Raw genomic sequence first — 42,571 nt, forward strand, 5'->3', positions numbered from 1 at the left:
TGAACATTTAGAAAGTGCCCAACGCCGTGCCCGGTTCCGTGCCCGTAGTTGAGCCCGTGTTCCCAAAGTGGTTTTCGCGCCAGAATATCGAGGTTGCACCCTTTTGTTCCTTCCGGAAACCTGGCCAAACTAAGTGCAATCATTCCTTTTAACACCAATGTGTAATCGGTTTTTTGCTGCGCTGTTACTTTTCCCAACGCCACTGTGCGCGTAATATCGGTTGTGCCTTGCAGATATTGTCCGCCCGTATCGAATAACAGTATTCCTTCGGGGCGCAACGGCAGCGCATTGTCTTTGTTTACACTCAGGTGAACAATTGCGCCGTGTTCCCGGTATCCCATAATTGGTGAAAAGCTTTCCCCTTTAAAATCTGGTTGGAGTGAGCGGAACCAGGCCAGTTTTTTGGCGGCGTCAAATTCTGTTACGGTATTGTTTTTTACATTCTCTTTTAGCCAGAACAGAAACTCCAAAAGTGCCACGCCATCTTTTTTCATGGCTTCCCGGAACCCTGAAAGTTCAGTTTTGTTCTTTCTGGCTTTCAGCATCGAAACCGGAGAAATTCCTTCCACAATTTTGTTTTCGTTTTGTAGTGTACTGAAAACAGAAAAGCTGGCTGAGGTTGGGTCGATAAAAACAGTTTTTCCTTTTACTGACTTTAGCCACGCCGGAAATGCGGAGTAAGGGCGGAGTTCAATCTTTTCTTTTTCGAGGTGGATTTTTAACTGGTTGGGAATTTTAGCGTTGTCAACAAACAGAATCCAATCGTTTTTGCCGGCAACACCATATCCGGTAAAAACCGGGTTGAACGGAATGTCTGACCCGCGCAGGTTGAATAGCCACGCCAGTTCGTCGAGGGCGGTGATTACCTGAAAGTCGGCATTGTGTTTCTTCAACTCGGCTGCCAGCAGTTCTTTTTTCCCTCTTCTTGAGATTCCTGTGTGTGCGTGTTTGTAATCGAAAACTTCATCAGCGGGGATTGCCGGACGATCTTCCCAGATTCTTTCGAAAAGATCGGATGTCTCCACCATGCTGATTCCTGTTTTCTTCAGCGAATTATTCATGGTTTTGTACCCGGAAACTGAAAGGGTTTGCGGGTCGAATCCCACTTTGCTGTTACGTTGCAGTTTTTTCGAGAGCCACTCTTCCGGAGAAACGGCATCTGCCACACGAAGTTTGTACATTTTTATTCCCGAACCTTTTAGTTGCTCTTCAGCCTGTAAAAAATAGCGGGAGTCGGTCCAAAGTCCTGCTTCTTCCTGGGTTATTACCACAACTCCGTATGAACCGGTAAAGCCGGAGATGAAAGCCCGGGTTTGCCAGCGTTCAGGCAGGTACTCGCTGGCGTGCGGGTCGGTGCCCGAGATGTACCATGCATCAAGATTTCGTTTTAGTAGCTCCAGTCGGAGTGATTTTATACGTTGGCGTATTTCGTTCATCGCTTAAAAAATTGTTGTACAAAACTGTTGATAGAAGGGGCCGGAATCTGGTTGAAATCGATTTCGTTTTCTGCGAAAAACCGGAATTCCTGAATGTCGTCCTGAGCTTTTAATCCGGAGATGGTTTCCGGAATAACCAGAAACGCCATGTCGAGCGTAAATACGCTGATGCCGGAAAAAATATATTCATTCGGTGCAGACGAAACGTATTGCATCGACTTTACTTTCATTCCCAACTCTTCCATGAGCTCGCGTTTTACGGCTTCTTCTGCCGTTTCTCCCGGATCGACAAACCCACCGGGCAAATCGAGTTTCCCGTAATCGGGCTCAACGCCTCTTTTTGTAAGCAGCAATTTCCCCTCGTCGTTCACCACAAGAGCCGCCACTGCCGCAGCAGAATTTACATAAAAATGAAACCCACAGTCGTTGCATTTCAACGATAAGTCGGGGCAGGGGGTTAGTGCAGAGGAACCGCATTTTGGACAAAATTTCAGTACTCTAAGTGGATGGGTCGGTTGCATTACTTAATAATTTTAATCGCTTTTAGCCAGTTGATAAAAAGTTCCGGCCACTGGTCAGCCGGCAGGTTTTTTTTGTTCATCCCAAATCCGTGGCCTCCTTCTGCAAAAATGTGCATTTCGGCCGGAATATTATTTTTTTTCAGCGCCAGGTAAAACTCAATTGAGTTTCGAGGAGGAACAGACTTGTCGTCGTCGGCAAGCACCAGAAATGCAGGCGGGGTTTCCGGGGTTACATGCATTTCGTTGGAATATTTCTGAACCATTTCCCAGTTGTTCCCTTCGCCAATCAGGTTTTTGCGAGAGCCCATGTGCCCGAACTCCTCACGAAAAGTGATGACCGGGTAAAGCAGTAACATGAAATCGGGACGACAGCTTACTTTTTCCAGCGGGTCGGTGCTCTGTTCGTTTCCGTAATCGAACCTTGTTCCTACTGTCGATGCCAGATGTCCGCCCGCCGATGAGCCTGCAATTCCGATTTTAGACGGGTCAATTCCCCAGTCTTCTGCATGGCTTCGCACAATGCGCATGGCCTGCCGTGCATCGCCCGAAGGTATTTCGTGATGCCCGTACGGAAGCCGGTATTTTAATACAATGCCGGCAACGCCCTGTTGTTTCAGCCACTCGCCCATCTCGTATCCTTCGTGGTCCATGGCTTCAATTATGTAACCACCACCGGGACAAATAACCACTGCCGCGCCTGTGTTTTTACTTTTTTCGGGAAGATAAACATACATTTCGGCTTCAGATACTTTCCGAACTCTGGCGCCTTCGTATTTTTCTTCGGGTTCGTCCATGCCGTTATGATTGGGCGCGCCGTTTGGCCAAACCTTTAAAACTTTATTCTGTGCAGTCAATCCTATTGATAATAAAAAGAGGGTTGTAAAAAAGAGTGTTCGTTTCATTTTATTTTGATTTTGCCCCAACAAAGAAGTCTTCTTTTTCAGCAAAAAGAACATTAAATGTAGTAAGTGACCCGTAAATGCGGGTAATGTATTGCTGAAGGTTTAATTTTTCTTCGTCGGAAAGGACTTTGTGGCTATTTATGTTTTGCTCCAGCACCCGAAGGCGATCGCGCAGCATTACAATTTTATGGAAGAAAACCTCGATGGGGATCTCTTTGGGTTTCAGCTCGTCGTTAGCCGGTTGAATAAGCAATGTCCCGCCTTTCCATTTTTCGCCCAGGGGCACAACGGCGTTCAATGCACCATATTGGTCAAGCACATATTTCAGTGCATTCTCAACATCAGAAATGGTCAGTCCCTTATGTGGGGGAGCATCCACATTTTTTTCCAGAACGGTTAAATCGGTATTCCGTTTTGTGAGTTCAATTTTTCCGCCTTTCTCGAAAAAAATTTCGTAGGCAGTAAGTTTATTTTTACTGATTATTCCTTCGCCGTAACGTGGATGTTCCACGCGTGTGCCAACAGATAATTCTTCCATTTCGTAAATCTTCTCTTTTAGTTAAATGTGAAGGTAAAATTATAAATAATTTACGCATGAGCACCGGCTTTTAAAAAAATCGGGATTATACACGAAAAAATGTACTTTTGCAGCATGTTAGCACGATTATTACTTGAGGGGATGTTTATTGGACTGTTGGCGTCGGTGCCAATTGGCCCGGTTAATATTTTGGTGATACAACGTACTATAAACCGAAGCCGGAAAGACGGTTTTTTTTCGGGCTTGGGAGTTGCACTTTCCGATACTTTGTATGCCAGCTTTGCGGCGTTTAGTGTGGGGTTTATTCTTCAGTTTATTAAAGAATACGACGTGGCTTTCAGAATCACGGTTTCTGTATTATTGCTGTTGCTGGGGCTGTTTATTCTGTTTTCAAACCCCGAAAAGATAAGAAATGGAAGCGACAGCGATAAAAGCAGCTATATGAAACGTTTTGTTTCTGCGTTTTTACTCACCATTTCCAACCCGCTGATAATTTTTCTGCACCTGGCGTTGTTTACCAGTTTTGGGATTGTATTAAATGTAAATCATCCGGCAGAAGCAATTGTTGTGCTAAGCGGTTTTATGCTGGGCGCGGTTGCCTGGTGGTTTTCCATTACCGGAATTATCAGCAGGTTCAGAAATTTATTCAGCCTGAAAATCTGCCTCTGGTTTAACCGGATAGCCGGAAGCATTATTATTCTGCTGATTGTCGGTTCGCTTATCTATTTCTTTTTTCCTGATTTGAAAATGCTTATTTAAACGGTGAGTCAGGCTCTTTTGCAAACCATTTGTAAGACATTTTTTCGACAAAGCGGGGGAGGAACTTTGATAAAAAGACAGTGAGTTTTCCTTCTACAAACGTAAGTACCAAATTTCTTTTTCTTTTTCGAATAGCTGTATAAATATGTGACGCACATTCTTCTGCCGACATCATTTTGTCTTCGTCGCGCGGTGTTTCGCCCTGCTGGTTTCCGGTACTGTTTAATGCTGATTTCCGAATTTCGGAAGAGGTGAATCCCGGGGCTGCAATTAGTACATGCAAGCCGGTTTTCAGGTTTTCAACCCTCAACGTTTCCAGAAAGCCACGCACTGCAAATTTAGATGCTGAGTAGCCGGTACGTCCGGGTAACCCGATGTATCCGCCAATGGAAATTATTCCTGCCACCGAGCCTTTCGTTTTTAATAGCCACGGCAGCGCGTATTTTGTGCAGTAAACAGTTCCCCAGAAATTTACATCCATAACCCTTCTCACAACATCCAGCTCGAGTTGCTCAAAAATGGCCCGCATGGAAATGCCCGCGTTATTGATTAAAACATCAATTTTCCCAAACCGTTTAATGGCTTCGTTTACGAGATTTTTACAATCCTCTTCGGAGGTAACATCGGTTTTTACGGTAAGTATTTCTGTGTTTTGTAACTTGGTTTTTATTTCCTGCAATCGTTCTTCTCTGCGGGCTGCCAAAACCAAATTCCAGCCTTCAGCAGCATACTTTTCTGCCAGGGCCTTGCCAATGCCCGACGATGCGCCGGTTATTATGACTACTTTTTTCTGCATAGATAAACCCAAAAAGGGCAATTCCTCCAATTGATTTTTGTGGCGAAAGTATAAAAAAAACAGGTTCCCGGGTAGGATTTTAGTATGATTTACAACAACAGCGTGGCAGACGCTCTGTGTGGTGAATCATTTCCTCACGGGGTGTTTCCCGTCAGCAGTACGTTGCAATGGCTGTAATCCGCTTGCAATTTTGTGCCAGCTTTTAATAACCGGCTGTATTTTTTGAAATTACTGTTTTACCGAAAACTTATATGTGGTGGTAGACGTAAAAACATCTCCCGGATTTAATAATGTTGATGGAAATTCCGGCTGGTTCGGGCTGTCAGGGAAATGCTGTGTCTCAAGACAAAATCCGGTGCGCGCGGTGTATGGCTTTCCACTGTTCCCGATTTCGTTCCCTTTCAGGTGGTTCCCCGTGTAAAGCTGAACGCCGGGCTCGGTAGTAAATACCTCCATGTAGCGGCCGCTTTCCGGTTCAAATGCACTGGCAGCAAACGCCAGTTCGCCGGGTTTTTTATTGATGGCATAATTGAAATCGTATCCAACTCCAAATTTCAACTGTGGATTATCTGCGTCAATTCGCTCACCAATGGCATGTGGCGTAGTGAAATCAAGCGGAGTTCCTACTATACTTACAATTTCTCCGGTTGGAATCATGCTGCCGTCAACCACAGGAGTTGATTTGTCGGCGTTAATAACCACCACATGATTTAAGATGTCGCCATTTTCTTCGCCTCTCAAATTAAAATAACTGTGATTGGTTAAATTAATGCAGGTGGGTTTATCTGTGGTAACTTCGTAATTAATCTGAAGTTCATTATCGTCGGTAAGTGTGTAGGTCACCTTTGCCTTTTTATTTCCAGGGAATCCAAATTCCCCATCGGGGCTTTCTATCATGAAAGCAGTTGTGTTTCCGTTTTTTTCGTAGTCCCACACTTTTCTGTACCAACTGTCTGGTCCGGAATGAAGGCAGGCTTCTCCGTTGTTTACGGGTAGTTGATAAGTTTCGTCGCCAATAGAAAACTGAGCGTTGGCAATTCTGTTGGCAAATGGTCCAACCACTGCACCGTGGCTTGCCCCGTATTGCTGATAATCTTTGATGGAATTGAATCCAAGCAGCACATCGGCAAAGTTGCCGTTTTTGTCGGGGGCATAAATGGAAACTATTTTTGCACCGTAGTTGGTGAGGGTTACTACCATCCCGTTTTTATTTTCCATTTTAAACAACCGGGTTGATTTTCCATCGATAACCTCTTGAAAATCGGATTCTGAGTAGGGCATTTCTATTTCGTTTTTGTTCATGGAATTACACGCAGCAGTAAATGCAATTAGAAGGATTACTCCAAGTTTTTTCATTTTATGATTTTTTTTTTGACGCTTTATTGTTTAATAATAAAATCCAAAAATACGAATTCGAATAAAAAAAGTAATTTTTATTGTCTATAAAATTGTTTTTCGATCATCTGTTACTAGTTGAACAGATAATATGACGAAAAAACTAAAAACAGATTTTCTTTCATTATTGAAGAACGAAAAGTTTATCCGGTTGGCTAAACAGTCTGATGATTCATCGAAATTATCGGAACATCTTCGAACAAGGTATCCCGATGATGCTGATGAGATTCAAAATGCTATTCAGTTTGTTCAGGTAAACATGCAGGAGCAGAAGAGACTTGCTCCCGACGATTTTAATGAAATATTGAGTAGTGTCCTCTTTCATTCAAAAAGCACGAAGCGGGAGAAGAGAAGAAAACTTATTGTTTCATACTCATGGAAAGCAGCAGTTGTGTTTTTTGTGATGGCTTTTGGAACCCTGTTTATTCTTAAAGAAGCTGATGACCCCATAAAAAAGTTTGCTCAAAGCACCTCAGAAAGAACTGACCGGTCAATGATTGTGTTGTCTGACGGCACCAAACATTTGTTGGAACACGATGATTCTTCAATTGAATATGATTCGGTCCAGGCTGAGGTTATTGTTCGTAAGGATGAGAAAGAAGAAGAAAGGATAGAGAATAAGGAGGTATCCGACAATCGGAAACTGAACCAAATTATTGTACCCTACGGTCAAAAGCAAACCATTACTTTATGCGATGGTTCGGTTGTACAGTTAAATGCAGGGAGCAGCCTTACATTCCCTGCTAAATTTTCTGGAAAAAACAGGGAGGTTTACCTGAAAGGTGAAGGGTATTTTGACGTACAGAAAAATGAAAAATTGCCTTTTGTAGTAAAAACAGATCAGATGGATGTTAAGGTGTTGGGAACCTCTTTTAATGTTGCTGCTTATGATGATGAAAATACAGTATCGACTGTTTTGGTGGAAGGAAAAGTGGAAGTGTCGCGAAAAGGAAGTGTGTTTTTTAAAGATAAACAAGTGATTGCTCCAGGGCAGGGGTACTTTTATAATGCAGATGCCGACAATGCGGTTATTCGCAGTGTAGAGGTGGAAAATTATACTTCATGGGTAAATGGAGTGTTTATTTTTAGAGAAAAACCTCTTTCAGAAATTGTTAAGCGACTGACAAAATATTACAACTGTTCCATACATATAGAAGGAGAGAAACTTGCTTCTACGCAGGTAACCGGGAAACTGGATATCTCGGGCAACATTGACGATGCCATGCAATACTTGTCTAAAACCATAGAAGGAAGATATGATAAATCCCCCGAAGACATTTATGTTCTGCGAACAGATCTTTAAATCGAAATACTAACTAAAAATCAGAATAAATGGTGAAAACTTAAACTGAAAAATGCCGGCAGATGGGCCAACATCTCACCGGCAATGTGATTATTAAATCGAGTTACCAATTTAAATCCGTGTAAAAATATGAAAAAAACTGAACAGAGTGATGAAGTTCTCAAACCTGTTTTGAGAAAGGTGTTGATTATTATGAAACTAACATTTTTTTTGATGTTTCTGGGATTAATGGGAGTTTCGGCTTCTACCTATTCCCAGTCAAAAAAACTAACACTGCATGTAGAAAATGCATCGATTCGTGAAGTGTTTGATCTGATTGAATCTCAGAGTGAATTTATTTTTATTTATAAAAATGAGATTTTAGATCCATCAGTAAGAGTAAAGCTGGATAAAGACGATTCAACCGTTGATGAGGTATTGGATGAAGTTTTGGAGGCATTAGAATTGAAGTATGAAATATTGAATAAACAAATCATTCTAACGCCTGAACGTGCTGCAAAGGTTAACAAAACACCGGGTTCTGAAAACAAGTCTCAGGCCGATCAGCCTGGGAAAATAGAGGTGAGAGGAAAGGTTACAGATCCTGATGGAGGCCCTCTTCCCGGGACAACAATAACCATTGTTGGTACTACAAAGGGTGTTATTACAGATAACGATGGAAAATATACCATCGAAGTTAATCCGACAGACAAACTTACCTTCTCTTTTATCGGGATGGAAAGCCAGATAGTAGAAATTGATAGCAGAAAGGTTGTTAATGTACAATTGAGTCCAAAAATTGACGAGCTGGACGAGGTTGTGGTTGTGGCATTTGGTAAACAGAAAAAAACTGAAGTAGTTGGTTCTGTCTCTTCCATCAGCCCTGAGAAATTACGAATTCCTGCAAGTAACCTAACTACTGCGCTGGCAGGGCAGGCTGCTGGAGTAATTTCTTACCAGTTGAGCGGAGAACCGGGGCAGGATAACGCAAATTTCTTCATCCGTGGTGTTACCTCTTTCGGAACCGGGAAAGTTGATCCTCTTATATTAATTGATGGTATAGAACTGGGCGTGACAGAAATGGCCAGACTGAGGCCCGATGATATTGAGAGTTTCGCCATTTTTAAAGACGCTACATCAACAGCATTATATGGAGCAAGAGGTGCCAATGGTGTTATTTATATTACTACCAAGCAAGGGAAAGAGGGAAAACCAAAGGTAAATATCCGCGCTGAAGGCTCGTTCTCTGCTCCTACTCGGAACGTGGAATTTGCAGATCCGGTTACTTATATGCAGCTATATAATGAGGCTCAGTTTTCCAGAGATCCTTTTGCTATTCCCTGGTACAGTCAGGAAAAAATTGATCGCACAGCCGAAGGTGCAAATCCTATCATTTTTCCGGCTACTGACTGGAGAAAAACACTTTTTAAAGAAAACACATTTAATCATAGATATAATATGAGTGTAAGTGGTGGAGGGAAAGTGGCAAACTATTACGTTGCAGGATCTTATTCTCAAGATAATGGCGCCCTTGAGGTAGATAAAGTAAACAATTTCAATAATAATATCAACCTAAGAAGTTATACTCTAAGAGCAAACGTAAATATATTTCTCACTCCGTCTACCGAAATGGTGGTTCGCTTGAATGGTAATTTCGACGATTATACCGGCCCTATTGAGGGAGGAGGAACAATCTACAAAAAAGTGGTGCGAACAAGTCCTGTCGATTTTCTCCCCTATTATCCTGTTGACGAAAAACATAGTTATGTTCAGCATATTATGTTTGGTGGTTTAAGTGACAGGGGTTTCTTAAATCCATATGCTGATATGGTAAAAGGGTATAAAGAGTATACCCGCTCTCTTATGCTGGCTCAGTTGGAGTTTAAGCAGGATTTATCAGCTATAACAGAAGGACTGAGGTTTCGGACTATGTTGAATACTAACCGGATTTCTCGGTTTGATATTGAACGTGCATACTCACCATTCTATTACGAATTGATTGGGTATGATAGAAGAACGTATGATTACGAAATTGAAGTGATAAATGAAAATGGAGGACAGGAGTTCTTGGATTTTTCTTTAAATGACAAAAATCGTATTCAAAATTCAGATTTCTACCTGGAATCTGCGTTGGATTATAGCCGCACTTTCAAAGAAAAACATACTCTTAGTGGAATGATGGTTTATATTATGCGTTCCAGCACATCGGCTACTGCAGGATCACTACAGTTGTCTCTTCCGGCCAGGAATATGGGGATATCGGGCAGAACCACTTATTCGTACGATGATCGTTACTTTGCCGAATTTAACTTTGGCTATAATGGCTCTGAGCGTTTTCACAAAAGTAAACGATTTGGTTTTTTCCCCTCAGCTGGTATTGCATGGAGTGTTTCAAACGAAAATTTCTGGCTTCCGTTAAAGGAGACATTTAACAATCTGCGGTTGAGATATACATACGGTTTGGTAGGGAATGATGCTATTGGAAGTGCATCTGATAGGTTTTTTTATTTGTCAAATGTAAACATGACTTCTTCAGGAAGGAGCTCAACTTTTGGAAGAGAAAGCGATTACACCCGTTCAGGAATTGATGTAACTCGCTACGCAAACCCCGACATTACATGGGAAGAGTCGCACAAATCTAACCTCGCGTTAGAACTTGGACTTTTTAATAAAGTAAATATACAGGCAGATTTATTTTCTGAAAGACGAAAAAATATTCTGATGAGTCGTGCTGATATTCCCTCTACGATGGGGCTTACTGCGCCTGTTCGAGCAAATATCGGAGAGGCCTCTGGCCGTGGAATTGATGTCTCAGTAGATATTGCTCATAATTTTAACCAAAGTTGGTGGATACAGGCACGAGGTAATTTTACGTACGCGACCAACAAATATGAGGTGTATGAAGAACCACTGTACGATAAAGAATGGTGGGCTTCCCGAGTTGGGTATCCGATTAGCCAGCAGTGGGGCTACATTGCCGAACGATTGTTTGTAGATGACGAGGAAGTTGCGAATTCGCCGGTTCAGAATTTTGGCGGAGTAACCAATATTGCCGGAGACATTAAATACAAAGATGTAAACAAAGACGGACAGATCACTTCATTGGATATGGTTCCGATTGGCTTTCCAACAGTTCCGGAAATTAACTACGGATTTGGATTCTCTATGGGGTACAAGCGTTTTGATATTTCTGGATTTTTCCAGGGATCAGCACGTTCTTCATTCTGGATGGGAGGGTCTTCTGGCCCTTCTGCAGTGGAGCCTTTTGTTGATGGGAAGCAGATTTTAAAAGTATTTGCTGATAGTTACTACTCTATGGAGAATCCTGATCTATACGCACTGTGGCCCAGGTTAAGCATTCAGTCTCAGTCTAATAATATGCAGCGTAGTACATGGTGGTTGAGAGATGGATCTTTTCTACGGTTAAAACAGGCTGAGATTGGATGGTCTGTTCCCGAACGTTTAGCCAAAACCATGCATATGCAAAATCTTAGAGTTTATTTTAGTGGTACTAATTTGTTCTCGTTGAGCAAGTTTAAGTTATGGGATGTTGAAATGGGAGGTAATGGATTAGGATATCCGTTGCAGCGAACATTTAATATTGGGGTCAATATGAATTTTTAACGAAGTAAACTTAAAAGAAATGAAATATATTAAAATAGCTGCTTTAGGATTATTGTTGGCAATATCTAGTGCCTGTTCTGATTATTTGGATATTGTTCCAGATAATGTAGCTACAATCGATTACGCGTTTCGGATGCGTTCAACGGCAGAGAAATATTTGTTCACTTGCTACTCCTTTCTGCCCGATTTGGCGGCTGTGAATAGCCTAAATCCAGGAATGTTTGGAGCAGATGAGTTCTGGTTCAATCCGGAGGTTTACACTTTTTCAAATTGGTCAATAGCGCAGGGGTTGCAGAATATTAATAGTCCGTTAATGAATTATTGGTCAGGAAGCGGCGCCGAAGATATTTGGACAGGGATCAGTCAATGTAATATTTTTCTTGAAAATATAGCATCTGTCCCGGATATGGATGACTGGGAAAAGAATCAGTGGGCTGCCGAAGTGAAATTTTTAAAAGCCTATTATCACTTTTGGATGGTAAGAGCTTATGGCCCTATCCCAATCATCAGAGAGAATCTTCCCATTTCTGCTTCGGGAGAAGAGGTTCGGGTTAAGCGTCAGCCGGTTGACTCAGTCTTTAATTATATAGTAGAATTGCTGGATGAATCTATAGGAGATCTTCCCGATAAAGTGTTGGATGAAACGTCTGAGTTAGGACGAATTACTGTCCCGATTGCAGTGGGAATGAAGGCGAAAGTGTTAGCTTATGCAGCAAGTCCTTTGTTTAATGGAAATGTTGATTATCAGGGATTCTCCAATGCAGACGGGACTCTTTTGTTTAGCTCCGATTACGATGAGAAAAAGTGGGAAAAGGTTGTTGTTGCCTGCGAGGATGCTTTGGGAGTGATTCATTCAATAGGTCATAAATTATATGAATTTCAGCCATCTATTACCACCGGTAAAATTTCAGATGAAACCAGATATCATTTGAATTGCAGAGGAACGGTTACTGACAGATGGAATACTGAAATTATTTGGGCAAACACCAGCAGTACCACCCGGCATGTCCAAACTTGGTGTGCCCCCAGAGCCTTAACTCCATCGCAATACAATTACTCGGGGTCAAATGGAAGTTATGGTGTAACGCTTAAACTGGCCAGTCTGTTTTATAGTAAAAATGGCGTTCCTATTGAGGAAGACGTAACCTGGAATTACAGTAATAGGTTTATGCTTAGAACAGGCTCGGATGCGGAGAAACATTGTATTAAAAATGGTTACACTACTGCTGAGTTTAATTTCGACAGAGAACCCCGGTTTTACGGTTCACTCGGTTTTGATGGAGGCATCTGGTATGGAAATGGGAATTACGATGATGAAAATCCCTATTGGCTGGAATCAAAGTTTGGCCAGTTTTTAGGAAAAGAACAGGGGGGATGGCATGCTGTTCCGGGCTACTGGCCTAAAAAACTGGTGCATTTTACCAATACAGCAACAAACAGAACAACCTATGTTTCGACGGATTATCCGTGGGTAATGTTGCGGTTGGGAGATCTCTATTTGCTTTATGCTGAAGCATTGAATGAGGTCGGACGTTCTGATGAGGCTATTGAATATGTGGATAAAGTGCGCGCTAAATATGGACTTCCCGGAGTGGTTAACGCCTGGAATACATATTCTAGAAATCCGAATAAACCGTCTACTAAGGACGGATTAAGAGAGATTATTCGAAGGGAACGTACCATTGAACTTGCTTTGGAAGGAGAACGTTTTTGGGATCTGAGACGGTGGAAAGAGGCTCCGCTTGAATTAAATAAGCCAATTACCGGTTGGGACGTAGATCAGTCGAAAGCAGAGGACTATTACCGGGTTAAAATTCTATTTAACCAGAGTTTCAGTTTAAGAGACTACTTCTGGCCCATTCGTGAAAGAGATTTGGTTGTGAATAGGAACTTGGTTCAAAATCCGGGGTGGTAATTGTTTCTTTATTTTTTTATTAGTAATGAAATTGTTATTGACAATTCAACCAGACACTTTATTAGTAAGATGAAACGAGTCAATAATATATGTATCTACCATGGATTTTATATTAAGGCGAGCATCTTTTAAGGCAATGCTGGCCGGTTTTTAAATCTTTTATTGATGAATAATAATAAGAATTATAAAATGAGCATGATAATGGAATTCGCACTACAAGATTCGGTAAGGTCTCATACGAATTCTATCTGTTGCCAAAAAAATAAAAAATTGAACAGATGAAAAATAAGTTAATATATTTTTTGAGTGCATTGGTCTTGCTTGTCCTCAGTTGTGAAGAAGAGGTGCGAGAACCATTAGTGAAGAGCAATTCAACGCCGCAACCACCTTTTAATATTCAGGTCGAAAATTTGCCCGGAGCTGCAAAGATTAGTTATAATTTACCTGATTCTCCTGATTTACTATATGTGATGGCTGAGTTTTCCGATGGCAGTGGTCACGAGAAAACTGTTAAGTCATCTGTGTTTAAAAATTACTTGCTACTGGAAGGGTTTGGCAGAGCTGGAGAATATAGTATAACCTTATATGCGGTAAACCGTTCGGAAAATTACTCTGAACCTGTTGATGTGAAGATTAATCCTTTGCAGGCTCCTGTTCATGATGTGTTTGCATCGCTGAAAGCACATTCTACTTTTGGTGGCGTTAATATGACCTTTGTCAATGAGCTGGAAAATGAATATACAGTTTATACATTGGTTAAGGATACTGTTTCGGGTAACTGGACAGAGTACGACAGGTTATATACCAGTATGCGGGAACAAAATTACTCTGTAAGGGGTTTTTTGCCAATTCCTACAGACTTTGCCTTCTTCTTTATGGACAGATGGAAAAACAAGTCGGATACATTGTTTGCAAATTTAACTCCGCTATATGAAGTTGAATTTGACAAAACACTTTGGGCTGATGCTGATTTGCCGGACGATTCAAATGAACCCAGGTATAAACCGCTATATCAGTTATGGACTCCTGGGGCAACTACTTACTTTTTTATGAGTCAGGATATGGTGGGCCTAACCCTTCCTAACTGGGTTACCATAGATCTGGGAAAAAAATATGTTTTTGGTCGGATGCATGTAGATTTGACCAATCATCACAACAATTGGATATATACTCAGGGAACACCCAAACAATTTGAAATATGGGGAGCCAATACGAAAACTACAAACTGGGATGAATGGACCATGTTGGGAGAGTTTGAAATTGTTAAGCCCTCCGGACTCCCGGTCGGGCAGCTATCTGCAGAAGATATTGAACAAGCAGGGGCGGGACATGATTTTGATTTTCCTTTTCAGAGTGAGGCCTTCCGCTATATTCGGTTTAAAACAGTTACAACTTTTGGAGGAAGACCTGATGTGAATTTTCGTGAGATAACGTTGTGGGGGCAACCCGTTGAATAATAAAAATTGAAGAGGATGAATACAAAAATTATATATTTCATTGTAGTTCTTTCAATGTTTTCAACTTTGATGAGTTGTGAAAAAATGGAAGATACGTATTTCGAATTTGTAAAAGACGGAGAGACCATTTATGTGGGGAAAGCAGATTCCGTTAAAACTCGGGGAGGAAATAATAGGATTGAGCTGTCGTGGCTGTTAGTGTCAGACCCTAAAGTAAATAGTTATAAAGTTTATTGGAATAGCCGGAGAGATTCAATTGAAAATACTGTTACTAAAACAACAGCGGTTGATACCGTAAGGGTTTTGCTTACCGACATCAGGGAAGATGTTCATAATTTTGAAATTTTCACTTATGATAAAGATGGAAACTCTTCTGTAGCTGTTTCAACCATTGGAAGGGTGTATGGAGATAACTATAAAGCTTCTTTGCTTCAGCGAACTTATAAAACCATTAATCGCAGTGACGACAATCTGATTGTCAAATGGTCAGAAGCTCCTAATACATTGCTTTTTGTGGAAATTCAGTACACCGACAACATGGGTAACATGGTGAAAAAGTTTGTCCCAGGCGAGACCGAGGTGGATTCTTTAAAGAACTTTCCTGTTGGTGGTTCATTACAGTATCGCACCGCTTTTTTACCGGAGCCTGAAGCTCTTGATACATTCTATACCTCGTTTAATACTATAACAGAGGATGATATTTAAAGTGTAGATTGGTTGTTTCAGAGAGAGTATAACTTAAGAACAGTTGCTGGCTTCTCAGGAACTGTTCTTTGTGAAAGTTAGTGTTATTGAATTTTTTTATCAATTGTTTGGTATACAGTAATTAATGTAACGTTCATGAAAGAGTTCTAGAACTCTGTGAGTAACGTTAAAATAGTAGAATCATGAAATTCAAATTTATTTTTTTTATAACTCTTTTATTTAGTTTGAGTAATTGTGGCTGCAAAAAGGATGTCTCTGTTAATGAGGACGAAAAAGTAGAAGTAGGGGTGGATGAGTTGCTTAGCCAGACGGCAGCCACCAAATTTTTGAACCATTTTGACTACGATTGTGTGTGTTATATTCCAACGTTGGAACATTCATCTGTTATTGACGTTGATGCTACTTTCGACTTTGACGAGAAGATTCAGGGATTTGCCAGTCTGAAATGTGAATACACCTTCCCTGGGAAAAGCGGAAGTGGCAGTCCGGAAACTTTTAGTGTGAAAAAAGTATGGGGCACTTATCGGTCTGACCTCTCTTTTTATCCGCTGGGTATTTCTTTGCAGGTTAAAAGTGCTACAGGAAACAAGGATAAGCTGAGGATTACTTTGCTTGTGCAGAATAAAGCGTTTACTCTGAGTACCGATGATTTAATGACATACTCATATACAGACGAATCTATATTGAATGGAGATGGATGGCAACGACTTGTAATCCCTTATAGTTATTTTCAGCCTGAAAAAGAACAGTTTGGTGACCTGGAATTGAACAGGGTTACGGGTTACCTGATTACAATTGAAAATGGAACTTCAGAACCTCATACTGCTTCTGTTCATTTCGATGCGTTTGAGCAATTGACTTCCTTTAAACCGGAACTGAAAAAGACAGCCAGGTTTTCAAGTATTTTCATTCAACTTCATGCACCGGTTAACTTAACTACCGACTGGGAAAGTACATTCTATTCCTATCAGGAGGTTGGTATTGATACCATGATTATTCAGCATGCCACCAGGAACCGAGAAGGGCAGGGAATATTCCACTACAAAGGGAGTAAACTACCCTGGATGAAGGAAGAGTATTCCTGGATTAATGATATGTTTACAGCGGCAGAAAAAACAGGGATGAAACTTATTGTCGGCCTAAATGGGGGAGGCTATCCTGTAGATAAAGGTTATGCTCCGGCATATGACGAATTACTTGAGCGAAACAAGGAAATTATTGATGAGCTTTACGAAAAGTTTTCTGATAGCGAGGCTATGGCAGGTTGGTATATAACTGAAGAGTTCCATGATGGAGTTTCCAAGGGGTGGTGGAAATATGAAGATCGGATGTTGCTTGCTCATTATAATCAAAGAGTGGCTGCCTACGCTAAATCAAAACCCAAAAAGTTTATTGTAACCATTGCGCCGGCTTTATGGCGCGGACGCCCGGCAGATATGACGTATGGGTTTTATAAAACTTTTTTCGAAAAAACGCCGGATATTGATGTTTTGTATTTGCAGGATTGTGGAGGTCGCTGTTGTGTGGATGACGGTGATTTTGATGTGGATTTGCCCAACTATTACAAACAAATCAAAAAAGCCTGTGATGAAACGGGGGTTAGATTCGGAGTGGATATCGAGTCATTCGAAAGGTGCAGTTGCGAGGGAATTGGATATCACGCAAAATCTTGGGCGGAATTGAAGGACCAACTGGATATGGCTGGTTTGTTTACCGAGAATATTACACAGTTTAGCTGGACAACTTTCAGGCCGGGTGTGGGTGCTTTTGATGAGTATAAAAAATATTTGCAGGAACAGGGGCTAATCGATTAGCAGGCAAAATACTTCTCCCAATTGCAAATGGGGCTGTCCGAAAGGTTGGTAGGTATTTCATTAAGTACGATATTTGAAAGCTTTTGCAGGTATCTCTGAAATACTTTTGTATAGGCAGCCCCATTTTTTTAGCATGCAAGATGTGAGAACTTGTATCTTCCGTTTAAATTTCAGCGTTGGGTTTCTGGGATTATAGGAAGTGTCAATAGTAACATCTAAATAACACAAAAAAGGAACAAAACTGTTCTTCGTTAAGGGTTCAAACAGGTCAACAGTTTTCTTACCTTTTTTAACGAACGGTAAAGCAAGGTACTAACAGAAGCACTATCAATATTGAGCATGTCGGCAATTTCTTGATTGTTAAGCCCTTCTGAATATTTTAGGTAGATTAGCTCTTGCTGATGTTCTGTTAAATTATGAATAGCTTGTTTTATTCTGTTTTGAGTAAATTGTTGCTCTTCTGTAGAAATTATCAGTTCTTCTGCGGGCGCATTCGTTTCGTCTGTTTCTAATTTTGGCAGATTTTCTAAAATAAGCTTTCTTCTTTTTTCTGTGCGCAACTCTTCGAAGAGTTTATTCCGCAACGATTTGAAAAGGTATACCTGTATTCTTGAAATAATAGCAAGACTTTCTCGTTTTTCAATAAGTTGGATAAATATTTCGTGAATGCAGTCCTTTACCAGGGCTTCATCGTTTATAATTTTTAGACCGTAGGAATAAAGTTTGTCAGCATATTTGGCATAAATGAGGGCAAGCGCAGAGTCATCACCGCTTTTAAAGTTATTCCATAAAATGTTTTCAAAAGGTTTGTCCATCTAGCTCGCTGTCCTCATAAGAATATTGTTTAGAAACGCGGCAATTTACAGATTTGAAATTATAAAAACAAGTGATTTTGGGGATTAATATTCCTCCCGTATAGAGTTTTATTTTGTGTGTAAATTGTTGATTTGTATCGTGTTGTGTGTGTTTTATTTGTGGAAAATATTGAGTGTTTTCAAGCTTCCCAATCTGTGAATTGCCTTGCTCTTTTTTGCCGAAAGTTCAATTTTAGCAGAACTCAACTTCAGTTGGTGCGAAAAGGTAGTTATATATTCGCTTGGTTGATGGAGAAATGAACATGTGTTTACTCTCCAATTTGTCGGAATCCGTTAATAACCTGTTGTCCCCTTTTGCCATATTTTTAATAGCTTTGTCTACCGAAACTAATATCCGATGATCGAAACTGACCTGCAACTTTTTGAGAGGATAAGGAACAACGATGAAGCTGCGTTCAAAGTTGTTTACAACAAATATTATTCGAGGTTGTACTATTTTATATTCGAATTTATTCCCCAAAAAGATACCGCGGAAAATATTGTTCAGGATACCTTTTTTGTTTTCTGGGACAAAAGAAAGAATTTAAAAGATAACACTAACCTTGCCGCCTATTTGTTTACTGTCGCCAAAAACAACTGTTTATACAGGCTTCGCGATAAACGATACCGTCAGAAATTGTTTGCCTCAACAAATTTGGAGATAACCGAATTGGAGTTGAACTTAGAAGCATTGGATACGATTGACACTTCTGCTTTTGCGTTTAAAGAAATTGAGGAGATTATTGAAAAAACGCTCGAAGAGTTGCCTCTGCAATGCAGAAAAGTGTTTGAGATGAGTCGTTTCAGGGACATGAAAAACGCTGAGATTGCCGGAGAGTTAAGCATTTCGCAAAAGACTGTTGAGGGGCATATTACCAAAAGCCTCAAAAAATTCAGAAATGCCCTGAAAGACTACCTCCCCCTGGTGGCCTACCTGTTTGTCTGATGAATTTTTAGCATTTTCAAAAAAAAAGTGATTTTGGAGCAAGGGTAATTGCCGTGTCGCGCAATATAATTATAGAACTTTATTATGGAGAACATTAACAACATAGCCAAATTGGTAGCAGGGAATCTAACCCCTGAAGAAAAGAAGAAGGTACTTTCTGAAATTAGGACAAGTGCAGAGTCCAGAAATGCTTTTTGCAAGATTAAGGCAGCATGGGCTGTTTTGTCGTCTTCGAAAAAACACGATGCATATGCTGCAGAGCGCACCTATTTTGCCTTACAACAGAGGATTCACAAAAGGAAATTGATTTTGCGTTCAGAAGCTTATCTGAAATATGCAGCTGTTTTGCTCATTGTGCTTTCAATTCCTGCAATAATGTATTTTACCCGGGAAACTTCGTCTGAAATTGGTGGTGCATTAAAATATACATCGGTGGTGGCAGACAACGGACAGGTATCCAAAGTAATATTGCCCGACAGTTCAGTTGTGTGGCTGAACTCCAACACAACTCTGTCGTACAACAGCGGTTATGCAGTTACCAACAGGGATCTGAAACTCAATGGAGAGGCGTATCTCGAGGTGACAAGGGATGTGGAAAATCCGTTGGTTGTTTTTTGCAACGATTTGCAGATTAAGGTTCTGGGGACCAAGTTTGACGTGAGTGCTTATTCCAACGACGATGAAATTCAGGTTGTGCTGGAATCGGGAAGTGTTCAGCTGCTACGTTCCAATGACGACTCATTTCGCGTTCTTCTTCACCCTGGAGAAATGGCTCAATACAATCCGAAATCGAAGAATGTAAAAATCGAAAAAGTTAATGCTGCTGATTTTATGGGTTGGAAAGAGGGGACCCTGGTGTTTTCCGATGTGCCCATGGCTGATGTTGTGAAGCGGCTCGAACGCAAATTCAATATTGAAATATCTATAAAAAACGAAGAGGTTTACAAATCTGTTTTCAATGCTAATTTCAGGGATGAGAGTTTAGCAGAAATACTGGAGTACATTGAATATTCGTGTCCGATTACATGTAAAACCATTGAAGAAGACACCGAAACCAAAACAAGAATCGAATTTTATTATCAGCCTAAATGAATTAATAAAACTGTTTTGCCTATGAAAAAAGTGAAGTAATCTAACGTAATAAGGAGATGCTGGTAACATCTCCTTAAAATCGGATGTGCCATCTTAATTTCCTATGGCACAAATTAATTTGAAGTTTCTTAATCAAATCATTACAAAAGTATGAAAAAAAACTATTGTCAAATGGCTTTCATGCTCGAACAGGCATGGAAATCGAAACTATTAAAGGTGATGAGGGCGACTTTATTTATTTTAATTGTATGTGTCTCACAGATATGGGCAATTAATTCCTATTCACAAAACACCCGCATAACTCTGGATTTGAAAAACACGTCCGTAAAGAACATCCTGAATAATATACAGGATAACTCCGAATTCTTTTTTATTTACGATGCGTCTGTTGTTGATGTGCAAAGAAGAATTACCATAGTTGCCGACAATAAATTGATTCCTGAAATTCTGGATGAAATTTTTAGCGGTTCCAACGTGGTTTATAAAATTGATGACCGGCAAATTGCGTTAACAGCAGGCCAGGCCGGGCAGGCTCAACAGAACAGGTCGGTTTCAGGTAAGGTTTCCGATTCTGCCGGAGTTCCGTTGCCCGGAGTAACAATTGTTGTAAAGGGCACTACAAACGGTACTGTTACTGATGCTGAAGGGAATTATTTTTTGGCAAATATTCCTGAAAAAGCCACACTCCTTTTTTCTTTTGTTGGTATGAAAATACAGGAGGTGAATGCTGACGGCAAAACGCAGGTAGATGTTGTTATGGAGGAAGAAACCATTGGGATTGAAGAAGTGGTGGCAATTGGATACGGAACCCAGAAGAAGTCAAATGTAACAGGTTCAGTCTCTTCAGTAAAAGCCGAACGCCTTACTAAAATTTCAACATCAGGAACCGGCGAAGCGCTGCAGGGACTAGCTCCCGGGCTGAGTGTTGATTTTAATGACGGATCTCCCGGGAAATCACCCGAGCTAATCGTGCGCGGAATGACAACCTGGGGAAGCAGCAACCAGCCGCTGGTAATTATTGACGGCGTTCCCGGAGACATCCAGTTTTTAAACCCGGAAGACATTAAGTCAATGTCTATTCTGAAAGATGCAGCAACAGCAGCAATTTACGGTTCGCGTTCTGCTGCCGGCGTTATTCTGATAGAAACAAACCGTGGGGAGAAGTCAAAACCTAAAATCAGGGTTTCTGCATACATGGGAATCGACGATATGCCCAAACGAATGGACATTTGCAATTCCGAAGAGTACATAAAAGTTTACAAGCTGGCATTGAACAATGCAAATATATCTCAGGAAAAATGGCCGAAGTTTATTTCTGCGTACGAAACCAATCCGGCACAGTTTGCAAATACCGACTGGCAAAACGAATACTACAGAAAGGGGATTACAAAAAAGTTTGACATTGGATACGCCGCCGGAAGCGAGGCTTCAAATATTTCCTTTACAACTTACTACTCTTCTACCGAAGGTGTTATTGTTGAAACCGACGCCAAAAAAATGGGATTCAGATTGAATTCTGACGTAACCCGCGGAAATTTTAAAGTAGGCGAATCGGTCAGTTACGGACACATGGAAGATCATCCGAATATATCTTCGGGGTTTCCGGGAATGTACCAGGTGTCTAATATTCTTCCGCTGGTGTCTGTTTACGACGAAACCATGGAAGGTGGCTTTGGTGGTGCTGTTCCGGGATTGGGAATGAACGATGCATCAAATCCGGTTGCCTTTAATAAACTGATCGACCGTACAAACAGCGCCGATCACATTAAAGTTTCGGGGTACATGCAATACGAATTTATTAAAGACCTGATTCTGAAATTTCAGGGCAGCAGAAGCATGGATTTTTCTCACTATTCAAGTTTTACACCTACTTATATTATTGGTGCTTACGATAAAAATGAGAAAGCTTTTCTGGAAGAGAGTCGGGGCAAGGAGATGAATGACCTGTTTGAGCTTACCCTTAATTATCAGAAAAAAATAAATGAACACGAGTTCTCGGGGCTGCTTGGCGCTTCGCAGGAAGAATACACGTTTAAAGATTTGAGCGCATCAGCCACAAAATTCGAGAATAACACCTTGCGTTTGCTGGTTCACGGACAGGAAAACTTTGCGGTTGGTGGCAATTACTACCGGAGTGGACTTCGCTCCGCTTTTGGCCGGGTCTCCTATAACTATGGACTGAAATACCTGTCGATGTTGTCGTTCCGTTACGATGGATCATCCAAATTCGGAGAAGGCAATAAATGGGGATTTTTCCCGTCGCTTTCGTTGGGGTGGAATTTGAGTAACGAACCGTTTTGGGAACCCATAAAAAGCACTGTCTCGGCCTTTAAACTGAAGGGCAGCTACGGTGTTTTGGGGAACCAGTCAATTGGCACGTACCGTTACATCCCGCAGGTTTCGTACGACACCAACAACCTCAACTATTCTTACAATTCAGATGATATCAGTCTGGGCTATGCGGTAACTTCTCTTCCGTCGTATTCCATCAGGTGGGAAAAAACGCTATATAAAAATGCAGGGTTCGATGCTGCTTTTCTGGATAACCAGTTAGAGTTGTCGTTTGAAGTTTATGAAAAGTACACTTCCGATATGCTTACCGAAAAGCCCATTAGTTCGGCAACCGGAGTATCTTCTTTCCCGATTGTAAACGAAGGCGAACTTAAAACAACAGGTTGGGAACTGCAGGCTTCTTATCGAAATATGCAGAATAAATTTAAGTACGACATCGATTTTAACCTATGGCATTACAAAAGTGTTTTGAAGAAGATGGCTGACGAAGGTTACCTTTATGAAACCGGTCCGGCGCGTACATACGTGGGAGGTGAAATTGGTGAATTTTGGGTTTTCGAAGCAGGAGATATTTTTAGGTCTGACGCAGAACTGGAAGCCTGGAACAAAGAGCACGGATATACTGACGACAACGGGGTTTGGAATCCATTGCAACCGGCTGCTGCTCCGGGAGACTTGCGTTTTGTTGACCAGAATGGCGATGGAATGCTCGATTCCAACGACAAAATAAAGGTGGGTAGCGGCGTGCCCGATGTCACACTTGGCGTAAACGTCAATTTGTATTATGGCAATTTCGATTTGGTGGCCAATATTTACGGAGATTTTGGGCAGAAGAGGTACAACTTTATGAAGCGACAACTTCAGCGTGCCGATAAAAATTTCAATTACGGGCGCGATATGCTGAATTCGTGGACCACCGATAACACCGGCTCTGATATTCCGCGTGCTGTGGTTGGCGACCCGAATGATAACAACCGCTTATCTACCAGATATGTTGAGAATGGCGATTACATCCGGCTGAATAACCTGCAGATTGGGTACACGTTGCCCAAAAGCGTTGCCGGGAATATTGGAGTAGACAACCTGCGGTTTTATGTGGGCGGGTTGAAACTTCTCACCTTAACAAAATACGAAGGTTACGATCCCGGAATGACCGGAGGGATTGGTGCGAAAGGCGTTGACGATGCATTGTATCCGTTGAGCAGAACTTACCTTGTTGGTCTTCAGTTAACTTTTTAACCTGAAATAGTTATGAAAAATAATATATTAATTACACTAATACTTGTTGCCGTATTTTTTGCCGGCTGCGACGACTCTTTTCTGGAAGAAGCAACAAACCCCAATGCCTTAACCAGCGAAAGCTTTTGGCAGAAAGAAGAAGATGCACTCAAAGGTCTTACCAGCGCTTATGCTACCCTGCAGCCAAGTATGGGCTGGGCGGCACCTTACGAACAATATATCGTTACCGAAAATTACCGGACTGATGAGCTGGACTGGAGAGACGATGTTACCTCCTGGATTCGCCTTGCCTCTTTTACCAATGAGCCTGCCAATGATGTCAGCAGTCAGTATTGGAACTATCAGTTTCAGGGGGTTTTTCGTGCAAATCAGTGTATCGAAGGCATTCCCCAAATTCCCGAAATATCGCCCGATGTTTTGGAAAATACCGTGGCCGAAGCTCGGTTTCTGAGAGCATTCTTTTACTTTAATTTGCTTCGGAATTTCGGAGAACGATTGCCGCTTTACAAAGTTGCTTTTGGGGGCACACAGGAGCACTATTATCCGCCCCAGGCAAGTCCCGGAGAAATAGTCAGTTTTATTGAAACGGAATTGAAAGCAGTTCAGGAAATATTGCCTGAAAGTTACGATGCCGAAAATGCCGGAAGAGCTACCAAATGGGCTGCAACTGCTATTTTGGCAAAGTTGTACCTCTGGCAGGGAAGCTATGCTGACGCAGTTCCGGAGTTGAAAAAAATTGTAGATTCCGAGCAATTCGACCTGGTTACGGATTACGGGCATTTGTGGGATGCGCGACATAAAAACAGCAGCGAATCAATTCTGGAAGTTCAGTTTTCAGGAGATCGCACCGGAAGCAGGCGCGAGTTTCACTGGATTACCATCCACCTTGCGTCATTTAATATTCCCGGCGGCGGTTACGAAGAAGCTTATCCGTCTCAGTGGCTATTCAACTTAATGAAAAAGGATACTACCGAAACCGGTGAATATGGAGATCGTATTCTGGAAACAATTATGTTCAATTCTCCTCAGAGTACTGCGTATTATTACGGAGAGAATGAATTTACCAACTTCCACAGCCCTAACGAAATTTTCTGGAAAAAGCACGTGACTTTCCCGGAAGATTTGACCGACTACTGGTATTACAGTATTACCAATATTCCGCTGGTGCGTTATGCAGATGTTTTATTGTTGTACGCCGAAGCGCTGAACGAAACAGAAGGCCCTTCTTCTCTGGTTTTCGAATGCATTAACCGGGTGCGTAATCGTTCTCATGTTGTTCCGGTTCCGGAAACAATGAGCAAAGAACAGGTGCGCGAACACCTGCGGCACGTGGAACGCCCCTGCGAACTGGCGCTGGAAGGCAGCCGGTGGTACGATCTGGTACGCTGGGGTGTAACGCAGGAAACATTGCTGGCACACGGAAAAAGAGGCGCAGAAAATTTTGTCAAAGGCAAACACGAAATATTTCCTCTCCCTTACAAAGAAATGCTTCTGAACAGGGAATGGGAACAAAATTCCGGCTTCGGGAAATAATCTGAAACCTCTCCAAATATAACTAACAGGCGAAGCGCCCCCGAGGGAATTTCCTCAGGGGCCTGCTTCCTGTTTTTTAACTATTTAATTTGATATGAAGTTAAAGTCTATTAGCTTTTTGGGAATGGTGTGCATGCTCGTGACCGGCTTGCACGGGGCAGCCCAAAATTTAGCTTACCGCGTAAATGAAAGCTTTTACGCTGATGTAATTGATGTAAAAAATGTTCCGGAGGACCAGTTGGACAGCAGAGCCTTTGTGTTTTCCGATATGGGAGCCTGGCATGGTTACGCCCTTCCGGAAAAAGACCGGAGCGAAATTTACGGTGGTTTTATTGGCCCGCGCCTGATGACCGGGCGCAGGTGGATTTCGAAATCGCTTTGCAGGCTGTCGCTTACCGTTGATGGAAAAGAGTTCAGCTTTCGTCAGAATTGCCGTGAACTGACATATTATCCCGGCCGGTTGGTGCAGCAGTATGCAAATGGAAATTTGCAGGTCGACATGGAACTGATTTTTGTTTCAACCCGAACGGCACTTATTCAGACTAAAATTAGAAACACTTCGGAGAAAGAAGTAAAAATTGAAGCATCCTGGATAGGGGAGTTGTTGGACGAGAAAGCATCTGTTCTTTTGGTTGAGAACGGAATTAAAGTTCTTTTTCCTAAGACAGAAATGTGTGCATTGGTGCAAACATTAAACGATACAGAGCCTTCTTTCGACGGGCAACAGATTACAATTGCCGAGCAGAAAAGCATTGCATTAAAGCCACAACAAAAATTTGAGGAGACTATTGCACAGACGGTTGTGTTTAATGAAACAGAAGCAGATGCAGAAATGAAAATGTTTCCCGGCTTCCTCGAAAATTATCAGGCTCTGGAAACCGAAAACTATAATCGCTGGAACGGTTATTTTGAAAAAGTTTTTTCGCGACAGTCAAAATATTTAGAAGAAGACCAGTACCGCAGGCTGGCTGTAAAAACAATAATAACGCTGGTAACGAACTGGCGTAGTCCGGCAGGCGATATTTTGCACGATGGAGTTTTTCCTTCATATGTCGGATTTAATTCGTTTTGGGCGTGGGACTCGTGGAAACATGCAGCCGGGCTGGCGCTTTTCGACGTTGAGCTGGCGCAAAAACAGGTGCTCGCCATGTTCGATTATCAGGATGAACACGGTATGATTCCTGACCTGGTAAGTATCGACAAAAAGTGGAATAACTGGCGGGACACCAAACCACCTCTGGCTGCCTGGGCTGTGTACAACATTTTTCGCGAGGGAGGTTCAAAAGATTTTGTTGCTGAAATACTGCCTAAACTTTTAAAATATCATTATTGGTGGTACCGGTTTCGCGACCACGATTCCAACGGATTGTGCGAATATGGCTCAACCGACGGAACTCTTGTGGCAGCAGCCTGGGAAAGTGGAATGGATAATGCCGTGCGGTTTGACAATACCGCCATGCTGAAGAATGAGGAACCGGGTTCTTGGTCGACGAATCAGGAAAGCGTTGATTTGAACTCCTTTTTGTATGCCGAGAAAAAATACCTCGCAAAGTTGTTGCAGGTAACCGGGAACCGCGAGCAGGCCGGCCGGCTGGAAAAGGAAGCCGAACAGTTGAAAAATACGATTCTTCGAAAAATGTTCAACAAGGAACAGGGTTTTTTCTTCGACAAAAAGTTGAGCAGCGACAGCCTTATTGCTGTATGCGGCCCTGAAGGATGGCTGCCGTTATGGGCGGAAGTTGTAGAACTAACGCAGGCAAAATCGGTGGCCGCTGTTATGGCTCAACCATCGAAATTCAATACAAAGGTTCCGTTGGGCACGCTCGCTGTAAATCATCCCGGGCTTCAGCCATACAACGGCTATTGGAGAGGGCCTGTCTGGATAGACCAACTCTATTTTGGAATTGTGGGCTTGAAGAATTATCAGTTTGATAAACTGGCAGATGAGTTGCTTCTGAAATACCTGCATAATGCCGAAGGACTTTTGGGCAAAGACCCCATTCATGAAAACTATAATCCGTTAACCGGAGAACGGCTAAATGCACCTCATTTTAGCTGGTCTTCCGCTTTAACCCTGAGATTACTGGCAGGGGAATAATTTTAAAAATCAAACATTTAATCCAATGAATAAAATAAATATAACATTGTTGGGAGTGCTGCTTGCTTTGTTTTGTCAGGCACAGCAGCAACCCGAGTGGAACGACCTTTCTGTTTTGCACGTGAATAGGGAGCCTTCCCGCACCTATTTTTATGCCTTCGAAAACCGAGAGCTGGCGTTGAAAAACAACAAAGAGGAATCTGCCTTTTTTGCGTCGTTGAACGGAACATGGAAATTCCATTGGGCGGCAACGCCTGCTCTTCGTCCGGCTGATTTTTACAAGAACGGATACGATACCGGCAACTGGGACGAGATTGATGTCCCTTCCAACTGGGAACTTCGCGGATATGGCGTGCCTTTTTATGTTAGCGCCGGCTATGGTTTTAAAATTGACCAGCCGCACATCGATCCGTCAAATAATCCGGTGGGGTCGTACAAACGGACTTTTATCATTCCCGAAAATTGGAATGGCCGGGAAACATTTATCCATTTTGGCGGTGTTAGTTCAGCTTTTTATGTTTGGGTGAACGGCGAAAAAGTGGGTTACAGCCAGGATTCAAAAACACCTTCTGAATTTAATATCACCGGCTTTGTTCATCCCGGAGAAAATGAACTGGCTGTTGAAGTTTATCGCTGGTGCGATGGCAGCTATATTGAAGACCAGGATTTTTGGCGTTTTAGCGGAATTCAGAGAGATGTTTTTCTCTATTCGCAACCGGCCGTGCGTATTCAGGATTTTGAAGTAACCACCAACCTGGACAAGCAATACAAAAATGCCGCCTTGCAGATGGAAATTGAGCTTGCTGGGCTCGTAAGCAAAACAAAGTATGAAGTGCAGGCCAGCTTGTTTAGTCCTGAAGGTGATGAGGTTTTTAGTAAAACGATCTCTTCGAATGATGGCGGACTGGAAAACTCTACTGTGCAATTTGAGCAGCTCATCGAAAAACCGTTAAAATGGTCAGCCGAAACACCACATCTTTATCAATTGATAATAGAGCTGAAAGTCAGTGGGAAAACAGTTCAGGTTGTCAATTACCCGATTGGGTTCAGAAAAGTAGAAATACAACACGCTCAGTTGCTGGTGAATGGTACTCCGGTATATTTGAAAGGGGTGAACAGGCACGAACACGATCCGGTAAACGGGCACGTGGTTACAGAAGAATCGATGATTCAGGATTTAACGCTGATGAAGAAAAACAACATTAACAGCGTAAGAACGAGCCATTATCCCAACGACCCGAAGTGGTACGAACTGTGTGATAAATACGGAATGTACGTTGTGGACGAGGCTAACATTGAGAGCCACGGGATTGGCTATGACCCGGATAAAGCGTTGGCAAATCGTCCCGAATGGGAAAATGCTTTTATCGACAGAACCGAAAGAATGTTTGAGCGCGACAAGAATCATCCTTCGGTTATTATTTGGTCTTTGGGAAATGAGTCCGGTTCGGGGTGTAATTTTCAGGCAACCTATAGGTGGCTGAAGGAACGGGATAAATCGAAACGCCCCATCCACTCTGAAGACGCCGGGAAAGATGATTACACCGATATTTATTGCCCGATGTACAAGCAAATTGATGAGTTGATAAAGCATGTGCTCAGCAAACCGCGCCGGCCGATGATTCTTTGCGAATATGCGCACGCAATGGGAAATAGTGTTGGTGGGTTAAAAGAATACTGGGATGTTATAGAAAAGTACCCGTCGTTGCAGGGAGGCCATATTTGGGATTGGGTAGACCAGGGCATTCTGAAAAAAGATGAGCAAGGCCGCGAGTTTTGGGCTTATGGTGGCGATTTTGGCCCGAAGGGCACGCCAAGTACCGGTAACTTTTGTATGAACGGCCTGGTTACAGCAGATCGTATTCCAAATCCCCACCTTAGCGAGGTTAAAAAAGTCTATCAGAACATCGGATTCCAACTGGTGGATTATTCTACCGGGCAGGTGAAAGTTGAGAACAAGTATGCATTTATTAATTTGAATAACTTCAAGTTTGTATGGAAGATCGAGGCGAACGGAGTTGAAATTGCCACTGGCAATTTTTATGCGGCAGATGTGCCTGCCGGCAGTTCGTCAATAGAAAAGGTGGATTTGCCGGTTATTAATGCGACTCCGGGCACCGAGTATTTTCTGAATTTGTACGCAAAGGTCATTCAGAATGACGGGCTGGTTAAAGCCGGAGATATTTTGGCTGCAGAACAGATTGAGCTGCCATTTAAAACACCGGGGAAAATCATTCCGGAGTTGAATCCCGTGAAATTGGATGAATCGGATGAAATGTTACGGGTTGCGGGAAATGGATTTGATATTCGGTTCGATAAAAAAAGCGGTTATTTAAACAGCTACAGTTTAACCGGGCAAAAAGTATTAACTGCTGATTTGAAACCTAATTTCTGGAGGGCACTTACCGACAATGATTTTGGCGGAGGTTACGTGCCGAAGTATTGTGCCCCCTGGCGCGAAGCCGGGAAAAATGCAACATTGCAAAGTTTTGAAATTACCGCGCAAGATGATAATTATTGTCAGGTTTCAACTACTCATTCAGTTTCCGTTGGTGAGTCAGAGTTGAGAATTGTTTACGACATATACGGTTCCGGCGATGTGCTCATCAGTTACGACTTTTATGCAGGAAACGATTCGTTGCCCATTATTCCGAGGATTGGACTTACCACAACTCTTGACAAATCATTCGACAATGTAAAATGGTTTGGCCGGGGTCCGCAGGAGAGTTATGAAGACAGGAAAACCAGCGCTTTTGTCGGACTTTATTCGGGCACGGTTTGGGAACAGTACTATCCGTACAATCGTCCCCAGGAAAACGGAAACAAAACAGACGTCCGCTGGATGGCATTAACTAACGCCGATGGGATAGGGCTTGTTGCTTTTGGTGAGCCTTTTATCAGCACCAGTGTTTTCAATTTTCCAAACGAAGATTTGGACAGTGGCTCCGATAAAAAAGAACAACGGCATTTGAGTGACATTACCAAAAAAGAGATGGTCACCTGGAATATCGATTTCAGGCAAATGGGAGTTGGTGGCGACACGAGTTGGGGAAAGCGGGCTTTGCCGCACCCTCAATACATGCTCCCGGCAAAAAACTATTCTTTTAAGTTCAGGCTGTCGCCAATTAACTGGGATGCCGATTCTGTTGCCAAAAAGCAACAACAGGTTTTTAGCAGATAAACTGGTTGAATATTTAAATGATTGTCCGTTTTCTTACATTTGTGAAAACTGATTTGGGGTGTCTTGTTTATTCAAGAGCTCGTCAGTTTTTCGGTTCTAAAGAAAAACGATTGAGCCGGGTAAGAAAACGGATAATCATCGATTAAAATTAAAAAGCATGAAGGTTCACGATAATATTTTAAGAGCTCTCTCTCTGGAGGGAAAAGTAGCAGTTGTGTCTGGAGGCGCTTCAGGAATCGGGCTCGGTTCTGCAACAAAACTGGCCGAGGCCGGTGCAAACATTGCGTTGCTGGATGTTAACGAAGAGAAAGGCGAGCAGGCAAAAAAGCAAATTGCGGCCTTGGGCGTACAGGTAATATTTATCCGATGTGACGTGAGAATGGCTGAAGATTGCCGGAACGCTGCCAATAAAGTTTTTGATACTTTTGGGCGGATTGACATTTTACATAACAACGCCGGCATTGCTGTGCGGAAAAACGCCGTTGATTTAGAACCCGATGAGTGGGATTTGGCGCTGGATGTGTCGCTGAAAGGGCAGTACCTGTTGTCGAAATATATAATTCCCTACATGAAAAAAGGCGGGGGCGGAAGTATTATCAACACCGGCTCCGGCTGGTCGTTACGTGGCGGCGAGAATGCTGTGGCATACTGCGCCATGAAAGGCGGAACGCTGAACATGACCCGTGCCATGTGTATCGATCATGGGAAAGACAACATCCGCGTAAATACGGTTTGCCCGGGCGACGTGGATACTCCGATGTTGCGCAGCGAATGTGAGCAGTTGGGAGGCCAGTACAATGATGATTATAAAACAGAATGCGCACAACGCCCCATCGCACGGCTGGGAACGCCCGAAGACGTCGGGAATGCAGTGTTGTTTCTTGCCAGCGATTTGTCTTCGTGGGTGTCCGGAGCCTACCTGGTTGTTGACGGTGGAGGAATTGCCTGATTGGTTGCTGTGTTTCGATTTTAAAATATATAATTGAGCGAATGGGGACGAAGTGTCCTCATTTTGTTTTGTCAGCATTTGTTTGAAAATGCGATGAGGCTTTTTATGGAAGCCTGTTTTCTTTGGTGGTTCTCTAGTGCTGGGGTAGCGCTTCGTTGCAAAAAAACAAATAATTTTTTTTGTAACGAATTTTATGTTCTATTTTTGAACTTCTAGCTAATTGCAATGTCAGAACTCAAAATCGAAAAAGAACTTGTTGAAAAACTTCGGCTTGGCAACGAAATGGCCTTCGAGCTGATTTTTCACAGGAGCAAAGGCAAACTAAAAGGTTTTCTCACCAAAGTTCTTCCGGCAGGTGAAGATGCAGAAAGTGTTTTGCAGGAGGTTTACCTTAAGGTCTGGCAAAACAAGCGGTCGATAAAAACAAACAAAAGTTTTGAGACCTACCTTTTTGCCATTGCTCGTAATATGGTTATCGATTTGATGCGGAAACGATATCACCAGCAAAAGTATCTTGAAGAGCTATTTTATCATCTGCAAAAAGAGGAGCCTGCTGCAGAGGATACTCCACTGGCAAGTGTAAGTTATTCAGCGTTGGAGAAGAAAGTTTTTGAGTCAATAGAAAAACTACCTCCGCAACGCCAAAAAATATTCAAACTGAACAGGATAGACGGGCTCACTTATAAAGAGATTGCCCAAAAACTCGACATCTCAGAAAATACAGTTGATTCGCAAATGCGCAGCTCTCTTGCCTTTTTGCGGAAAGAGATGAAATTCTTTTTGAACCTTCTTTTTTTTATGTATCTGTAATTTTTGTTCCGGGGAAAATCAATTTTCATTTGCCGTTATATTCCTGATTCTAAAGTTTTTTGTGCGAGGTGATAAAATTAATGATAAAAAAAGCATTTCCGGATCACGGAAAAATATTTCTCAAACGTATTCAATATTGTACACGAAATTATCTGAAAAACGAATGGATAAAAAGACCAACGATATTATTGAAAAGTTTATTGCAGGAAATATACTTACAGAGGATGAATCCATTCGTCTGGATAAACGGTTAAATGATTCTCATTACAGGGAAGAGCTTGCTGATTTTCTGGAAAATAAATGGGATTCCAGTGAGTCAGAGGATGTTCAATTGCAGTTTGAGCAGATTAGGAAACAAATTCGTGGTTCATCTTCGTATCGGAAAACGCGCCGGTTGTTCATAGTGCTATCAAAGGCAGCAGCGCTTTTAATTGTTCCAATACTGGCTGCTGCTCTTTACTTTTATTTTACACAGCCTGTGTCTGATGAGATGTTGACACTGTCTACACAAAAAGGTGAGCTAACGAACGTGATACTTCCTGATGGCTCAAAAGTGTGGCTGAATGTAGATTCCAAATTAAGTTATCCGCTTAATTACGGGACAAAGTCACGAAGCCTTGAATTGAAAGGAGAAGCATATTTCGAAGTGGAAAAGAACGAAAAGCTGCCTTTTGAAGTTACTGCGGGAAACGTAACAACCAAGGCACTTGGAACCCGTTTTGTCATTTCTGCATATCCGGAATCTTCAGAAGTTAAATCTTCGCTGGTTGAGGGGGCTGTTGAAGTAAGTTGTGGCCCAAGTCTTAAAGTTTTGCATCCGGGACAGCAATTTGTCTTATATAAAAATAGAAAGGAATACACAGTTAAGTCTTTCAATAAAGAGTACGAACTGGGCTGGAAAGATAAACAGTTGGCATTCTATTTAGCTTCGTTTGATGATGTGATTGAACAGCTTGAGAAGTGGTACAATATAAATATTGAGTATGATTCTGATTCATTTAAATCCGAAACCCTTACCGTCAGATTTGAAAAGAACGAAACACTTGAACAGGTTTTAAAGGTTTTTTCAAAGGCAAACGGATTTCAGTATTCAGTAGAAGGAGGGCGTGTTATTATTAAAAAGTAGAAGTATGGAATAAAAAAAACGGACAAAGCCGTTTGCGCCGGCAATGCCCGAAAAATGTAATATTTTATTTACTAAAACTTGTCAAATTTATGAAAAAAAGAAAACCTTTCCTAACAGGGAATGAATATCTCCTGTTACGAAAAATGCTAAGAACTATGAAACTAACGATTTTTGTATTACTGTTTTCGACGATGTTGGTTTCTGCAAGTGTTTATTCGCAGAATACACGGTTAACAATGCAGTTTTCCGGAATTGCTTACGAACAATTCTTTAAAGAGGTGGAGAAACAGACCGAATACCGGTTCGCCTTTTCCAATTCAAAGCTTGATCCAACACAGACGATTAATGTTGATGTTACCAATGAAACATTGGACCAGATTCTTGATGAAAAATTGCCATATGGAATTTCTTATGAAATAATTGATCGTTATGTGGTTATCCTAAATGCCAAAGAAAAAAATTCTAAAGGAAGAGTTGCTGGTAACGTAGAACAGGGGAATACTGTGTCGGGTAAAGTAACGGATACAGGCGGTCAGCCGCTTCCGGGCGTAACTGTTGTGGTGAAAGGTACTACCCAGGGGACAGTAACCAATGCGGATGGAGAATACTCTCTGGCAAATATTCCGGAAGCCGCGGTTTTGCAGTTCTCTTTTGTAGGGATGAAGATGCAGGAGGTAGCGACGGAAAACCGGTCAAATATCAATGTTGTAATGGAGGAAGAGACAATTGGATTGGAAGAGGTAGTTGCAATAGGTTATGGAACTATGCGAAAAGCAAACCTTACCGGGGCTGTAGATCAAATAACTAACGATGTTTTTGAAAACCGATCGGTATCTAACGTTACACAAGCTTTGCAAGGTGTGGTTCCCAACCTTAATATTTCATTGGAAGATGGAAAACCAGGACGTTCGGCATCATATAATATACGTGGAACAACTTCTATAGGACAAGGAGGAAGTGCATTAGTTTTGATTGACGGAGTTGAGGGTGATCCCGCCTTGCTTAATCCCAACGACGTTGAAAGTGTATCCGTATTGAAAGATGCAGCTTCTGCAGCCATATATGGAGCGCGAGCCTCTTTTGGTGTTGTCTTAATTTCCACTAAAAAGGCTTTAAAAGAAAAGACCTCAATTAACTATACGGGAAATTTTTCGGTTCAGTCTCCCACAACTACACCTGACTTTGTAAGCGATGGTTACATCTGGGCTGAAAGATTTCGCGAAGCCTATTATGGATGGTATAATTATTCATCGCTTCCTAGTAAAATTAACACTGTCCAATCATACTCCGATGCTTGGCTTGAAACGTTCAAACAACGCAAAGAACAAGGGGTAATAGAGGAAGTAGTAGCTGCAACGAATGGAGACTATATCTACTATGGAAATACAGATTGGTATGATTTGCTATATAAGAATCAGGTGCTTGCTCAGGACCATAATATTACTATATCGGGTGGTTCAGATAAATCGGACTTTTACATCTCAGGTCGCATTTATGACTATGGAGGGTTGTATGATTTCAACCCCGATACATACCAAATGTTAAACATCCGGGCTAAAGGCTCACTTCAAATATTTGATTGGCTAAAAGTGACAAACAATATGGAGTTTTCAAATATGAAATATCATATTCCTATCACCGTGAGTGAGTATGGTTATTCAATTCAACGAATTATTGAAGTGGACGCACCGCCTGTTGCGACAGTTTATAACCCCGACGGGACACTGACTAGGGCATCAAGTTATGCAGTTGGAGACTTCATTTACGGGAAAAATGCAAAAAACACCTATAAAAAGGTATTGAGAAACACCACAGGATTCACCGCAAAATTTCTGGAAGATAAACTCAGGATAAACGGAGATTTTACATTCCGTGATTATGAAAACGACGGGAATCGAAAAAGGGTACAGGTACCCTACAGTACATCAGAGGGAGTAATTTCCTATACGGGGACAAAATACAACGATTACCTCGAAACATTTGGAAACACTATCTATACAGCTACAAACCTGTATGCCGAATTTGAAAATACTTTTGATGAAGATCACTATTTTAAAGGAATGGCAGGCTATAATTATGAAACATCAAAGTACAATTACACCTCTGTTCAGAGAAATGGATTGTTATTGGAAGATGCAGAAAGTTTGAACCTTTCTTTAGGCGAGTCTATTACGACATCAGCTTCTTATAACAAATGGAGAATCGCTGCCGGATTTTTCCGGTTAAACTATGGATATAAAAATCGATACTTAGTTGAAGTTAATGGTCGCTATGACGGTTCGTCGAAATTTCCTGATGCTCAGCAGTTTGCCTTTTTCCCATCCATATCAGCCGGATGGAGAATTTCGGAAGAGCCCTTTTGGAAAATCAATAAGGATGCTATTTCCGATGTCAAAATGCGTGCATCTTATGGTTCTCTCGGCAACGGGAATGTTTCCCCATACAGTTTTCAGGAATTGCTTTCCATCAGCACGTCAAGTCGGGTAATTAATGGATCATTAAATAAATATACTCGTAATCCTGCTGTTATACCTAACAGTTTGACATGGGAAACCTCCACAACGTCTGACTTTGGCCTCGATTTTGGGCTGATGAAGGGGAAACTACGTTTTTCTGGAGATTATTATGTTCGAAAGACCACGGATATGTATACGGTTGGAGTAACTCTCCCTGATGTATTTGGAGCAACTTCGCCCAAAGGGAATTATGCGGATATGACTACAAAAGGTTGGGAATTATCGTTAACATGGAACGATAGTTTTACTTTAGCCGACAAACCATTCCACTACAAGGTAAGAGCCACACTGCATGACTACAGCTCCACTATTGACCGGTATAACAATGCTACCAATAGTTTAAGCGATTATTATGAAGGAATGAAAATTGGTGAAATATGGGGTTATAAAACTGACGGTTTATTTCAGTCTGAGGCTGAAACTGAAGGTTACGTCAATACCATTATTAAAACCTCGAACAATGGTACAACCTATCCAGGAGACCTTAAGTTTATGGATTTAAACAATAACAAGAAAATCGATTATGGAGATAATACCGTTGATAATCCTGGAGATAAGAGAATTATTGGTAACGAGAGCCCTCGCTATATTTATAGTTTTACCTTTAATGGTGATTGGAATAGTTTTTTCTTTTCTGCATTTTTTCAGGGTGTGGGTAAACAGGATTGGTTTCCAAGTAAAGAATCCAGTTTCTGGGGACAATACAATCGCCCGTATAACAGTCTTCCTTCCTGGCATATCAACAACTACTGGACCGAAGATAATCCCGATGCCTATCTTCCACGTTATGCCGGATACAATCGATCTTTAGGATATGGCAATACGATTACCGACAGATACCTTCAAAATGTTGCCTATATTCGTTTGAAAAATCTGCAAATTGGTTATACTCTTCCTAAACATTGGGTTTCAAAAGTAAAAATGCAAAATGCCCGAGTATATATAACTGGAGAAAACTTATGGTGCTGGTCGCCACTTTATAAACGTACAAAAGATTTCGACGTTACAAATGCGATTTCAGGAACAGAATCTGATTTAAGCTCAAATTCAATGGGAGATGGAAACAGTTACCCAATAATGAGGAGTATTTCTTTTGGTTTATCCTTAACATTTTAGCGCATAATTATTATGAAAAAAATATTCTATTCTTTGTTCATTGTATTCCTTCTGGTCACTTCGTGTGACCTTTACGAAGCTCCTAAATCTTCTGTTGGGAAAGATGCTGTATTCAGTTCTGAAGCAGGCCTTGAAACCTATTCTTATTCGTTCTATAACATGTTGCCAACCGGAAGTGGACTGAACCAGATAGAAATTGATTTGGTTGATTTTGGTGCCATTAACAACCTGCCTGACTTTCTTTCAAAAAATGCTTATAGTGAAGAAATCAGCAGTGGTTGGAACTGGAATGATTTACGTAATGTGAATTATTTTATTGAAAATTGTGCTGATGAGTCTGTTGAAGAAACTGTCAGGAACAATTATCTCGGCATCGCTCGTTTATTCCGTGCATACTTTTATTATAATATGGTAACTGCTTTTGGCGATGTCCCGTGGATCGACAAACCGCTTGACGTGGACGACGTGGAGTTATATGCTGCCCGTGATTCACGTGAACTGGTAATGGAAAAGGTTTATGAAGATCTTGAATTTGCTTGTAACAATATTACCGTTACCACTGATGCCACTGGATCAATGGTGACCAAATGGGTTGCTTATGCTTTTGCGTCACGCGTATGTTTGTTTGAAGGTACTTTCCGCAGATACCACAACTTAAGCTTGTCAACTTCTGCCGAAACATGGTTACAGCGTGCAGTGACGATATCCGAATATTTAATGAACAACTCTGGTAAAAAACTTTATATTGCTGAAGGAGTTGAAAATTCATATCGGGCACTGTTCACCAACGACAGTCCTATCACCGACGAAGTATTGATGGCAGTATGCTCTAGTGCAGAGTTGGGCGTTTACCACAATGCCAACTGGAAATGGACCTCGCCCACTTTCGGCAACCGTTTCAGTATGATCCGACCGTATATCAATACTTATCTGCAACTCAATGGAACACCCTACACCAGCAAGACTGGCTGGGAGACCGAAACTTTTTATGAAGAGTGCCAGAACCGTGATTACCGTTTGCCACAAACCATCCGCACCCCTGGGTATGCTCGCGAAGGAGAAGCTACTGCTCCTGATTTCGCAGGCTATGTCCGTACAGGTTACCAACCGCTGAAATTTTGTTTAGACGAAACCGTATATGACAATGCAAGCTTGAACACCAATGCATTGCCGCTTTTCCGTTACGCAGAAGTATTACTCAATTATGCAGAGGCCAAAGCCGAACTGGAAACATTGACCGATGCCGATTGGGCCAAAACTATTGGCGCTTTGCGTGCACGCGCCGGGATCACCGGCGGACTTTCAACCAAACCCACAACTATTGACAGCTACTTTCAGTCTATTTACTTTCCTGACATCTCAGATCCGGTACTGCTCGAAATACGTCGGGAGCGGGCTATAGAACTATGTCTCGAAGGATTCCGATTCAATGATTTGAGAAGATGGAAATGCGGCAGCTTGTTATTAATGAATTGGGATGGGATGTATATTCCTGAACTCAACATTCCTATAGACCTAGACCACGATGGAACTTACGATGTCATTTTTTATACATCCGATGAGGAACTAGAAAATGCAAAAGCATTGACGGGTGATTGGAACACAGCCAGTGCCAACTGTGCCACAGTTTATGTGGAAGAAGGTAGTGGAAGCTCAAGCCAGTTACAACTAGTAAAAAAAGCTGAAAATGCAGAAGGTTTTTATTTAACATGGGATTATCCGAACAACTACAAAAGGGTATGGGGTGAAAAACAATACCTCTATCCTATTCCTTATAACGTAATGGTTAAAAACCCGAATATCACCCAAAACACCGGGTGGGGAGACGGTGCTACAAATGACGGAAATTAAATAAAAAGGCAATAAAAAATTCAAGAGGCTCTTTATTTCATATAAAATGTCCTCTTGGATTTTAATACATATTCTTAGGTTCAAAAAACGTTCTGGAACATCATAGACAATAAATATGAATTATAAATTGTACCACGGTATTATCTTGTTATGTTGGCTTTTTGCCTTCCAACCAGGCATTGCACAAACCAGCCCTTTTCATCTGAAAATAATGAGTTTTAATGTATGCAGGTCCGGAGAACTCACACAGTATTCAGTTACACCATTTGCCGACCTCATCCGCCACTATCAACCCGATGTGGTGGCTTTACAAGAAGTAGACTACAAAGTAGCACGGAGTAACAACATGGACTTCGCAACTGAACTGGGCGCTGCCTTAGGAATGTTCCCCGTTTTTGGAAAAGCTATTTCTTACCAGGGAGGCGAGTATGGGATAGCTGTCCTTTCCAAATACCCGATTTCTGCCTTTCAAACCTATGCGCTTCCGGCACCTGACGGAACTAAGGAAGAGCGCGCGGTACTCATCACTGAAATAGGATTTCCTTCGGGACAAAACCTAAAATTTGCAAGCACTCACCTCGACCATTCTTCCGATAAAGTCCGATCGGTTATGGCCAGCGCCCTGAACTCCTACCTTTTGGAAGGTGAAATGCCTATAATAGTAGGAGGTGATTTTAATGCAGAACCGGAAGAAAGTGCCATTGTAGACGGAATGCAGCAATGGAAGCAAATTGGTGATGACAGCCCGACCCACCCAGATAATCCAATAAAAAAAATCGATTATCTTTTCGGCTATCCTAAAGAAAAATGTGTGACCATCAGCTACCAAGTGATAAAAAAAACCGGCATTTCAGATCATTGCCCTGTCCTGGCAGAAATTAAATTTCAGTAAATGATGACTAGAAAGGAATTGAACATTTTTTTTTGGACAGCATTATCAATGATACTACTTGTTGCCTGTTCAAAAAATAATGAAACGGAACAAGACGAATCACCTTGGAATAAAAACAATACTGTTACCATTCAGTTTTATTCACGATTAAACAATGAAACCTTATTTCAAACAAGCAGTTATACTGAATTAGTAAATCAATTGCAAAACCAACCCCATAGGGTAGCTATTCTGCACTGCGCCGATGCCTCTTTAAACACTGCCAATCAACTGAACCCAACGGTTTCAATTGCAGCTCAAGCTGGTAAAGTTCCACTTTTCAATAAAAGTTCCCTTTCAGACAACGAAGTGAGAGGTTCAGGTGTACTAATTGGACATACCACCACTGAAATGAAAACTCTTCCAGTGGCTGACGGATGTACATGGTTTTCCATCCCTACCTATGGAAGTCCAATTCTTTTCATGTCATTTTCTACCATTTCTTTTGAAGAGGGAACCCACATTTCTCCTGGAGCTACTATCATCCGTGAAAATATTGATGATGAGACTGTAATGATAGGCACTATAAATAAAACACTTAGAGAACAACTCGAATCAGAATTCCCTTCTGAAATCTATCGTTTTGTTTCCATTGAAGGAACCAGTAGTGCAAATTCACAAGCGATTTTTATTTTAACTACTAAAAGATGGATAGTCAGAGAAAGCACTGAAATACAAATAGACAATAAAAAAATCTCTTCCTTTCAAATTCAAGTCGAGAAGTTAGAATAACCCTGAAATTTCAAGAAGAATTCACCTAAATGTTTATTGTCTTAATAATAGCTTTTTGAAAAAAATGAAAAATCTGAAGAAGACGCTTTTTATTACGGTATTTTGTACAGTTTATATTTCATCGCAAATAAGTGCTCAAAAACAAAATGCAAATGTGTACGAATTTCGGGAAATGAACCAACAGAGTTATCGGTATTATATCAATATTCCCGATATAGAAGGATATGAAACTCTTAAATGTGATTTTCATATTCACACAATTTTTTCTGACGGGCAGGTATGGCCCGGAATGCGAGTAAACGAAGCATGGAATGACGGTCTGGATGCCATTGCTATTACTGATCATATTGAATACCACCCGAATAAATCGATTGTCAATAGCGATTTAAACACATCGAACGAAATGGCATTGAAGCAGGGTAACGAGATCGGAATGCTTGTCATTAAAGGAACGGAAATCACCCGCTCGAAACCATTAGGGCACATTAATGCCCTTTTTGTTCAGGATGCTAATAAAATTGAAGTTGCTAATGAACTGGATGCTATTGATGAAGCAGTAAAACAGGGTGCTTACCTAATCTGGAATCATCCCGGATGGCCAAATGATACCAGCACTTTATATCCTATACATAAAGAATTGATTGCAAAAAAGAAATTACATGGAGCTGAAGTTTTTAATTCTTGGGAATACTACCCAAAAGTATTGGACTGGTGTAATGAATATGGGTTGGCTTATTTCGCAAATACCGATCTCCATTATACCAGTGCAAATATGTATCGTGAAAAATTTCAAAGACCAATGACATTGGTCTTTGTTGAAGAACGTTCTGTTGAAGGAATTAAAGAAGCTTTATTTGATGGTCGCACTGTTGCTTACTTTAATAAACATCTGGCCGGAAGTGAGAAGTATATCAAATCCCTCATCAAAAAATCACTTTCTGTAAAAGTTGTCAATCTGAAAAAAAATTCTATTGAAATTTGCAATACATCAGATCTTCTGTTTCAAATACAATTTGGGGAATATGCATACTCCATCGCTATTTATCCTAGGGAAGTACTTCGTATTAATATTCCGTCCGAAACCGAGATCGCATTTACTAACTGTTTAACCGGACAAAACAAATATGTAAAGATGCCGCTCTGGTAGTGAATTTGTTATTTAATCATTTCATGAATTGAAAATGAAAAAGTTAATTAGAGCTTTTATTATTATTGTTATTCTGATTTTTGGATGGAGGATCATTTCTGCCCAGCCCAGAATGAATACGAAGAACGACACTTTGAAAGTACTTTGTTACAACCTTCGTTTTGGAGAATTGGCTTCATTGGAGCAACTGGCCGACTTTATTAAAAGTCAAAATCCGGATATAATTGCTTTGCAGGAAGTAGATGTAAAAACCTATCGCGAGCGTGCACCATTGCAAAACGGGAAAGATTTTATCACCGAGTTAGGTTTTCGTACAGGGATGCTTACTGCCTATGCCAAGACCATCCCCTATGCTGGGGGTTACTACGGAATAGGTATTTTGTCAAAATATCCATTCTTACAAACAAAACGGGTGATGCTCCCTATGCCCAATGGATCCAAAGAACAGCGGGCATTATTGCTGGCCGATGTAGAACTTGCCGATGGGAAAATAATCACAATGGTTTGCACGCACCTCGATTATCCATCGTCGGAGGTGCGGCAGTTACAGGTAAAGGCGCTCAACAACGCACTGAAAGAAAATCCGTATCCACTAATTGTGGCCGGCGATTTTAATGCACAACCTGATTCTCCAGAGATAAGCCAGGGGATGGCTTCTTGGAAGCAGGTTTCGTCATTCGATTTTACCATTCCATCCCACAGTCCACAGTCAAAAATAGATTACATCTTTGTATCCCCAATAAAAGCATGGACAGTGATTTCAACAGAAACTCCAAGGGTTACTCTTTCTGACCATTTGCCTGTCGCTGCCACTTTGGAACTAGTTTATTAGTTGGAAGAAATGTTTGTATTGTAAATTGTTTTTAAAAGATTATAGATGATTATATATGGAATTATGGCTCAATCGGGAAAGTTGAAACGGGAGTGTAATCTAAACTCTGTCTGGTATTTTTCTTTCATTCAAAATTAATTCATTTTCTGGATTATTAATCGTAAAAGCTTTTTTGAACGGGA

At 41.4% G+C, this 42,571-nt stretch carries 29 protein-coding genes (1 of these 29 cut by a window edge); 22 read left to right on the forward strand and 7 right to left on the reverse strand.

Annotation, left to right across the window (positions count from 1 at the left end; genetic code table 11):
• The 4 genes in view from BUB08_RS17605 to BUB08_RS17620 are tightly spaced (at most 1 nt apart) and all read right to left on the reverse strand, a layout consistent with a single transcriptional unit that may run on beyond the window.
• On the reverse strand, positions 1-1,436 hold the 5' portion of the coding sequence (locus BUB08_RS17605) for an aminopeptidase P family protein (protein ID WP_073003233.1). 343 nt of this gene lie to the left of the window's left edge; the window shows 1,436 of its 1,779 coding nt (coding positions 1-1,436); the start codon lies at positions 1,434-1,436; its stop codon lies beyond the left edge, outside the window.
• Positions 1,433-1,957 carry an NUDIX hydrolase gene (locus tag BUB08_RS17610; RefSeq protein WP_073003234.1) on the reverse strand — a complete coding sequence of 175 codons (525 nt, stop codon included), beginning with the start codon at positions 1,955-1,957 and terminating at the stop codon, positions 1,433-1,435. The genes BUB08_RS17605 and BUB08_RS17610 overlap by 4 nt, the downstream gene beginning before the upstream one ends.
• Complete coding sequence (locus tag BUB08_RS17615; RefSeq protein ID WP_073003235.1) at positions 1,957-2,859, reverse strand: alpha/beta hydrolase; 903 nt, start codon at positions 2,857-2,859, stop codon at positions 1,957-1,959. The genes BUB08_RS17610 and BUB08_RS17615 overlap by 1 nt, the downstream gene beginning before the upstream one ends.
• A 1-nt stretch (position 2,860) precedes the next feature.
• Positions 2,861-3,397 carry a hypothetical protein gene (locus tag BUB08_RS17620; protein WP_073003236.1) on the reverse strand — a complete coding sequence of 179 codons (537 nt, stop codon included), beginning with the start codon at positions 3,395-3,397 and terminating at the stop codon, positions 2,861-2,863.
• Between the two features lie 114 nt (positions 3,398-3,511).
• Between BUB08_RS17620 and BUB08_RS17625 the strand changes: the two genes are divergently transcribed.
• Positions 3,512-4,156, forward strand: a complete 645-nt coding sequence (locus tag BUB08_RS17625; protein ID WP_073003237.1) for a LysE family translocator — start codon at positions 3,512-3,514, stop codon at positions 4,154-4,156.
• Here BUB08_RS17625 and BUB08_RS17630 read toward each other — a convergent pair.
• Together BUB08_RS17630 and BUB08_RS17635 are read right to left on the reverse strand one after the other, a co-directional pair.
• Positions 4,149-4,952: an SDR family oxidoreductase gene (locus BUB08_RS17630; RefSeq protein ID WP_073003238.1), complete on the reverse strand. Its 804-nt coding sequence runs from the start codon at positions 4,950-4,952 to the stop codon at positions 4,149-4,151. The genes BUB08_RS17625 and BUB08_RS17630 overlap by 8 nt on opposite strands.
• 228 nt (positions 4,953-5,180) lie before the next feature.
• Positions 5,181-6,308 (reverse strand): aldose epimerase family protein, encoded by a 1,128-nt coding sequence (locus tag BUB08_RS17635; protein WP_073003239.1) that lies wholly within the window; start codon positions 6,306-6,308, stop codon positions 5,181-5,183.
• Positions 6,309-6,438: 130 nt separating this feature from the next.
• Between BUB08_RS17635 and BUB08_RS17640 the strand changes: the two genes are divergently transcribed.
• The 6 genes from BUB08_RS17640 (at position 6,439) to BUB08_RS17665 (ending at position 17,144) form a co-directional block, all read left to right on the forward strand.
• Complete coding sequence (locus tag BUB08_RS17640) at positions 6,439-7,650, forward strand: FecR family protein (protein ID WP_073003240.1); 1,212 nt, start codon at positions 6,439-6,441, stop codon at positions 7,648-7,650.
• A gap of 129 nt (positions 7,651-7,779) precedes the next feature.
• Complete coding sequence (locus BUB08_RS17645; RefSeq protein WP_073003241.1) at positions 7,780-11,253, forward strand: TonB-dependent receptor; 3,474 nt, start codon at positions 7,780-7,782, stop codon at positions 11,251-11,253.
• A 19-nt stretch (positions 11,254-11,272) separates the two neighbouring features.
• Entirely contained in the window at positions 11,273-13,168 is a 1,896-nt protein-coding gene (locus BUB08_RS17650; protein ID WP_073003242.1) for a RagB/SusD family nutrient uptake outer membrane protein, read from the forward strand.
• A 278-nt stretch (positions 13,169-13,446) separates the two neighbouring features.
• Positions 13,447-14,625: a DUF5000 domain-containing lipoprotein gene (locus BUB08_RS17655; RefSeq protein ID WP_073003243.1), complete on the forward strand. Its 1,179-nt coding sequence runs from the start codon at positions 13,447-13,449 to the stop codon at positions 14,623-14,625.
• A gap of 15 nt (positions 14,626-14,640) precedes the next feature.
• Complete coding sequence (locus tag BUB08_RS17660; protein WP_073003244.1) at positions 14,641-15,330, forward strand: DUF4998 domain-containing protein; 690 nt, start codon at positions 14,641-14,643, stop codon at positions 15,328-15,330.
• A 182-nt stretch (positions 15,331-15,512) separates the two neighbouring features.
• On the forward strand, positions 15,513-17,144 hold the full coding sequence (locus BUB08_RS17665) for a DUF4434 domain-containing protein (RefSeq protein ID WP_073003245.1): 1,632 nt from the start codon (positions 15,513-15,515) through the stop codon (positions 17,142-17,144).
• 251 nt (positions 17,145-17,395) lie between these two features.
• On the opposite strand, the gene BUB08_RS17670 is transcribed toward BUB08_RS17665, so the two are convergent.
• Positions 17,396-17,959 (reverse strand): RNA polymerase sigma factor, encoded by a 564-nt coding sequence (locus tag BUB08_RS17670; RefSeq protein ID WP_073003246.1) that lies wholly within the window; start codon positions 17,957-17,959, stop codon positions 17,396-17,398.
• Between the two features lie 397 nt (positions 17,960-18,356).
• On the opposite strand from BUB08_RS17670, the gene BUB08_RS17675 reads away from it, so the two are divergent.
• From BUB08_RS17675 to BUB08_RS17745, 15 genes are all read left to right on the forward strand, one after another.
• Positions 18,357-18,944 (forward strand): RNA polymerase sigma-70 factor, encoded by a 588-nt coding sequence (locus BUB08_RS17675; protein WP_073003247.1) that lies wholly within the window; start codon positions 18,357-18,359, stop codon positions 18,942-18,944.
• An 84-nt stretch (positions 18,945-19,028) separates the two neighbouring features.
• On the forward strand, positions 19,029-20,036 hold the full coding sequence (locus BUB08_RS17680; protein ID WP_073003248.1) for a FecR family protein: 1,008 nt from the start codon (positions 19,029-19,031) through the stop codon (positions 20,034-20,036).
• A gap of 150 nt (positions 20,037-20,186) precedes the next feature.
• Positions 20,187-23,567 (forward strand): TonB-dependent receptor, encoded by a 3,381-nt coding sequence (locus BUB08_RS17685; protein ID WP_217651650.1) that lies wholly within the window; start codon positions 20,187-20,189, stop codon positions 23,565-23,567.
• 12 nt (positions 23,568-23,579) lie between these two features.
• Positions 23,580-25,100, forward strand: coding sequence for a RagB/SusD family nutrient uptake outer membrane protein (locus tag BUB08_RS17690; RefSeq protein ID WP_073003249.1), 1,521 nt, complete (start codon positions 23,580-23,582; stop codon positions 25,098-25,100).
• Between the two features lie 94 nt (positions 25,101-25,194).
• Positions 25,195-27,198: an MGH1-like glycoside hydrolase domain-containing protein gene (locus tag BUB08_RS17695; protein ID WP_073003250.1), complete on the forward strand. Its 2,004-nt coding sequence runs from the start codon at positions 25,195-25,197 to the stop codon at positions 27,196-27,198.
• A gap of 25 nt (positions 27,199-27,223) precedes the next feature.
• The gene (locus BUB08_RS17700) at positions 27,224-30,379 is read left to right on the forward strand and encodes a beta-galactosidase, LacZ type (RefSeq protein ID WP_073003251.1); all 3,156 of its coding nucleotides are present in this window, start codon (positions 27,224-27,226) and stop codon (positions 30,377-30,379) included.
• 157 nt (positions 30,380-30,536) lie between these two features.
• On the forward strand, positions 30,537-31,328 hold the full coding sequence (locus tag BUB08_RS17705) for an SDR family NAD(P)-dependent oxidoreductase (RefSeq protein ID WP_073003252.1): 792 nt from the start codon (positions 30,537-30,539) through the stop codon (positions 31,326-31,328).
• A gap of 225 nt (positions 31,329-31,553) precedes the next feature.
• Positions 31,554-32,138, forward strand: a complete 585-nt coding sequence (locus BUB08_RS17710) for an RNA polymerase sigma factor (protein ID WP_073003253.1) — start codon at positions 31,554-31,556, stop codon at positions 32,136-32,138.
• A gap of 163 nt (positions 32,139-32,301) precedes the next feature.
• The gene (locus tag BUB08_RS17715) at positions 32,302-33,264 is read left to right on the forward strand and encodes a FecR family protein (RefSeq protein ID WP_139249783.1); all 963 of its coding nucleotides are present in this window, start codon (positions 32,302-32,304) and stop codon (positions 33,262-33,264) included.
• A 155-nt stretch (positions 33,265-33,419) separates the two neighbouring features.
• Complete coding sequence (locus tag BUB08_RS17720; RefSeq protein ID WP_083570844.1) at positions 33,420-36,896, forward strand: TonB-dependent receptor; 3,477 nt, start codon at positions 33,420-33,422, stop codon at positions 36,894-36,896.
• Positions 36,897-36,908: 12 nt separating this feature from the next.
• Entirely contained in the window at positions 36,909-38,747 is a 1,839-nt protein-coding gene (locus BUB08_RS17725; RefSeq protein WP_073003255.1) for a RagB/SusD family nutrient uptake outer membrane protein, read from the forward strand.
• Between the two features lie 211 nt (positions 38,748-38,958).
• Positions 38,959-39,639: an endonuclease/exonuclease/phosphatase family protein gene (locus tag BUB08_RS17730; RefSeq protein ID WP_175550038.1), complete on the forward strand. Its 681-nt coding sequence runs from the start codon at positions 38,959-38,961 to the stop codon at positions 39,637-39,639.
• Positions 39,640-40,410, forward strand: a complete 771-nt coding sequence (locus BUB08_RS17735; RefSeq protein WP_073003257.1) for a hypothetical protein — start codon at positions 39,640-39,642, stop codon at positions 40,408-40,410.
• A gap of 64 nt (positions 40,411-40,474) precedes the next feature.
• Positions 40,475-41,557: a PHP domain-containing protein gene (locus tag BUB08_RS17740; RefSeq protein ID WP_073003258.1), complete on the forward strand. Its 1,083-nt coding sequence runs from the start codon at positions 40,475-40,477 to the stop codon at positions 41,555-41,557.
• A gap of 34 nt (positions 41,558-41,591) precedes the next feature.
• Positions 41,592-42,389, forward strand: coding sequence for an endonuclease/exonuclease/phosphatase family protein (locus BUB08_RS17745; RefSeq protein WP_073003259.1), 798 nt, complete (start codon positions 41,592-41,594; stop codon positions 42,387-42,389).
• Positions 42,390-42,571: the final 182 nt, after the last annotated feature.

The sequence above is a fragment of the Mariniphaga anaerophila genome (assembly GCF_900129025.1).
Taxonomy (GTDB): Bacteria; Bacteroidota; Bacteroidia; order Bacteroidales; family Prolixibacteraceae; genus Mariniphaga; species Mariniphaga anaerophila.

Bases quoted from the DNA above. Each gene is read 5' to 3' on its own strand.
- BUB08_RS17730 (WP_175550038.1), top strand. From the start codon at position 38,959: ATGAGTTTTAATGTATGCAGGTCCGGAGAACTCACACAGTATTCAGTT.
- BUB08_RS17640 (WP_073003240.1), top strand. From the start codon at position 6,439: ATGACGAAAAAACTAAAAACAGATTTTCTTTCATTATTGAAGAACGAA.
- BUB08_RS17675 (WP_073003247.1), top strand. From the start codon at position 18,357: ATGATCGAAACTGACCTGCAACTTTTTGAGAGGATAAGGAACAACGAT.
- BUB08_RS17725 (WP_073003255.1), top strand. From the start codon at position 36,909: ATGAAAAAAATATTCTATTCTTTGTTCATTGTATTCCTTCTGGTCACT.
- BUB08_RS17690 (WP_073003249.1), top strand. From the start codon at position 23,580: ATGAAAAATAATATATTAATTACACTAATACTTGTTGCCGTATTTTTT.
- BUB08_RS17685 (WP_217651650.1), top strand. From the start codon at position 20,187: ATGAAAAAAAACTATTGTCAAATGGCTTTCATGCTCGAACAGGCATGG.
- BUB08_RS17735 (WP_073003257.1), top strand. From the start codon at position 39,640: ATGATGACTAGAAAGGAATTGAACATTTTTTTTTGGACAGCATTATCA.
- BUB08_RS17650 (WP_073003242.1), top strand. From the start codon at position 11,273: ATGAAATATATTAAAATAGCTGCTTTAGGATTATTGTTGGCAATATCT.
- BUB08_RS17655 (WP_073003243.1), top strand. From the start codon at position 13,447: ATGAAAAATAAGTTAATATATTTTTTGAGTGCATTGGTCTTGCTTGTC.
- BUB08_RS17710 (WP_073003253.1), top strand. From the start codon at position 31,554: ATGTCAGAACTCAAAATCGAAAAAGAACTTGTTGAAAAACTTCGGCTT.
- BUB08_RS17615 (WP_073003235.1), bottom strand. From the start codon at position 2,859: ATGAAACGAACACTCTTTTTTACAACCCTCTTTTTATTATCAATAGGA.
- BUB08_RS17695 (WP_073003250.1), top strand. From the start codon at position 25,195: ATGAAGTTAAAGTCTATTAGCTTTTTGGGAATGGTGTGCATGCTCGTG.
- BUB08_RS17740 (WP_073003258.1), top strand. From the start codon at position 40,475: ATGAAAAATCTGAAGAAGACGCTTTTTATTACGGTATTTTGTACAGTT.
- BUB08_RS17705 (WP_073003252.1), top strand. From the start codon at position 30,537: ATGAAGGTTCACGATAATATTTTAAGAGCTCTCTCTCTGGAGGGAAAA.
- BUB08_RS17610 (WP_073003234.1), bottom strand. From the start codon at position 1,957: ATGCAACCGACCCATCCACTTAGAGTACTGAAATTTTGTCCAAAATGC.
- BUB08_RS17660 (WP_073003244.1), top strand. From the start codon at position 14,641: ATGAATACAAAAATTATATATTTCATTGTAGTTCTTTCAATGTTTTCA.
- BUB08_RS17665 (WP_073003245.1), top strand. From the start codon at position 15,513: ATGAAATTCAAATTTATTTTTTTTATAACTCTTTTATTTAGTTTGAGT.
- BUB08_RS17715 (WP_139249783.1), top strand. From the start codon at position 32,302: ATGGATAAAAAGACCAACGATATTATTGAAAAGTTTATTGCAGGAAAT.
- BUB08_RS17745 (WP_073003259.1), top strand. From the start codon at position 41,592: ATGAAAAAGTTAATTAGAGCTTTTATTATTATTGTTATTCTGATTTTT.
- BUB08_RS17645 (WP_073003241.1), top strand. From the start codon at position 7,780: ATGAAAAAAACTGAACAGAGTGATGAAGTTCTCAAACCTGTTTTGAGA.
- BUB08_RS17670 (WP_073003246.1), bottom strand. From the start codon at position 17,959: ATGGACAAACCTTTTGAAAACATTTTATGGAATAACTTTAAAAGCGGT.
- BUB08_RS17630 (WP_073003238.1), bottom strand. From the start codon at position 4,952: ATGCAGAAAAAAGTAGTCATAATAACCGGCGCATCGTCGGGCATTGGC.
- BUB08_RS17680 (WP_073003248.1), top strand. From the start codon at position 19,029: ATGGAGAACATTAACAACATAGCCAAATTGGTAGCAGGGAATCTAACC.
- BUB08_RS17700 (WP_073003251.1), top strand. From the start codon at position 27,224: ATGAATAAAATAAATATAACATTGTTGGGAGTGCTGCTTGCTTTGTTT.
- BUB08_RS17625 (WP_073003237.1), top strand. From the start codon at position 3,512: ATGTTAGCACGATTATTACTTGAGGGGATGTTTATTGGACTGTTGGCG.
- BUB08_RS17635 (WP_073003239.1), bottom strand. From the start codon at position 6,308: ATGAAAAAACTTGGAGTAATCCTTCTAATTGCATTTACTGCTGCGTGT.
- BUB08_RS17720 (WP_083570844.1), top strand. From the start codon at position 33,420: ATGAAACTAACGATTTTTGTATTACTGTTTTCGACGATGTTGGTTTCT.
- BUB08_RS17620 (WP_073003236.1), bottom strand. From the start codon at position 3,397: ATGGAAGAATTATCTGTTGGCACACGCGTGGAACATCCACGTTACGGC.